This window comes from Streptomyces pseudoechinosporeus, from assembly GCF_054783935.1.
In genome coordinates, this window is the sequence record NZ_BAAGPS010000021.1 from 1 (window position 1) to 52920 (window position 52920).

The 52920-nt window shown below is 70.3% G+C and carries 44 protein-coding genes and 1 pseudogene; 31 read left to right on the forward strand and 14 right to left on the reverse strand.

The window, feature by feature from the left end; genetic code table 11:
* From sucB to ACYVO6_RS22760, 7 genes are all read left to right on the forward strand, one after another.
* Positions 1-1102: 2-oxoglutarate dehydrogenase, E2 component, dihydrolipoamide succinyltransferase (gene sucB, locus ACYVO6_RS22730; protein WP_461063897.1), on the forward strand; the 1102-nt coding region annotated here is incomplete at its 5' end.
* A gap of 284 nt (positions 1103-1386) precedes the next feature.
* Positions 1387-2031: a GntR family transcriptional regulator gene (locus tag ACYVO6_RS22735; protein ID WP_461063899.1), complete on the forward strand. Its 645-nt coding sequence runs from the start codon at positions 1387-1389 to the stop codon at positions 2029-2031.
* 316 nt (positions 2032-2347) lie between these two features.
* Positions 2348-6901 (forward strand): cation-translocating P-type ATPase, encoded by a 4554-nt coding sequence (locus ACYVO6_RS22740; protein WP_461063901.1) that lies wholly within the window; start codon positions 2348-2350, stop codon positions 6899-6901.
* Positions 6902-7037: 136 nt separating this feature from the next.
* Positions 7038-7169, forward strand: a complete 132-nt coding sequence (locus tag ACYVO6_RS22745; protein WP_461063903.1) for a hypothetical protein — start codon at positions 7038-7040, stop codon at positions 7167-7169.
* Positions 7170-7321: 152 nt separating this feature from the next.
* Positions 7322-7855: a hypothetical protein gene (locus tag ACYVO6_RS22750; RefSeq protein ID WP_461063905.1), complete on the forward strand. Its 534-nt coding sequence runs from the start codon at positions 7322-7324 to the stop codon at positions 7853-7855.
* 421 nt (positions 7856-8276) lie between these two features.
* Positions 8277-11021, forward strand: a complete 2745-nt coding sequence (gene aceE / locus ACYVO6_RS22755) for a pyruvate dehydrogenase (acetyl-transferring), homodimeric type (protein ID WP_461063907.1) — start codon at positions 8277-8279, stop codon at positions 11019-11021.
* A gap of 75 nt (positions 11022-11096) precedes the next feature.
* Positions 11097-12089 carry a helix-turn-helix transcriptional regulator gene (locus ACYVO6_RS22760; protein WP_461063909.1) on the forward strand — a complete coding sequence of 331 codons (993 nt, stop codon included), beginning with the start codon at positions 11097-11099 and terminating at the stop codon, positions 12087-12089.
* Here the strand turns inward: ACYVO6_RS22760 and ACYVO6_RS22765 are convergent.
* Positions 12073-13020 (reverse strand): SDR family oxidoreductase, encoded by a 948-nt coding sequence (locus ACYVO6_RS22765; protein ID WP_461063911.1) that lies wholly within the window; start codon positions 13018-13020, stop codon positions 12073-12075. The genes ACYVO6_RS22760 and ACYVO6_RS22765 overlap by 17 nt on opposite strands.
* 135 nt (positions 13021-13155) lie before the next feature.
* Between ACYVO6_RS22765 and ACYVO6_RS22770 the strand changes: the two genes are divergently transcribed.
* Positions 13156-13674, forward strand: coding sequence for a DUF4240 domain-containing protein (locus ACYVO6_RS22770; RefSeq protein ID WP_461064042.1), 519 nt, complete (start codon positions 13156-13158; stop codon positions 13672-13674).
* Between the two features lie 14 nt (positions 13675-13688).
* Here the strand turns inward: ACYVO6_RS22770 and ACYVO6_RS22775 are convergent, their stop codons facing one another.
* Together ACYVO6_RS22775 and ACYVO6_RS22780 are read right to left on the reverse strand one after the other, a co-directional pair.
* Entirely contained in the window at positions 13689-13916 is a 228-nt protein-coding gene (locus ACYVO6_RS22775; protein ID WP_461063913.1) for a hypothetical protein, read from the reverse strand.
* A gap of 86 nt (positions 13917-14002) precedes the next feature.
* Positions 14003-14785 (reverse strand): peptidoglycan recognition protein family protein, encoded by a 783-nt coding sequence (locus ACYVO6_RS22780; RefSeq protein ID WP_461063915.1) that lies wholly within the window; start codon positions 14783-14785, stop codon positions 14003-14005.
* A 254-nt stretch (positions 14786-15039) separates the two neighbouring features.
* Here ACYVO6_RS22780 and ACYVO6_RS22785 point away from each other — a divergent pair, with 254 nt between their 5' ends.
* On the forward strand, positions 15040-16224 hold the full coding sequence (locus tag ACYVO6_RS22785) for a MarP family serine protease (RefSeq protein WP_461063917.1): 1185 nt from the start codon (positions 15040-15042) through the stop codon (positions 16222-16224).
* A 48-nt stretch (positions 16225-16272) separates the two neighbouring features.
* Here ACYVO6_RS22785 and ACYVO6_RS22790 read toward each other — a convergent pair whose 3' ends face one another.
* Positions 16273-16761, reverse strand: coding sequence for a GNAT family N-acetyltransferase (locus ACYVO6_RS22790; protein ID WP_461063919.1), 489 nt, complete (start codon positions 16759-16761; stop codon positions 16273-16275).
* A 95-nt stretch (positions 16762-16856) separates the two neighbouring features.
* Here ACYVO6_RS22790 and ACYVO6_RS22795 point away from each other — a divergent pair, with 95 nt between their 5' ends.
* Both ACYVO6_RS22795 and ACYVO6_RS22800 read left to right on the forward strand, forming a co-directional pair.
* Positions 16857-17759 (forward strand): TIGR01777 family oxidoreductase, encoded by a 903-nt coding sequence (locus tag ACYVO6_RS22795; protein WP_461063921.1) that lies wholly within the window; start codon positions 16857-16859, stop codon positions 17757-17759.
* A gap of 656 nt (positions 17760-18415) precedes the next feature.
* Complete coding sequence (locus ACYVO6_RS22800; RefSeq protein ID WP_461063923.1) at positions 18416-19831, forward strand: NAD(P)/FAD-dependent oxidoreductase; 1416 nt, start codon at positions 18416-18418, stop codon at positions 19829-19831.
* 52 nt (positions 19832-19883) lie between these two features.
* Here ACYVO6_RS22800 and ACYVO6_RS22805 read toward each other — a convergent pair whose 3' ends face one another.
* Positions 19884-21341, reverse strand: a complete 1458-nt coding sequence (locus ACYVO6_RS22805) for a regulator (RefSeq protein WP_461063925.1) — start codon at positions 21339-21341, stop codon at positions 19884-19886.
* 260 nt (positions 21342-21601) lie between these two features.
* On the opposite strand from ACYVO6_RS22805, the gene lipB reads away from it, so the two are divergent.
* The 4 genes from lipB to ACYVO6_RS22825 all read left to right on the forward strand — a co-directional run bounded on the left by lipB (position 21602) and on the right by ACYVO6_RS22825 (position 24783).
* Entirely contained in the window at positions 21602-22453 is an 852-nt protein-coding gene (gene lipB / locus ACYVO6_RS22810; RefSeq protein WP_461063927.1) for a lipoyl(octanoyl) transferase LipB, read from the forward strand.
* A 107-nt stretch (positions 22454-22560) separates the two neighbouring features.
* Positions 22561-23526: a lipoyl synthase gene (gene lipA, locus ACYVO6_RS22815; RefSeq protein WP_461063929.1), complete on the forward strand. Its 966-nt coding sequence runs from the start codon at positions 22561-22563 to the stop codon at positions 23524-23526.
* 279 nt (positions 23527-23805) lie between these two features.
* Positions 23806-24021 (forward strand): SCO2195 family GlnR-regulated protein, encoded by a 216-nt coding sequence (locus ACYVO6_RS22820; RefSeq protein WP_461063931.1) that lies wholly within the window; start codon positions 23806-23808, stop codon positions 24019-24021.
* 60 nt (positions 24022-24081) lie between these two features.
* Complete coding sequence (locus tag ACYVO6_RS22825) at positions 24082-24783, forward strand: DUF4191 domain-containing protein (RefSeq protein WP_461063933.1); 702 nt, start codon at positions 24082-24084, stop codon at positions 24781-24783.
* Between the two features lie 81 nt (positions 24784-24864).
* On the opposite strand, the gene ACYVO6_RS22830 is transcribed toward ACYVO6_RS22825, so the two are convergent.
* Entirely contained in the window at positions 24865-25332 is a 468-nt protein-coding gene (locus tag ACYVO6_RS22830; protein ID WP_461063935.1) for an RDD family protein, read from the reverse strand.
* A 199-nt stretch (positions 25333-25531) separates the two neighbouring features.
* On the opposite strand from ACYVO6_RS22830, the gene glnA reads away from it, so the two are divergent.
* The 5 genes from glnA to ACYVO6_RS22855 all read left to right on the forward strand — a co-directional run bounded on the left by glnA (position 25532) and on the right by ACYVO6_RS22855 (position 33399).
* Complete coding sequence (gene glnA / locus ACYVO6_RS22835) at positions 25532-26941, forward strand: type I glutamate--ammonia ligase (protein ID WP_461063937.1); 1410 nt, start codon at positions 25532-25534, stop codon at positions 26939-26941.
* A 242-nt stretch (positions 26942-27183) separates the two neighbouring features.
* On the forward strand, positions 27184-30048 hold the full coding sequence (locus ACYVO6_RS22840) for a phosphorylase family protein (protein ID WP_461063940.1): 2865 nt from the start codon (positions 27184-27186) through the stop codon (positions 30046-30048).
* A 147-nt stretch (positions 30049-30195) separates the two neighbouring features.
* The gene (htpX, locus tag ACYVO6_RS22845) at positions 30196-31119 is read left to right on the forward strand and encodes a zinc metalloprotease HtpX (protein WP_461063942.1); all 924 of its coding nucleotides are present in this window, start codon (positions 30196-30198) and stop codon (positions 31117-31119) included.
* A 5-nt stretch (positions 31120-31124) separates the two neighbouring features.
* Positions 31125-31715 (forward strand): PspA-associated protein PspAB, encoded by a 591-nt coding sequence (gene pspAB / locus ACYVO6_RS22850; RefSeq protein ID WP_461063944.1) that lies wholly within the window; start codon positions 31125-31127, stop codon positions 31713-31715.
* Between the two features lie 40 nt (positions 31716-31755).
* Positions 31756-33399, forward strand: coding sequence for an alpha/beta fold hydrolase (locus tag ACYVO6_RS22855; protein WP_461063946.1), 1644 nt, complete (start codon positions 31756-31758; stop codon positions 33397-33399).
* 97 nt (positions 33400-33496) lie between these two features.
* Here ACYVO6_RS22855 and ACYVO6_RS22860 read toward each other — a convergent pair whose 3' ends face one another.
* Complete coding sequence (locus tag ACYVO6_RS22860) at positions 33497-33805, reverse strand: hypothetical protein (RefSeq protein ID WP_461063948.1); 309 nt, start codon at positions 33803-33805, stop codon at positions 33497-33499.
* Between the two features lie 694 nt (positions 33806-34499).
* Here ACYVO6_RS22860 and glnII point away from each other — a divergent pair.
* The 6 genes from glnII (at position 34500) to ACYVO6_RS22890 (ending at position 41332) form a co-directional block, all read left to right on the forward strand.
* Positions 34500-35528 carry a glutamine synthetase gene (gene glnII / locus ACYVO6_RS22865; protein WP_461063950.1) on the forward strand — a complete coding sequence of 343 codons (1029 nt, stop codon included), beginning with the start codon at positions 34500-34502 and terminating at the stop codon, positions 35526-35528.
* A gap of 337 nt (positions 35529-35865) precedes the next feature.
* Positions 35866-36432 carry a winged helix-turn-helix domain-containing protein gene (locus tag ACYVO6_RS22870; RefSeq protein WP_461063952.1) on the forward strand — a complete coding sequence of 189 codons (567 nt, stop codon included), beginning with the start codon at positions 35866-35868 and terminating at the stop codon, positions 36430-36432.
* 60 nt (positions 36433-36492) lie between these two features.
* Positions 36493-37485, forward strand: a complete 993-nt coding sequence (locus ACYVO6_RS22875; protein WP_461063954.1) for an SDR family oxidoreductase — start codon at positions 36493-36495, stop codon at positions 37483-37485.
* A 106-nt stretch (positions 37486-37591) separates the two neighbouring features.
* Positions 37592-38866 (forward strand): sensor histidine kinase, encoded by a 1275-nt coding sequence (locus tag ACYVO6_RS22880; RefSeq protein ID WP_461064044.1) that lies wholly within the window; start codon positions 37592-37594, stop codon positions 38864-38866.
* Positions 38851-39504 carry a LuxR C-terminal-related transcriptional regulator gene (locus tag ACYVO6_RS22885; protein ID WP_461063956.1) on the forward strand — a complete coding sequence of 218 codons (654 nt, stop codon included), beginning with the start codon at positions 38851-38853 and terminating at the stop codon, positions 39502-39504. Before ACYVO6_RS22880 ends, ACYVO6_RS22885 begins: the two co-directional genes overlap by 16 nt.
* A gap of 271 nt (positions 39505-39775) precedes the next feature.
* Entirely contained in the window at positions 39776-41332 is a 1557-nt protein-coding gene (locus ACYVO6_RS22890; protein WP_461063958.1) for a DUF1996 domain-containing protein, read from the forward strand.
* A 70-nt stretch (positions 41333-41402) separates the two neighbouring features.
* Here the strand turns inward: ACYVO6_RS22890 and ACYVO6_RS22895 are convergent, their stop codons facing one another.
* Positions 41403-41828 carry a hypothetical protein gene (locus ACYVO6_RS22895; protein ID WP_461063960.1) on the reverse strand — a complete coding sequence of 142 codons (426 nt, stop codon included), beginning with the start codon at positions 41826-41828 and terminating at the stop codon, positions 41403-41405.
* 150 nt (positions 41829-41978) lie between these two features.
* Here ACYVO6_RS22895 and ACYVO6_RS22900 point away from each other — a divergent pair, with 150 nt between their 5' ends.
* Together ACYVO6_RS22900 and ACYVO6_RS22905 are read left to right on the forward strand one after the other, a co-directional pair.
* Positions 41979-42500 (forward strand): tetratricopeptide repeat protein, encoded by a 522-nt coding sequence (locus ACYVO6_RS22900; protein ID WP_461063962.1) that lies wholly within the window; start codon positions 41979-41981, stop codon positions 42498-42500.
* A 153-nt stretch (positions 42501-42653) separates the two neighbouring features.
* Positions 42654-43349: a TetR/AcrR family transcriptional regulator gene (locus ACYVO6_RS22905; RefSeq protein WP_461063964.1), complete on the forward strand. Its 696-nt coding sequence runs from the start codon at positions 42654-42656 to the stop codon at positions 43347-43349.
* A 16-nt stretch (positions 43350-43365) separates the two neighbouring features.
* Here the strand turns inward: ACYVO6_RS22905 and ACYVO6_RS22910 are convergent, their stop codons facing one another.
* The 4 genes and pseudogenes from ACYVO6_RS22910 to ACYVO6_RS22925 all read right to left on the reverse strand — a co-directional run bounded on the left by ACYVO6_RS22910 (position 43366) and on the right by ACYVO6_RS22925 (position 47794).
* Positions 43366-43722: a 5-carboxymethyl-2-hydroxymuconate Delta-isomerase gene (locus ACYVO6_RS22910; protein WP_461063966.1), complete on the reverse strand. Its 357-nt coding sequence runs from the start codon at positions 43720-43722 to the stop codon at positions 43366-43368.
* Between the two features lie 57 nt (positions 43723-43779).
* Positions 43780-44754 (reverse strand): annotated as a pseudogene (locus ACYVO6_RS22915) (non-reducing end alpha-L-arabinofuranosidase family hydrolase); the annotation flags it as partial.
* Positions 44755-44852: 98 nt separating this feature from the next.
* Positions 44853-46262: a glycoside hydrolase family 30 protein gene (locus ACYVO6_RS22920; protein ID WP_461063968.1), complete on the reverse strand. Its 1410-nt coding sequence runs from the start codon at positions 46260-46262 to the stop codon at positions 44853-44855.
* A 155-nt stretch (positions 46263-46417) separates the two neighbouring features.
* Entirely contained in the window at positions 46418-47794 is a 1377-nt protein-coding gene (locus ACYVO6_RS22925; protein WP_461063970.1) for an alpha-amylase, read from the reverse strand.
* A 353-nt stretch (positions 47795-48147) separates the two neighbouring features.
* Between ACYVO6_RS22925 and ACYVO6_RS22930 the strand changes: the two genes are divergently transcribed.
* Positions 48148-48861, forward strand: coding sequence for a hypothetical protein (locus ACYVO6_RS22930; RefSeq protein ID WP_461063972.1), 714 nt, complete (start codon positions 48148-48150; stop codon positions 48859-48861).
* A gap of 166 nt (positions 48862-49027) precedes the next feature.
* Complete coding sequence (locus ACYVO6_RS22935; RefSeq protein WP_461063974.1) at positions 49028-50068, forward strand: glycoside hydrolase family 5 protein; 1041 nt, start codon at positions 49028-49030, stop codon at positions 50066-50068.
* 277 nt (positions 50069-50345) lie between these two features.
* On the opposite strand, the gene ACYVO6_RS22940 is transcribed toward ACYVO6_RS22935, so the two are convergent.
* Positions 50346-51389, reverse strand: a complete 1044-nt coding sequence (locus ACYVO6_RS22940; protein WP_461063976.1) for a hypothetical protein — start codon at positions 51387-51389, stop codon at positions 50346-50348.
* A gap of 90 nt (positions 51390-51479) precedes the next feature.
* Positions 51480-51857: a winged helix-turn-helix transcriptional regulator gene (locus ACYVO6_RS22945; protein WP_461063978.1), complete on the reverse strand. Its 378-nt coding sequence runs from the start codon at positions 51855-51857 to the stop codon at positions 51480-51482.
* Between the two features lie 133 nt (positions 51858-51990).
* Between ACYVO6_RS22945 and ACYVO6_RS22950 the strand changes: the two genes are divergently transcribed.
* Positions 51991-52866, forward strand: a complete 876-nt coding sequence (locus tag ACYVO6_RS22950) for an NAD(P)-dependent oxidoreductase (protein WP_461063980.1) — start codon at positions 51991-51993, stop codon at positions 52864-52866.
* Positions 52867-52920 lie beyond the last annotated feature (54 nt).

Consider the following 52920-nt stretch of genomic DNA (forward strand, 5'->3'; position numbering starts at 1 on the left):
GGCCCAGCCCGCTGCCCCGGCTGCGCCTCCGGCCCCTCCGGCTCCGGCCGCGCCCGCCCCCGTTCCGGCCCAGGCAGCGGCTCCGGCCGCCCCCGCGCCGGCCGCGCCCGCTCCCGTCATTCCGGCTCCGGCGGCACCTGCTGCCGCGCAGCCCACCGACGAGGGCGCGTACGTCACCCCGCTGGTGCGCAAGCTCGCCGCCGAGAACGGCGTCGACCTGGCCACCGTCAAGGGCACCGGCGTCGGCGGCCGTATCCGCAAGCAGGACGTCATCGCCGCCGCCGAGGCCGCGAAGGCCGCCGCAGCAGCTCCGGCTCCCGCCGCTGCTGCTGCCCCGGCCGCCACCGCTGCGAAGAAGGCCCCGGTTCTCGAGGCCTCCCCGCTGCGTGGCCAGACCATCAAGATGCCGCGCATCCGCAAGCTCATCGGCGACAACATGGTCAAGGCCCTGCACGAGCAGGCCCAGCTGTCCTCGGTCGTCGAGGTCGACGTCACGCGGCTGATGAGGCTGCGTGCCAGGGCCAAGGACGCGTTCGCGGCCCGCGAGGGCGTCAAGCTCTCCCCGATGCCGTTCTTCGTGAAGGCCGCGGCCCAGGCGCTGAAGGCCCACGCGCCCGTCAACGCCCGGATCAACGTCGAAGAGGGCACGATCACCTACTTCGACACCGAGAACATCGGTATCGCGGTGGACTCCGAGAAGGGCCTGATGACCCCGGTCATCAAGGGCGCCGGCAACCTGAACCTCGCCGGTATCGCCAAGGCCACCGCCGACCTGGCGGGCAAGGTCCGGGCCAACAAGATCACTCCGGACGAGCTGTCCGGTGCGACCTTCACCATCAGCAACACCGGTTCGCGCGGCGCGCTGTTCGACACGATCATCGTGCCGCCGGGTCAGGTCGCGATCCTGGGCATCGGTGCCACGGTCAAGCGTCCCGCCGTCATCGAGACCGACGAGGGCGCCGTCATCGGCGTACGCGACATGACGTACCTGACGCTCTCCTACGACCACCGCCTGGTGGACGGCGCCGACGCCGCCCGCTACCTGACGGCGGTCAAGGCGATCCTGGAGGCGGGCGAGTTCGAGGTCGAGCTCGGGCTGTAACTCCGTTCGTACGTACGCGCCCTCGTCCTCTCCGGAGGACGGGGGCGTCGTCGTGTCCGTACGGGTCATCCGCACGGGTCTTTACATCGGGCGGCCCTCTGGCAGCATGTAAGGCTGGTCTCACCTGCGCTGAAGCAGCCCTTCACGCCCCTCTCCGACGGGAACTCGGCCTTATTGTCTAGACGTCAACGCCTTGGGTCCCGCCCGCCGCCCGACCACCGCCCCTCAACGAGGCCCTTCGGGCCGCAGCATTGGATTCAGCGCCCCCTTCAAAGGAGCCCCTCATGACCGCGCCCGTCGTCCACTCGCTGCGCGAACAGATCCGCGAGCACATCGTGGACGGCATCGTGAGCGGGCGCTGGAAGCCGGGCGAGCGGATCGTGGAGCGGCGGATCGCCGTGGAGCTGGAGGTCAGCCAGACGCCCGTACGGGAGGCCCTGCGGGAACTGGAGGCGCTGCGGCTGATCGAGTCGGCGCCGAACAAGGGCGTGCGGGTCCGGAGCCTGACGGCGGCCGACCTGGAGGAGATCTATCCCGTACGGGCCGGTCTGGAGCAGATCGCCGCCGAGCTGGCGGCGCAGCGGCTGGCCGAGGACACCTCGGCGCTGGAGCCCGAGGTCGCGGCGCTGTACGAGGCGGACCGCGAGGCCGACGGTGAGGCACAGGTGCGGCACACGGTGGCCTTCCACCGGGAGATGGTGCGGGCGGCCGGGAACAGCGTGCTGCTGCACACCTGGGAGGGGCTGGGCATCGAGGTGTTCACGGCCCTGTCGATCCGGTGGCTCGGCACCCGGCAGCAGTCGTACGCGGAGGAGCACGAGGCGCTGGTCATGGCGTTCAGGCGCCGGGACCCGGACATCGGCCGCCTGGTGAAGGAGCATGTGCTGGGCTGCGCTCCGCGCGCAGACGCTCCGCTGGAGGTGCAGTGATTTAGCTGCGGCGCCGTCGTGGCTGGTCGCTCCCCCACTCTCGGCTTCTCCCCCACTCTCGGCTTCGCTCGAGCGGGGGACCCCCATGAGCGGTGGACCCCCATCGCGGCGGAGCCGCATATCAACACAGCCCCGCGCCCCTAGGAGGCCTGCGGCCTCCCTAGGGCGCGGTACCGCACCCGCCCCGCTCCCTCCCCTGGCCCATCCAGCGGGCCCGCGCACGGCGCAAGACGCCTGTGCGTGCACATACTGGTGTAAGCCGTGTCGTCCTCCGGGGCGCCGCCCACGCCCGTAGCCGGCCGATGGTGGAGTCCGCATGTTGCTGCCAGTGCTCGCCAAGTCCGTGCTCCTGCCTTCGGCGATGTACTCCACGGTCCGCTCCGGCGCGGAGCGACTGGCCACCCTACCGACGGCGCTGCTGCGGTCCTCGGCGTCGGCGCCCCGGCTCTGGCGGACCCCCGGAGGCGTGCAGATCGAGGTCCGGCGCCTGGGGCGGCACGGCACGGCGGGCGCGGCACGTGAGGTGGAGGCCGCGCTGCGGCGGGTGCCGGGGGTGAGCCGTGCCGAGGTGAACGGCACGCTGGGCTGCGTATACGTCGGCTGCGGGGCGGAGACCGACCTGGAACGCGTCACCGGCCTCGTCGCCACGGCGGACGCCGCCGCCCGGGAGGCGAAGGGCGAGGACGCCCGGCAGACGGGCGAGGCCGGCCAGGAGCGGAGCCAGATCGGCTTCCCCGGGGATCCGGGCGCCGCGGTCGGGGCGGCCGTCCGGCTCGGCGCGAGCCTGGTGGCGGTGGGGGTGGCGACGGTGGGCAACCGGCTCCGGCTGCGGGGCCTGCCGCCGGTGGTGATGTCGGCAGTCCAGCTCGTGGAGTCGGCGCCGCCCCTGCGCGACGGGCTGGCCCGCCGGATCGGCGAGAAGGCCACGGAGCGCGGCTTCGCCATCACGAACCTGCTGCTGACGACGCTGACCTTCCGGCCGCTCGGCGCCACGGTGGCCGCCACGCTGGCCGCAGCCCGGTATGTGGAGGTGCAGGCCCGGCGCAGGGCGTGGCAGGACTGGGCGGGCAGGCTGGCCGTGCACGAGGGGACGTACCGGCATGACGCGGTGCCGGGGTACGAGCGGCCCGCCCCGCTGCCGCCGGGGCCGGGCGACCGGTACGCGAACGTGGCGGCTCCGGTATCCCTGGCGGCGTACGCGCTGGGCGCGATCGGCCCGCTCACCCACGACCGGAGCCTGGCGCTGCTGATCGCGGGGACACCGCGGGGCCCGCGGTTCGGCCGGGAGGCGTTCGCGTCCTCGGTGGCCCGCGCGGTCTCCGACCGCGGGGCACTGGCGCTGCGGCCGGAGGCGGTGCGCCGCCTGGACCGGATCGACACGGTGGTCCTCGACGCCAGGGTGCTGGCCACCGGCGGCTGGACGATCGAGGGCGTGACGCCACTGAATGGCCGGCCTCGGGACGGCGGCCCGCAGGACGTTCCGGATGACGACGAACTGCACGCACGCATCCACGAGTTGATGGAACCGGACGGTCCGCCGAGGCGCCCTCGGCACGGCGCCGGGCCCCTGCCGCCACAGCGGCAGGGGGACTGGGAGCTGCAGCCGTTCACCGGCGCGGACGCCGCCCCGGCCGCCGACGTACCCGCTGAGCCCGCCGCGCTCGCCCGGCAGTGGGCCGAGGAGGGCGCGCGGGTCGTGCTCGTCCTGCGGGCGGGCAGGCCGGTGGCCGTGGCCGCCCTGGCCCCCCAACTGCATCCGCTCGCCCACCACTTGGTGCGCGCGGCACGGGAGTGCGGCCAGGTGCGGCTGGTGGGCGGCCCGCCGGGGCTGCACCGCCGGTTCGGGCTGCGCGAGGCCGCACGCACGGGGCACCGGCGTACGGCCGCCCTGGTCCGCTCCCTGCAGTCGCAGGGCCACGGTGTCGCCGTGGTCTCGGCCCGGACCCGGCGCGCCCTCGTCCGCGCGGACCTGGGCATCGGGGTGATCACCGGCCTGCGCCATGTGCCGTGGGACGCCGATGTCGCCGCCCCGCCCGATGTCGTCCACCTCCTGCTGACGGCCATGCCGGAGGCCCGGCGGATCAGCCGGCTGTGCACCCGGCTTGAGGGCGCCGGCGCCGTGGCGGGCTCGGGCCTCGCTCTGCTGGTGCCCCGGCCGCGGGCCTGGGTGCGGGCCCGCCTGGTGACGGACGCGGTGACCATCGCCGGGATCGCGGCGGGTTTCTGGGCGGGCTGGCGGCTGCACGGGCGCCCCACTCCGGCGGCGGCCGAGCGTACGCCCTGGCATGCCATGGCGGTACGTCAGGTGATGACCCGGCTCGGTACCTCGTCCCGGGGCCTGGACGAGGCCGAGGCCGCGCGGCGCCGACAGTTCGCGGGCCGTGACCGGCACGAGGGTGCCGTCACCCTGGTCGGCAGGGTCGCCGAGGAACTGGCCAATCCGCTCACGCCCATCCTGGCGATCGGCGGCGGCATCTCGGCCGCGCTCGGCTCCGTACTGGACGCCGTGCTCATCGGCGGTGTACTCGGCGTCGACGCGCTGGTCGGCGGGGTGCAGCGGCAGCAGGCGGACCAGGCGGCGGAACGGCTGGTCGAGGCCACCTCGGCGCGGGTGCGGGTACGCCGACCCGGCCGGACCGAGGCGGTGGAGGCGGCCGGTGAGCACCTGGTGCGCGGCGATGTGATCGAGCTGCGGGCCGGGGACGCGGTCCCGGCGGACTGCCGGGTGGTGCGGGCGCAGGGCCTGGAGGTCGACGAGTCCAGCCTCACCGGCGAGTCGCTGCCCGTCGTGAAGAGCGCCGCGCCGACCGCGGCCCGGACGGTCGCGGACCGTACGTCCATGCTCTACCAGGGGACGACGGTGGCGGCCGGCGAGGCGCTGGCCGTGGTCGTCGCCACCGGTACGGCCACCGAGGCGGGCAGCGCGGCGGAGGCGGGCCCCGAGGGCGGTCCGCCGGAGAGCGGTGTGGAGCGGCGGCTGAAGGCGCTGGGCCGCTGGTTCCTGCCGCTGTCCGTCGCCGCGGGCGTCCTCCTCTTCGCCATCGACCTGCTGCGCAGGCGGCCTCTGGGCGCCGCCCTGGGGTCCGCGGTCAGCCTGTGCGTGGCGGCCGTGCCCGAGGGGCTGCCGTTCGTCGCCACGGTCGCGGAGCTGGCCGCGGCCCGTCGGCTGTCCACCCGCGACACCCTCGTACGCAGCGCCTCCACCATCGAGGCGCTGGGGCGTACCGATGTGCTGTGCTTCGACAAGACGGGCACGCTCACCGAGGGCCGGATCAGTCTCCAGCAAGTGTCCGACGCCCGGGAGGAGCGTCCGCCCGACCGGCTCACCCCGCCGCTGCGCCGCATCGTCGCCACGGCCGCCCTTGCGGGTCCGCCGGGTCGGGCCGCGACGCTCGCCCACCCCACCGACCGTGCCATCGCGGCCGGCGCCGAACTGCTCGGTGCCCCTCCCGCCCGGGCCGCCGGGCTCGGCGCGGACTCCTGGGAGGGCCTTGCGGAGCTGCCGTTCGAGCCGGGGCGCGGCTACCACGCCGTGCTGGGGCGGTCCGACTCCGAGACGCGGATCGTCGTCAAGGGCGCACCCGAGGTCGTACTGGCCCGCTGCGTCAGCATCCGCCGGGACGATGCCCCCGAGCCCTTCGACGAGCGGGTACGGGAGGAGATCGAAGCGGAGATCGACCGGCTGGCGCGGCGCGGTCTGCGGGTCCTCGCGGTCGCTGAACGGGTGCTGCCCACGGGTGCCCCCGAGTCGCCGGAGTCGCCGGAGTCGCTCGATGACGAGGACGTCGGCGAGCTGAGTCTGCTGGGCCTGCTGGGCCTCGCGGATCCGGTGCGGTCCACGGCGGCCGAGAGCGTGGACCGGCTGACCAGGGCAGGGGTACGTATCGTCATGCTCACCGGCGACCATCCCAGCACCGCCGCCGCGATCGCCCGCGAACTGCGCCCCGAGGAGGAGCCGCGGCTGATGACCGGGGCGGAGCTGGACTCCCTGGACGACGCGGCGCTCGCCAGGACGCTGCCGGAAATCACGGTGTACGCCCGGGTCACCCCGGCGCACAAGGTCCGTATCGTCACCGCGCTGCGCGCGGCCGGCCGGATCGTCGCCGTCACCGGCGACGGCGCCAATGACGCGCCCGCCATCCGGATCGCCGACGTCGGTATCGCGCTGGGCTCCCGGGCCACCCCGGCGGCCCGCGCCGCCGCCGACGTGGTGGTCACCGACGACCGCATCGAGACCATCGTCGACGCCTTCGTCGAGGGCCGGGCCATGTGGGCCTCGGTGCGCAAGGCGCTGGGCATCCTGCTCGGCGGCAACCTGGGGGAGATCGTCTTCACCCTGGCGACCACCCTGCTCACCGGACGCAGCGCGCTGAACGCGCGCCAGCTCCTGCTGGTCAACCTGCTCACCGACATGCTGCCCGCCATGGCCATCGCCGCCCGCCCGCCCGCCGGCCAGACCGGCCGGCTGCTCGCGGAGGGCCCGGAGGTCTCCCTCGGCAAGGCCCTGATCCGGCACATCCGGCTGCGGGCCGCCGTCACCACGGCGGCGGCCACCGTCGCCTGGATCACCGCCCGGGCGACCGGCACCCGGGCGCACGCCGACTCCGTCGCCCTGGTCGCCCTGGTGGGGTCCCAGTTGCTCCAGACGCTGCAGGACGCGGGCCGCGATCCGGTGGTCGCCGCGGCCGTGGTGGGGTCCTTGGTGGTGCTGGGTGTGGTGGTGAGTGTGCCCGGCCTCAGCCACTTCTTCGGCAGCCGGCCGCTGGGTCCGGTGGGCTGGACGATCGCGGTGGCGTCGGCGGTGGGCTCGGTTCTGGTGCCCGCCGTGGCGCAGGGCACGGCCGGTGCGGTTGCGCGGATGGGGCGGTAAGCCGACGAGAGGGCTTGACCTGACCTGACCGCAAGGGGATATTCACGCGCAGGTCACCTTGGGGCAGCCTGCCGGATGACGTCGGGGCGCACAAAGGAGCCATAACCCCGCACGCCCACATGAAAGGCGGCTCGCGATGCCGCAGATCCTCAGCACGATCCTGACCCAGGTGGCGGTCGCCCTGATCGAGGCCGTTCTGCTACGCCTGATCATGCAGCTCTGGAAGTCGTTCGCCGCGAGCGGGCGTCCGATGGCGGCCCCCGCCTGACCGCCCACGCCTGACCGTCGACGCCTGACCGCTGGCGCGGGCTCTGAACCCCCTGGGCAAGTTTGTCCGTTTGGAGGGTTTATCGGCCCGTATGCATGGAAGGCGGTCCGAGGAGACCATCGACTCACGCTTTCCAGCACGGGAGGGCGGAGATGAATCCCCCAGACGTCGAGCCACAGTCCCAGGAAGAGCCCCAGCAAGAACAGCAACCGGCCGAGACGCAGGCCGAGGAGACCGGCGCTCAGGAGGCACAGGACAAGGAGAAGCGGACCGGCGGCAAGGTGGTGCACCTGCACACCGCGCACGCCACGGTCCCCATCCCGTACGTAACCCCGGGCGACGCCTTCTCCAAGATTCGCCTGCCCAATGTCCGTACGGCCACTTCCGCAGCCGCGTCCGTGGCCACCACCGCGACTTCCGCGGCCACTTCACTGCTCCCTTCACCCCGCAAGCTGGCGTTCTACGGCGTCCTCGGCGGCATGACCGCGGCCGGGGCCATCGGCTGGCCGGTGGCGGTGGCCGTCGGCGCCGCCACGGAAGTGATCACCCGAGAGCAGTCCGCACGCCAACGCGAGGAACACGAACGCATCGAGCGGGAACGCACCGAACGCGAGGAGCGCAAGGAGCCCTCCTCCACCACCGAGCAGACGGAGGGCGAGAAGCCCGCACAGACAGCGACCGCATGACGCCGAGGCGCCCGCGCCCGTCTTGAACGCCGGTGGGATCCGTACGCAGAACGCTGCGTTCTGCGTACGGATCCCACCGGCGTTCGGCGTTTCCAAGGGGCCCGCGCGCTGCCCGCAAGCCCGCCTCAGCTCCCCACCAGCCGCCCAAGCTAGCCGCCTACGACTCAGGTGAGCAGGGAAAACGCGGCACCCCGTGCCTGAATCGGCGGCACGGCATGCCAATTTCTCGACATCGGGAGTTTTTGGGCTTCAACCCTTTGATCGATCATCGATCAGGGAGTTACAGTCGCCGACGGGCTGCCACCACAGCCCGCCGCCCTGTCCTGCCAAAGACAAAGGGCACATCCCACCCCTTACCGCTGAGGGAGACCGTCGAAGGAACCCCCTTCACGTGCCCCCTCCGTATCCGGAAGGCGGCGCAATGACCGACCCCACCGCTATCCAGCCGAGCGAGCTCGACCAGCTCCCGGACCGCGACCCCGAGGAGACCGCCGAGTGGCGGGCCTCTCTGGACGCCGTCACCAAGGCGGCCGGGCCGCACCGCGCCGCATATCTGATGCGCCGCACGCTGGAGCGCGCGGAGGCGGGCGGTCTCGCGCTGCCCAAGCTCCTTGAGACCGACTACGTCAACACCATCCCCACCGCCGCCGAGCCCACCGTGGACGGCGACGAGGCGATGGAGGCCCGTATCACCGCGTGGAACCGCTGGAACGCGGCCGCGATGGTGACCCGGGGTGCGAAACACGGCGTCGGCGGCCACATCGCCACCTTCGCCTCCGCGGCCTGGCTCTACGAGACGGGCTTCAACCACTTCTTCCAGGGCAAGGAGGGTGACGGCTCCGGCGACCAGCTCTACATCCAGGGCCACGCCTCCCCCGGAATCTACGCCCGCGCCTTCCTCGACGGCCGGCTGAACGAGACGCACCTCGACAACTTCCGCCAGGAGGCGGGCGGCAACGGCCTCCCCTCCTACCCGCACCCGCGCCGCCTCCCCTGGCTCTGGGAGTTCCCCACCGTCTCGATGGGCCTCGGCCCCCTCTCCGCCATCTACCAGGCGCGCTTCAACCGCTACCTCACCAGCCGCGGCATCAAGGACGTCTCGCAGTCGCACGTGTGGGCGTTCCTCGGTGACGGCGAGATGGACGAGCCCGAGTCCACGGCCGCACTCGCGCTCGCCTCCCGCGAGGGCCTGGACAACCTGACCTTCGTCATCAACTGCAACCTCCAGCGCCTCGACGGCCCGGTCCGCGCGAACTTCAAGATCGTGCAGGAGCTGGAGGCCCAGTTCCGCGGCGCGGGCTGGAACGTCGTCAAGTCGCTGTGGGGCAACGCCTGGGACGAGCTGTTCCAGCTCGACACCACGGGCGCGCTCGTACGCCGCCTGCGCGAGGTACCGGACGCGCAGGTGCAGACGTACCAGACCCGCGACGCCGCCTACATCCGCCAGGACTTCTTCGGCACCGACCCGGCACTCGTCGAGATGGCGAAGCTGCTCAGCGACGACAAGATCCTGGAGTGCTTCCACCTGTCCCGCGGTGGTCACGAGGCGCGCAAGGTGTACGCCGCGTACAAGGCCGCCGTCGAGCACAAGGGCGCGCCGACGGTGATCCTCGCCCAGACGGTCAAGGGCTTCACGCTCGGCCAGGGCTTCGCGTCCAAGAACGCCAACCACCAGATGAAGAAGCTGTCGACGGACGAGTTCAAGCAGATGCGTGACCTGCTCGAACTGCCCATCTCCGACGCGCAGTTCGTGGACGGCGTCGTTCCGTACGGCCACCCGGGCGCCGACTCCCCCGAGGTCCGCTACCTCCAGGAGCGCCGCGCGGCCCTCGGCGGCCCGGCCCCCGCTCGCCGCACACACGCACTGGCACCCCTCCCTGCCGCCGCCGACAAGACCTTCGCCGCGTTCGACAAGGGCTCCGGCTCGCAGAACGTGGCGACGACCATGGCCTTCGTACGCCTGGTCAAGGACCTGGTCCGCGACAAGCAGACGGGCAGGCGCTGGGTGCCGATCGTGCCCGACGAGGCGCGCACCTTCGGCATGGAGAGCCTCTTCCCCTCCCTCGGCATCTACTCGCCGAAGGGGCAGACGTACGAGCCGGTCGACCGCGACCAGCTCATGTACTACAAGGAGGCCAAGGACGGCCAGATCCTCAACGAGGGGATCACCGAGGCCGGTTCGATGGCCGACTTCATCGCCGCGTCCACCGCGTACTCCACGCACGGCGAAGCGATGATCCCGTTCTACATCTTCTACTCGATGTTCGGCTGGCAGCGCACGGCCGACCAGATGTGGCAGCTCGGCGACCAGCTCGGCCGCGGCTTCCTGATCGGCGCGACGGCCGGCCGTACGACGCTGACGGGCGAGGGCCTGCAGCACGCGGACGGCCACTCGCCGGTCATCGCGGCGACCAACCCGGCGGCGCTGACCTACGACCCGGCGTTCGCGTACGAGGTCGCGGCGATCGTGAAGGACGGCCTGCGCCGCATGTACGGCGAGGCGGCTCCGGGCGAGGACCCGAACGTCTTCTACTACCTCACCGTCTACAACGAGCCCCTGCCGCAGCCCGCGAAGCCCTCTGGGGCCGGCGTCGACGAGGGCATCGTCAAGGGCCTGTACCGCTTCAACACGGCCGAGTCGGCGGGGCTGAACGTGGCCGCCTCCCCCAACCTCTCGGCTTCGCTCGAGCCCGGGGGGACCCCCATCGCGCCGCGCATCCAGCTGCTGGGTTCCGGCACGGCGATCCACTGGACGCTTCAGGCCCAGAAGCTGCTCGCCGAGGAGTGGGGCGTGGCTTCCGATGTGTGGTCGGCGACGTCCTGGACGGAGCTGCGCCGGGACGCCCTGGAGGCGGACGCGGCGCTGCTGCGGGGCGAGGAGCGGGTGCCGTACGTCCGTCAGGTGCTGCACGGTGCCGAGGGCCCCGTCCTCGCGGTGTCCGACTACATGCGCCAGGTCCCCGACCAGATCGCACAGTGGGTCGAGCAGGACTACTCCTCGCTGGGCGCCGACGGCTTCGGCCTCTCGGACACCCGCGAGGCGGCCCGCCGCCACTTCGGCGTCGACGCCGAGTCGATCGTGGTCGCGGCCCTCGCCCAGCTCGCGCGGCGCGGCGAGGTCAAGGCGACCGCGGTGAAGGAAGCGCGCGAGAAGTACGGCCTGTAGGAACGGGCCTGCATTGAAGGGGTACGGCGGCTGCCGTGCCCCTTCGCTGTCAGTGCCGCCCGGCATGATGGCTGTATGCGCGCTGCCCGCCTCATCAAGATGGTGCTGCTCCTCCAGTCCCGCCCCTCCATGACCGCCGCCGAGCTGGCACGGGAGTTGGAGGTGTCCGAGCGGACCATCACGCGCGATGCGCAGGCGCTTTCGGAGGCGGGGGTGCCGGTGTACGCGGATCGGGGGCGGGCCGGTGGGTATCGGCTCATCGGCGGGTACCGGACCCGGCTCACCGGGCTCGCGAGAAGCGAGGCCGAGGCGCTGTTTCTGAGCGGAGTGCCCGGTGCGCTGCGCGAGATGGGGCTCGAGGACGCCGCCTCGGCCGCGCGGCTGAAGGTGTCGGCGGCGTTGCTGCCGTCCCTGCGCGACGCCCCGCACAGCGCGGCGCAGCGCTTCCATCTGGACGCGCCCGCCTGGTTCGCCGAGCCGAAGACGCCCGAGTTGCTGCCCGCCGTCGCGGAGGCGGTGTGGGACGACCGCCGGATCATCGCCCGTTACCGGCGCCAAGAGGCGGAGGTAGAGCGGGAATTGGAGCCGTACGGCCTCGTGCTGAAGGCCGGCGTCTGGTATGTGTGCGCCCGCGTGACGAACCCCGGCTCCTTTCGCGTCTACCGCATCGACCGGTTCACGGCGGTGGAGAGCGGCGACGAGCGCTTCGTACGCGACGAGGCATTCGACCTGCCCGGCTTCTGGGCGGAGCGCGCGGCACAGTTCGCGCGCTCGATCCTGCGGGCGACGGTGGTGGTACGGCTGACAGAGGTCGGCAGGCGGCAGCTGAGGTACGCCGTCGATCCGCTCTCCGCGCAGGAGGCGCTGGCCGCGGCCGGGCCGCCCGACGGCGAGGGCCGGGTGACGCTCATGCTGCCCGTCGAGTCGCACGACGTGGCGTACACCCAACTCCTCGCCCTCGGCCCTGAGGTGGAGGTCCTGGAGCCGTCCGGGCTGCGGAATCGCTTCGCGCGGGCGGCGGCCCGGACGGCGGCGTACTACGACGCGCAGGTCACCGATAGCCCGTGACGTCCGCGGGCTTGCCCGCCTGCTCGACCTCCGCGATATAGCGCCAGGCGTCGGGCGCCGAGCCGTCGGCGTCCGTGAAGCCGTACTCCCGGGCCAGGCCTCCGCTGGAGAGCGACTGCCCGTTCCAGCGCGCCACCTCGGGATCGGCGGCGAGCGCGGCCAGCGCCCGTCCGATGTACGTGGGCGACTCGGAGATCGCGAAGTGCGGGGCCTGCGCGCAGGCGTCCCGCCAGTTCTCCTCGGTGACGTGGAAGGCGGAGTCGAGCATCGCCTCGGAGCGCAGCCAGCCCGGTGTGAGACAGACGGCCGTACAGCCGAAGTCCTTCAGCTCCTCGCCGAGGCCGTACGCCATGCGGATCGGGGTCATCTTCGCGAGGTCGTAGAAGAACGGCTTGCGGTAGGTGGTGCGGTTGTACTCCTCGGTGCCGTCGGTGACTTCGACGAGCAGGCCGCCGCGGTTGCGGACCAGCAGCGGCAGGGCGCAGTGGCTGGTGACGATGTGCGACTCGATGCCGAGGCGCATGACCCGCAGCCCCTTGTCGAGGTCCATCTCCCACATCTTCGGCTGCTCCCTCGCCCCCATGTCCAGGTGGACGTCGCCGCCCCAGAGGTCGTTGACGAGGATGTCGAGACGGCCCTGCTCCCGGTCGATGCGGGCGACGAGGGCCCGTACCTGCTCCGGCTCCAGGTGGTCGGTCGGCACGGCGGTGCCCCGGCCTTCGGTTCCGGCCGCCGCGTCGACCAGTTCGGCGGTCTCCTCGATGGTCTCGGTGGACCGGCCGACCTCGCTGACGTGGTCACGGGTCGTGCGTCCCGTGACGTACACGGTGGCCCCGGCGCGTCCCAGCTCCACCGCCATGGCCCGCCCGGCGCCGCGTGTGGCGCCCGCGACCAGGGCGATCTTTCCCTTGAGTGGCTGTGCGTTCTCCATACGCCGAGCATCCCGCCGAAAGCCGACAGCTGCTGTCTGGCTTTCCATCGGGTTTTCCGTCGGCATGTGCGCGCATAACGATCTGCCTGCGCCCAGGTGCGCGGGCCGGGTACAGGCCCGATGCTGGTGCACGTGATGGACGAGACGGAGTTCTGGGAGCTGGTGGACGCGACCCGCGAGGCCGCCGAGGGCGACCCCGAGGAGCAGGCCGACCTGCTCGTCGAACGGCTCATCGGCCTTGACCCGGACTCGGTCCTGGACTTCGCCCGTCACTTCGAGGCCCGCTACAACCGCGCCTACACCTGGGACCTTTGGGGCGCCGCCTGGATCCTCCTCGACGGGGCCAGCGACGACGCCTTCGACTACTTCCGCTGCTGGCTGATCGGTCAGGGGCGGGAGGTGTACGAACATGCCGTGCACGATCCCGACCAGCTCGCCGAGCTCCTGCCCGACTTCGACGACGAGGTCGACGGCGACGGCGAGGAGCTCGGCTACGCGGCCGACGAGGCGTACGAACAGCTCACCGGCACCGCCGCCCCGGACCTCGGCATCCCGCCCGCGCCCCCGGAGCCGACGGGCACACCGATCGACTTCGAGAACCAGAAGGTGCTGGCGGAACGCTTTCCACGGCTGTGGGAGCGGTTCGCGGACTGAGAGCTACTGGGGAGCTACTGGCCGGGCAGGTGCCGGTGAGTCTCCGGGGCGTACGAGCCGGTCCTCGGGGCGCTGTGCGGGGGTGCCGCGTTGGCGCGGTCGAGGGCGGACGCGGTGGCGGCGGAGGGCCCCACCACGACGGCGGCCACCACACAGGCCACGGTCCAGGGGCTTCGTACGGCCCGCGTCCACAGGGACGTCCGCCGGGACTGCCGCTGCTTCTCGTTCTGGTGACTGTTCATGATCCCCACCTCCAGTCAGTGCGTGCCACGACGCTAGAAGGCGTGGCTCTGGGTGTTCGGTGAGTCGGCTGTGGCGTACCTGTGAGCTACCGCCTGCCCTGGAGGTGGGCCGCCCGTTCCCGGATCGCGGGGAGACGGGCCGTCAGGGCCTCGCCCGGGCAGGCGGTGTAGTAGCCGTCGGAGTGGCCCGCGACGGCCGCGAAGGTCCCGGGTGTGCCTGCCCGGTACCTGCTCATGCTGTTCGTGGAGACCAGCCGGACCGGGGAGCGCGGGTCGATGTCGCTGAGGCCCAGCTTCCAGGCGGCCACGGCCGCGATGGCGTCGGTCATGGCCTGTGGGACCGGCACTCCGGCGGTGAAGGTGCCGATCGCCGCGATCCCCGTCGTACCGATGTTGAAGCCCTGGGTGTGCGCCCCGACGACGGGCCGCTCGACTCCGCCCGCCCGGCCCTCGTAGATGGTGCCGCAGCGGTCGACGAGGAAGTTGTAGCCGATGTCGTCCCACTGCCGGCCGCCGGCCTGACCGACGTACATGTCCCGGATGATGCGGGGCGCGTCGGCGCAGTCGTAGTCGTTCGGCGAGTCGGTGTGGTGCACGAACACGGCCAGGACGCGGTCGGCGTACCGGGTGGGCGGGCGCGTGTACGCGGCGTCGCCGAGCCAGTGCTCCCTGGGCACGATGGCGGGCCGTTCGGCGCGGTGTCCCGCGGGGGTCCGCGCCGTGGCGGGCCGTCCGGCACCCGACGGCGTCCGGTCGGCGCCCATGGCCCAGAGGACCAGCGCGATGACGGCCGCGAGGCCGGGCAGACAGACCAGGGCCACCCGCACCGCACGCGGCAGACGCGCAAGCGGTGCACGGAAGACACGCATGAGGCCCACTCTCCGGGACACCCGTGCCTTCCGCGATGTGTGCTGTGCCACCCGGTGGAACCAACGCCCGGGCCCTGCACGTTTCTTAGGTTCCACGCACGTGTACGGATTCCGGCTGGGGATCCCAGGGGTCATCCCCGGGAGGACGCGGCGACTCCCATGCGCGCGTGGCCGATTTGCGGGCTCCACGCGCGCGTGCTTGATCACTGGGCCCGCTGCGCGCGTACTGAGGGGTCCAAGAGAAAGGGCGCTCCGTGGACCTGCTCGACATCCTGCTGTTGCTGGTGATCCTCGTTTATGCGGCGTCCGGCTACCGGCGCGGGCTCGTGGCGGGCTGCGTGTCGCTGGCCGGTTTCGTGGGCGGCGCGGTCATCGGCGTATGGGTGCTGCCCTGGATGATGGACCTGGTGTCGCCGGGGACCACGACGGCGACGATCACGGCGGTGCTCACCGTGCTGGTGCCGGCCGTGGTCGGGCACGAGCTGGCGGGGCGGCTGGCCCTGCGGCTGCGCCGCGAGCTGGACCAAGGCCCGCTGCGCATCGCCGACGGAGTCGGCGGAGCCGCGGCCAACACGGTGGCCGTCCTGGTGGTGTCCTGGGTCGCCGCGAGCGTGCTCGCCGCGTCCGCCTCCCCCGTCCTCAGCCAGGCCATCCGCGGCTCCTCGCTGCTCGGCGCGGTGCAGGACGTGATGCCGGAGACGACCCCGGCCTGGTTCTCCCGCGCCACCTCGGCGCTGACGGAGGCAGGGTTCCCGCAGGTCTTCAACCCGTTCGAGAGCGAGCCGGCCACGAGCGTCGCCAAGCCCTCCGGGGACAGCGTCACCGCGGCGGCGACCCGGGCCGCGACGCGCTCCTCGGTGAAGGTCGAGGGCGTCGCGGGCGGCCAGGGCCGCGAGGGCAGCGGCTTCGTCTACGCCTCCGAGCATGTGATGACCAACGCCCACGTGGTGGCGGGCATCGACGAGCCGACCGTACGCGTGGGCGGCACGGGCCGGGCGTACGAGGCGAGGGTCGTCCTCTTCGACCCCGACAAGGACGTCGCCGTCCTCGACGTACCGGGCCTGGAAGCCCCCGTACTGCCCTTCGACACCAGCGCGACCCGCGGCGACGCGGCCGTGGTCGCGGGCTACCCGCAGGACGGCGGCCTCGACCTCCAGGCGGCCACCGTCGCGAACAAGATCCAGGCCACGGGCCAGAACATCTACGGCTCCGACACCGTCACCCGCGAGATCTACTCCATCCGCTCCACGGTGCTGCCCGGCAACTCCGGCGGCCCCCTGCTGACCACGGACGGCAAGGTGTACGGGGTCGTCTTCGCCCGGTCCACGAGCGACGACGAGACGGGTTACGTCCTGACCGCGGACGAGGTCGCGGATGACGCGGCGCAGGCGGCGAGGTCGTCGACACCGGTGGACACGGGCGACCTGGTCACGTCCTGAGCCTGGTCACGCGCTGACGGGTCCCAGCGCCTGTTCCCTGACGGAGGCTCAGAGACTGCGGCCCATCAGCACGTCGTCGACGTACTTCCCGTCGAGGTAGAACTCCCCCGGCTGGACGCCCTCCACGACGAAGCCCTCGGACTCGTACAGCTTGCGGGCCGGGGTGTTGTGGCCGAGGACGCGCAGCGAGATGCGCAGGGCGCCCTGGCGGCGGGCCTCCGCGATCACCGCGCGGATCAGCGCCCGGCCCACGCCGAAGCCGCGTGCCTCCTCGGCGACGGCGAGGCCCTGGATCTGCCGTACGTGTGCGTTGGAGGCGAGCGGGGTGGGGAAACCGAGGCGCACATAGCCGACGAGGCGTCCGTCCAGCTCCGCGACGAGATGGTCGCGGGGCCCGTAGCGGTCACCGAAGAACGGCTCGTACGGCGGCTCTTCCCGGGGCCGGACCGCGTGCAGATACGACCAGGTCGCACGGTCGAGCCGGCCCAGCGCGTCCTCGTCGTCGTAGCTGGCGGGGCGTATGTGCAAGGCGGGCATGGAGGTCACTGTACGGCGGGGGTGCGAGTTGTCGTCCGGTGTTTCCGGCACCCCTCGGCGAGATGCTCTGCGGGCTGTTGGCGGAGGATGGGGCCATGACAGCTTCCCGAATCGCCGTGGCCGGGGCGTCCGGTCTCATCGGTGCGGCACTGGTGCGGTCGCTGACCGCGGACGGGCACGAGGTGGTGCGGCTCGTGCGCCGTACGCCCCGGACGAAGGACGAGGTCGAGTGGGACCCCGAGCGGCAGTACGTCGACGCGGCGGGGCTCACCGGGTGCGACGCCGTGGTGAACCTCGCCGGGGCCGGCGTCGGCGACCGCCGCTGGACGGACGCGTACAAGCGGAAGATCCGCGACAGCCGGGTGCTCGGCACGGCGGCGCTCGCGGAGGCGGCCGCCTCCCTCTCCCCGTTGCCGCGGGTCTTTGTGAACGGCAGCGCGATCGGCTTCTACGGAGAGACCGGCGAACGGGCCGTGGACGAGAACTCACCGCCCGGGGACGGGTTTCTGCCCTCGCTGTGCGTGGAGTGGGAGGAGGCGGCGGCTCCGGCCGAGGAGGCAGGTGTACGGACCGTCTTCGCGCGCACCGGACTGGTGGTGTCCGCCAAGGGCGGCGCCTGGGGACGACTGTTCCCGCTCTTCAAGGCGGGGCTCGGCGGGCGGCTGGGCGACGGACGCCAGTACTGGAGCTACATCGCACTGCACGACGAGGTGGCCGCACTGCGGCACCTGCTCGACACGGAGTCCCTGTCGGGCCCCTTCAACCTGACGGCTCCACAGCCGCTCACCAACCGCGAGATCACAGCGGCGATGGGCCGGGTACTGCACCGGCCCACCCTCTTCGCGGTGCCCGCACCCGCACTGCGGCTCGCACTCGGCGAGATGGCCGGGGACGTACTGGGCAGCCAACGGGTGCTCCCCACCCGGCTGTTGGAGTCGGGCTTCGCCTTCGCGTTCCCCGGCATCGAGGAGACGATCAGGGCGGCGGCCCGGGGCTGATTCCGGTGCGGGTACGCGGGGGCTGGGGTGGGAGGGGTTTCTTTCCCCAGGCCCGCCCCTTCCCGAAACGGGGGGCTGCGCCCCCAGGCCCCCGCAAGGGGGTGGGGGTGACACGCCGTGTCGCGGCTGCGGGTGCGTCGTGGCTGGTCGCGCAGTTCCCCGCGCCCCTGAAGGGGCGCTCCCGGAACCGCCCGCCACCATGCTCACCAGCCACCACGTGCCCGCAGCCTCCCCCCGGCGGGAGGGGTCGTGGGCCGGTGCGTCGTATGCCCGTCGCTTAGGTCCGGTCTCGGAGAACCAGGACCGTGTACCAGCAAAGGGCCGTACGCCCGGCCTGCGACGGGCTGACGCACCGGCCCACGGCCCCGACCCACCCACGGACCCAAAGGGGCGCGGGGAACGGCGCGAGCAACCACCACGCACCCGCAGCCGCCCCACCGCCGGAGGCACCCCGCGGGGAACGGCGCGACCAGCCACACTCAACCCGCAGCTTCAAACCGCGCCCCCAGCGGAGCGCCCCCGTGCGCCCGTGCCCTGCTTATGCGCGACCCCCGCGGAGCGTCCCGCGCCCTACTCTCGTCCAGAAACTCCGGAATTCCGGAAGCGTGTCGGGGGCATGACGTCCCCAGGAGCCGCGCGACCTCGAGGAGGGGCACGTGCTTGAGCCCGCTTATCAGGCGGACGTCGTCATAGTGGGAGCCGGGGTCGCGGGACTCTCGGCTGCCCACCGGCTGACCAGCGCAGGAGTAACGACCGTAGTCCTGGAGGCCGCCCCTTACGTCGGCGGCCGTATGTCGACCGAGAAGGTCGACGGTTTCCGGCTCGACCGGATCGGCCGGCTGTTGTCCACCGCGTACCCGGAATTACGCCTCACTCCGGGTCTCGACGCCCTGACCCTGCGCCCGTTCGCACCAGGCGTCCTCGTCCACGCCGACGGCCGTACGCACCGGGCGGCCGAGCCCGGGAGCGTAACGAGCGCCGGGGGCGCAAGGGGCGCACTCGGCGCGGCACGCGCCTTTGTGGCCGCCCCCCGGAGGCCGCGCGCCGCCCGTCGGGCGGCGCCGTCGCCCGTCGGCGCCGTGACCCAGGCGCCACAGGCCGCCGTCCCCGCCCTGTCGCGGGCCTTCCCACCGCTCGGCGGCGCCGTCGACCAGGCACGGCTCGCCGCCGCGCTCGGTCGGATCGCCGCCGCCCCGGTGGAGCGCCTGCTGGCGCGACCGGACCGGCCGGCCGGTCACGCGCTGGCGGCACGCGGAATGCCCGCCCGTACCGTCGAGGGCTTTCTGCGACCGCTGCTGGCCGCGCTGCTCTGCGACCCGGATCTGACGATGTCCAGCCGGTCCGCGGACCTCGCGCTGCGCGCCTTCGCCGCCGGACGGCTGTGCGTGCCGGAGGGCGGCGCCGACACCTTGCCGGAGCTGCTCGCCGCCGCTCTGCCGCCGGGGACGGTCCGCACCGGCGTGCAGGTCACGTCCGTGTCCACGACATCCGTACGCACCGCGGAGCACGGCGAACTCCGTTGCCGGGCCATCCTGTTGGCGACCGGCGCCCGCGCCGCCGCCGAGTTGCTGCCCGGCCTGCGGGTGCCGCCGTTCCACCCGGTGACGGTGGTGCACCACACGCCCGACGAGGTGCCTCCGGCCGGAGCGGGGCTGCTCCTCGACGCGGACCGTCGCGGCCCGGTGGCCCACACCGCCGTCCTCAGCGAGGTCGACCCGTCCCGCGCCCCCGCGGGCCGCGCCCTGGTCTCGTCCACGATCCTCGGCGCACCGCCTCCGGACGTCGACCGGGTCGTACGCGCCCACCTGGCCGAGCTCTACGGCACGTCCACGCTCCGCTGGGAGCTCCTCGCCGTCCACCACACCCCGGACGCCGTCCCCGCGATGCCGCCCCCGCACGACCTCCGCCGCCCCGTTCGCCTCCTCGCCGGCCTCTACGTCTGCGGCGACCACCGCGACACCAGCACGGTCCAGGGCGCCCTGCACTCGGGCCACCGCGCGGCAACGGCCCTGCTGACAGACCTCGGCGCGAACTCGGCGCACACGGCGGCCCCGTTACCCAGGGCCGCGTAACCAGACAGGGGTGGAGGTCCCGTCGCGGGGCGGGACCTCCAACCCCGCACCACTACCCGAGCGCGGCCACCTTGTCGCGATACCCCCGCACGGGCGCCGCGTCCCGATACGGCTCCAGCCGCCGCTCGAAGTCCCGTACGTACTCCACCGCCCGCACCGAGCGCATCTCGGCGGCCTGGGCCGCCGCCTCCGCGCCCAGCTGGCAGGCCTGGTCGAGTTCGCCGAGACCGAGGCGGGCGGTGGCGAGGACGACGCGGCAGAAGAGGCGGCTGCGGGCGTAGCCGGGAGCCCGGAGCTGGAGGGAGCGTTCGGCGTGCTGGGCGGCGGCGCGGTACTGCTGGAGGTCCCGGTGGCAGTGCCCGAACTCGTCCGCGAGCTGCGCCTGATCGAAGAAGTGCGCCCAGTACGGGACGTCGTCGGTGGGCCGGGCCACCTCCAGCGCCCGCTCCGCGCGTACGAGGGACGCCGTGCAGGCCCGTACCTCGCCGAGCACCCCGTGCCCGCGCGCCTCGGCCGCGTGCAGCAGCGCCTGCACGACGGACGGCGCGGACGAGCCCACGCCCTGCTGGGCGACCCGCGCCAGCTGCACCGCCTCCCGGCCGTGGCCCAGGTACACGGCCTGCCGGCTCATCGTCACCAGGACGTACGACCCGTACGCCCGGTCCCCCGCCGCCTGCGCAAGCCGCAGCGCCTGCACGAAGTACCGCTGGGCCAGTCCGTGCGCGGCGATGTCGTACGAGGTCCAGCCGGCGAGCCGGGTGAGATCGGCGGCGGCGGCGAACAGTTGACGCCCGGTCTGCTCCCCGTACGTGCCCCGCAGCATCGGCTCCGCCTCGTGCTCCAGATAGCGCACCAGGGCCTGCCGGGCGTGGCCGCCGCCGTAGGCGTGGTCCAGCGCCCGGAACAGCTCCCCGACCTTCCGCAGCGCCGCGATGTCGCCCGCGGTCACCCGCTGCCCGGGCTCGCGCTCGGTCTGCCGCTCGGCCTGCGTACGCAGCCGGGGCACGACGCCCGGGCGGCCCTGCGCGGGCACCCGTACGACCGTGGGGTCCCCGGCGCGGCCCACCCGGTCGTCGGGCCGCCCGATCAGCCAGTCCCGGCTCGGCACGACGAGCCCCGCCGGGGTGAACGCGATCTTGCGCAGTTCCGCGTGGCTCCCGGAGTCCTTGCGCCACAGTCCGCTGACGATGTCCACGGCCTCCTCGGGCGTGGCCGCGAACTCGAGCCCCGCGTACACGGGGGCGCAGGCGTCCAGGCCCAGATCCTGCGCGGTGAGCCGGCGCCCGAGCCGGCGTGTGAACACCTCGGCGATCAGTGCCGGTGTCGTGCCGCGCGGCTGCTGGCCGCGTAGCCAGCGGGTCACCGACGTCTTGTCGTATCTCAGGTCAAGCCCGTGCTCGAGACCGAGCTGGTCCACGCGACGGGCGAGTCCCGCGTTGGAGAACCCCGCTTCTGCGATCAGTGCGGCGAGCTGACGGTTGGGGATGCGCTGCGCGGGTCGTTCCGTCATCTGCGGTGCGAGCTCCTGCCTTCCAGGCCTCGGTGAAGTGGCCTCGTGAACGGCGCGAATGTAGCGGTCCGTGAGTGCGCCATCACACGCTTCGATACGCATTCATCCGATCGTGTGAGGATTACCCGGAGGGTGACGGCACCGGACGGGCAGGGCCGAACTCGGCTCGGCACAGGGCCGAACTCGGCCGGCCAGAGCCCGGACGTACAGTGGCGTGGGGCGCGTACGTGCCTTACGGGTCTTCCAGGGAGGCGTTTGCCGTGGGTGAGTTGCGGTTCGTCCGGATGGGTTTCGGAGCGGACTCCGTCGAGTACCAGCAGGCCTGGGACGAGCAGCGCCGCGTGCACGCCGCTCGCTTCCAGGACGAGATCCCCGACACCTGTCTGCTCCTGGAGCACCCGCCGGTCTACACGGCGGGCCGGCGCACCGCGCCCGAGGAGCGGCCCCTCGACGGCACCCCGGTCGTGGACGTGGACCGCGGCGGCAAGATCACCTGGCACGGCCCCGGCCAGCTCGTCGGCTACCCGATCCAGAAGCTGCCGCGCCCGGTCGACGTCGTCGCCCATCTGCGCCGCCTCGAGGACGCGATGATCCGCGTGTGCGCCGACTTCGGCCTCGAGACCTCACGGGTCGAGGGCCGCGCGGGCGTGTGGATACTCGGCGACCCCGTGGAACAGCGCCCCGCCCGATATGGAGGGGCAGCGCGCAGCGCTTCGGCTGAGGGTGGTGGCGGGCGACGGGCGGGAGGACTCTCCCTGGACTTCGACCCACGCCTTACGGACGACGAGTTCGACCCGCGGCTCAACGGCCCCGAGTACGCCCCCTCGAACGCCGGTCAGCGCCGCGAGGACCGCAAGATCTGCGCCGTGGGCATCCGCGTGGCCAAGGGCGTCACGATGCACGGCTTCGCCCTGAACGTGAACCCGGACACCTCCAGCTTCGACAAGATCATCCCGTGTGGGATCCGGGACGCGGGCGTCACGTCACTGGCGTACGAGCTGGGGCGCGAGGTCACGATCACCGAGGTCCTGCCGGTGGCCGAGAAGCACTTGCGGGGCGTACTGGAGAACGCGGACCTGAAGCCGCGGGAGATCGAGAAGGCGACCGCCTGACGTAAGGAATGGACCCCGAGGCCCACAGGTTGGCCTCACAGAAGGGCCCATCAAACACGGGCGTACGCTGGTGTGCGCCGAAGAATCGAAGCTACAGGGAGCCGGTCGTGTCCGCAGTCACCCCCGACGGACGCAAGATGCTGCGCCTGGAGGTCCGCAACAGCCAGACCCCCATCGAGCGCAAGCCCGAGTGGATCAAGACCCGGGCGAAAATGGGCCCCGAGTACACCAAGATGCAGAACCTCGTGAAGAGCGAGGGCCTGCACACGGTCTGCCAGGAGGCGGGCTGCCCCAACATCTACGAGTGCTGGGAGGACCGCGAGGCCACCTTCCTCATCGGCGGCGACCAGTGCACCAGGCGCTGCGACTTCTGCCAGATCGACACGGGCAAGCCGGAAGCGCTGGACCGCGACGAGCCCCGGCGTGTGGGCGAGTCCGTGGTCACGATGGACCTCAACTACGCCACCATCACCGGCGTCGCCCGCGACGACCTGGAGGACGGCGGCGCCTGGCTGTACGCGGAGACGGTCCGCCAGATCCACGCCCAGACCGCGAACCGCGAGGCAGGCCGCACCAAGGTCGAGCTGCTGGCCCCCGACTTCAACGCCGAACCGGCCCAGCTCGCCGAGGTCTTCTCCTCCCGCCCGGAGGTCTTCGCGCACAACATCGAGACGGTCCCGCGCATCTTCAAGCGCATCCGCCCCGGCTTCCGCTACGAGCGCTCCCTGAAGGTCATCACCGAGGCCCGTGACGTCGGCCTGGTCACCAAGTCGAACCTGATCCTCGGCATGGGCGAGACCCGCGAGGAGATCAGCGAGGCGTTGCGCCAGCTGCACGAGGCCGGCTGCGAGCTGGTCACCATCACGCAGTACCTGCGCCCGACCGTGCGCCACCACCCCGTGGAGCGCTGGGTCAAGCCGCAGGAGTTCGTGGAGCTGAAGGAGGAGGCCGAGCAGATCGGCTTCTCGGGCGTGATGTCCGGGCCGCTGGTGCGCTCCTCGTACCGCGCCGGACGCCTGTACCAGATGGCTGTGGAGAAGCGAGGTTCGTACGTCGCCTCGCAGGCCGTCTGACGATCTCGTACGACCTGCGCGATGGCACGCAGTGCCAGCTGATCGTGTGAATCCGCACACAAGACATTACCCGTGAGTAGTGTCCGATACGACGCGGTTCTGACCGTTCCCGCAGATGGGAGCCACCGTCAGAGCCGCGTCGGCGTTTTCGGGCCTCGTATCAAGGCTTCATTGGCGTTTGACCGCTTGGTCATGCCCTGGTAACACCAATCTGTGACTCTGTTCTCACGCCACGTACAGACTCATCCCAAAGCCGTCATCCGAGGGGGGACCTCCACTATGCAGGCCGCGCCAGTACGCGCCACAGCGATTCCGTCTTTCACCGATGCACTCCGTGCCGTCGAGTCGATCCTCATGAGCGGCGGCCAGCGCACCGCCCGCCGCAACGCATGGACCTCCGTCATGGAGGACCGCCGCCGGGCCAAGGACAGGGTCGAGGCGCAGCGCGTCATGGAGCAGTCCCTCGTGCAGCCGTCGTTCGCCCCTCGCCCGTGACCGCCCGCCGACGCGGCACCGCCGTCGTCGGCGCTTCCCGCGCCACGTAGACTTCTCGGCATGGCGAGGAAGGACAACGCAGCGGACGCTGCGAACCCCGGGCGACTCAAGCAGATCGCTCTGACCTACAAGATGACCCGCAGGGCCGACTCCAAGATCGGTCTTGTACTCGGGGCTGTCGGAATCGGCACCCTCGGTGTCTTTCTCGCGATCGGTTTCCTGATCGGTCACCCGGTCTATCTCGGCATCCTCGGCTTCCTCCTCGCCTTCCTCGCGATGGCGATCGTCTTCGGACGACGGGCCGAGCGTGCCGCCTTCGGGCAGATGGAGGGGCAGCCGGGAGCGGCGGCCGCGGTGCTGGACAACATGAAGCGCGGCTGGACGACGACCCCGGCGGTGGCGATGAACCGCCAGCAGGACGTGGTGCACCGAGCCGTCGGCAAGGCCGGCATCGTGCTGGTGGCCGAGGGCAACCCGAACCGGGTGAAGAGCCTGCTGGCCGCCGAGAAGAAGCGGATGGCTCGGATTGTCTCGGACGTACCGGTGCACGACATCCTCGTGGGGACCGGCGAGGGCCAGGTCGAACTCAAGAAGCTCCGTACGACGATGCTGAAGTTGCCGCGGGTCCTGAGTGGTCCCCAGGTCACCGCGACGAATGACCGGCTGCGCGCTCTGGGTGACCTGATGAGCAACATGCCCTTGCCGAAGGGGCCGATGCCCAAGGGGATGCGGATGCCGCGCGGCGGCCCGAAAATGCGCTGACCTCTCCCGTACGACGTTGGGGGCGCCCGGAGTGATCCGGGCGCCCCCAACGTCGTACGGGAGACGATCGTGCGGAAGGCGTCAGATCCTGACCTCTACCGTGCGCGCCAAGCGGTCGTGCAACCCCCTGCCGTCGCGGTCCCAGATCAGGGCCGGGATGGCGATGCACAGCAGGGCCGTGCGCAGGAGGGCGCGCAGGGGGTTGACGGTGCCGGTGTCCAGGGTGAGGACCCGCAGGCCGAACAGGCGCTTGCCCGGGGTGAAGCCGATCGTGCCGACGGTCAGGACGCTCATCACGAAGAAGATCAGCAGCGCCCAGTTGCCCGTCGCCTGGTTGTAGCCGTCGGTGAGCAGCCCGTATGCGATCAGGAGGCACAGTCCCCAGTCGACCGCGAGGGCGCCGAGGCGTCGGCCCGGGCGGGCGATCGAGCCGGGGCCCGACTCCGGCAGGCCGAGCTGCTCGCCCCGGTATCCGAAGTCGGCACCGGCTTCCTCCGCGGCGGCGCGCGGGCCGGAGAGCCAGGATCCGATTGCTTGCCTGTTGTCCACGCGTCCACGGTACTGCGCCGGTTTTGATATGCGGACAGGTGGGGTCAGGCGGGCCGGGGTCGGTTAACTTGGGCGAAACAAATGGGTCACGCTCGAGAAATCACCCGTCCCTATTGTCGGGTCTCAGCGTGTGCCACCGCACTGGCCGCACGAACGAACTACCACCCCGGCACGGACGGTCGGGAGTAGGAGGAGCTGGATGTTCCAGAACGCCGACGAGGCCAAGAAGTTCATCGCAGACGAGGACGTCAAGTTCGTAGACGTCCGCTTCTGCGACCTGCCTGGCGTGATGCAGCACTTCACGGTGCCGGCAGAGGCCTTCGACCCGAGCGAGGAACTGGCCTTCGACGGCTCCTCGATCCGCGGCTTCCAGGCCATCCACGAGTCGGACATGGCGCTTCGGGCCGACCTGTCCACCGCGCGCGTGGACCCGTTCCGCCGCGACAAGACGGTCAACATCAACTTCTTCATCCACGACCCGATCACGGGCGAGCAGTACTCCCGTGACCCGCGCAACGTGGCGAAGAAGGCGGAGGCGTACCTCGCCTCGACCGGTATCGCCGACACCGCGTACTTCGGTCCCGAGGCCGAGTTCTACATCTTCGACAGCGTCCGCTTCGAGACCAAGTCGAACGAGGCCTTCTACCACATCGACTCCGAGGCGGGCGCCTGGAACACCGGCGCCATCGAGGACAACCGTGGTTACAAGGTCCGCTACAAGGGCGGTTACTTCCCGACCCCGCCGGTCGACCACTTCGCCGACCTGCGTGCCGAGATCTCCCTGGAGCTGAACAAGGCCGGTCTCCAGGTCGAGCGCCAGCACCACGAGGTGGGCACCGCCGGTCAGGCCGAGATCAACTACAAGTTCAACACGCTGCTCGCCGCGGCCGACGACCTCCAGCTCTTCAAGTACATCGTGAAGAACGTCGCCTGGCGCAACGGCAAGACGGCCACCTTCATGCCGAAGCCGATCTTCGGCGACAACGGCTCGGGCATGCACGTCCACCAGTCGCTGTGGGCGAACGGCGACCCGCTGTTCTACGACGAGGCCGGTTACGCGGGCCTGTCGGACACCGCCCGCTTCTACATCGGCGGCATCCTCAAGCACGCCCCGTCGCTGCTGGCCTTCACCAACCCGACGGTGAACTCGTACCACCGCCTGGTCCCCGGCTTCGAGGCCCCGATCAACCTGGTCTACTCGCAGCGCAACCGCTCCGCGGCCATGCGTATCCCGATCACGGGCTCGAACCCGAAGGCCAAGCGCGTCGAGTTCCGGGCGCCGGACTCCTCCGGCAACCCGTACCTCACCTTCGCGGCCCTGATGCTGGCCGGCCTGGACGGCATCAAGAACAAGGTCGAGCCGGCCGAGCCGATCGACAAGGACCTCTACGAGCTGGCTCCCGAGGAGCACGCGAACGTCGCGCAGGTCCCGACCTCGCTCCCGGCCGTCCTCGACTCCCTCGAGGCCGACCACGAGTTCCTCCTCCAGGGCGACGTCTTCACGTCCGACCTGATCGAGACGTGGATCGACTACAAGCGCACGAACGAGATCGCTCCGCTCCAGCTGCGTCCGCACCCGCACGAGTTCGAGCTCTACTTCGACGTCTAGGACTAGGCGTCCAAAACAGCGTTCGAGTCAGCACTGAGGGCCGTTGCTCCCGGATTTCCGGGAGCAACGGCCCTCAGCCGTTCGTACTGAATAACGAGACGGCGTCATTCCCTAACTCCCGCCCGCAACAAGGGTGTTCGCCCCCTTGATGCCGTATCTTGGACCTCTTGGGGCATCAGCAGACAGGTCAACATCAAGATTCGGTCGGGCCGGTGACGACAGCTCTTCCTTTGCGCGCAGCGTTGATCCTTACAGCACTCGATGTGGAGCGGCGGGCCGTCCACGAGCACCTCAGGACCACCGCGGAGCGCATCGAGAACAAGGCACTCAAAGATGGCATATATGTAGACGTATACCTTCTTGCCAGTGAGCACGCCCGGTGGCGCGTGCATCTCGCCGAGATCGGTACGGGGAACTCCGGCACCGCTGTACTGACGGAGCGCTACCGCAACGAGCTGCAGGTCGAAGCCGTGCTCTTCGTCGGCGTCGCGGGCGGGGTGCAAGGCCTCAGGCTCGGGGATGTCGTCGTCCCCGACCACGTGTATCCCTACCAGAGCGGCAAGCAGTCCCCGGGCGGCTTCGGTGCACGCCCCCGCTCCTGGGCGCCCCCGCACCGTTTTCTCCATGCGGCGAAACACGCGGCGCGCGAGCTCGAGCAGCTCGACTCGACCGACTACAAGATCCGCTTCAAGCCGATCGCATCCGGCGACGTCGTCCTCAATGACGCGGAGAGCGACCTCAGAACGCAGATCCTGCACCGTCACTACGAGGACGCGGCAGCCATCGAGATGGAGGGTGCCGGCTTCGCTCAGGCCGCGCAGCTCGCCGACAGTCTTCAGGCACTCATCATCCGCGGCATCAGCGACCTCGCGGACGGCAAGAAGTACGCCGCCGACGCCGCCGGATCCCAGGAGCGCGCCGCGGCCAACGCGGCGGAGGTGGCCATCGCCGCCCTCGCCGCACTCACCCTCCCTGAGCCCGGCGAGTCCACCCTCGGCCGCGGCTTCACCAGTCAGGAACCGGCCGAGCCGCCCGTTCGGGTACCGAGCGCGCCGCCCCGCGCCCAGGAACTGAACGAACCGCCTCGTGCCGCCGAACCGCGGACCGAACCGGTCCGCGCCTCGCAGCCGGACGAAATCCTCGGCTCCCCTCTCCCGCCGCCGCCCGAGCGGCCGGCGACCGGGCCGGGCGCGAGCACTCCGCCGCCCCGGCGCCCCAGGCGTGGGCCACGCCCGAGTACCGAGTCCCGGCAGAAGTTGCTCAAGCGAGCACTGCCCGCCGTGGCGCTCGTCGCGGTGGCGGCGGTCATCTCGGTCGTCGTCCTGCCGGAGCGGGACGATGGTACGGACGACAAGGCACCCTCCGCGCTGTCGGACTGCGGAGAAGCGACCACCAGACTGCGTATCGCCGCCTCGGTCGACAAGTCGGAGCCCCTGAAGCGGGCAGCCGAGGCCTACGGAAACCGCTCAGCCGAGGGGCAGTGCATAAAGGTCGAGGTCGACGGCGTCAACTCCGGTACCGGGATGCGCGCGCTGGCCCGCGGCTGGAAGGAGTCCGACGGGAATAAGCCGGACGTGTGGTCGCCCGCCGGGAGCACCTGGCTCTCCCTGGCCCGCGCCCAGGCACCGGGGCCGAACAAGAACCTGTTCCCGCAGCAAGCGGAATCGATCGTGCAGAGCCCGCTGACCATCGCGATGCCCAAGCCGATGGCCGATGCCCTGAACTGGCCCGAGAGACGGTTCGACTGGGCCACGCTCGCGGAGTGGGCCCAGAACGCCGACAGCTTCTGGGCGGACCACGACAAGCCGGAGTGGGGAGCGTTCAAGCTCGGCAAGACCAACCCCGGGTACTCCACCTCCGGGCTCAACGCGACGGTCGCCGCGTTCTTCGCCAAGACGGGCACCAGCAGTGAGCTGGGCACCCCCCACATCGACAAGCCCGCCAACCGGGCGTTCGCGAAGAGCATCGAGGAGTCCGCGGTCCATTACGGCGACACGACGCTGACCTTCCTCTTCAACCTCCGCCAGGCCGACCGGAGCAGCCCGGAGAAGGCCATGTCGTACATCTCCGCCGTCACCCTGGAGGAGAACACCGTCGCGGCCTACAACGCGGGCTACCCCTGCGGCGCGCTCAGCAATGAGAAGGGCTGCGAGAAGACCAGCAAGCCGGACACTCCGCTGGTCTCCTTCTATCCGAAGGACGGCGTCCCGTTCTCCGACCATCCGTACATCGAACTGAACGGGATGAGCCCCGCTCAGAAGGCGGTGTCCGGGGACTTCCTCGCGTACCTGCACAACACCAGCGTCTTCGACAAGGAGTTCGCTCCCTACGGATTCCGCAACCACAAGGGCGATGAGCCCAAGGGTTCCAAGGTGCTCAACGCGGCCAACGGAGTGCTGCCCGATGCGCAGTTCACCCGTATGCCGATGCCCGGCGGAGAGGTGCTCGACCATCTGCTGGACGTCTGGCCGACCTTGCGCCGGCGTGCCAACGTACGCATCGTCATCGACACCTCCGAGTCGATGAACGAGACGGTTCCCGGCACGGGCGAGACCAAGATCGGGCTTCTGGAGCAGGCCGAACCCGCTCTGTTCGGCGAGTTCACCGGCACCGACCGGGTCGGACTGCTGAAGTTCTCCGATGCCGACGTCCTCGGCGGGGGCGAGGACTACAAGGAACTGGTGCCGCTCGGCCCGTACAACGGGAAGCTGCCCGGAGGCACCCGCGCGGACCTCCTGTCCGAGAACGTCACCAGCCTCGAACCGGAGGGCGCGACCGGTCTCTACGACACCCTCGACCACACCACACAGGCCATGCGCGACGACTACGACCCGAAGGCCATCAACGCGATCGTCCTGCTCACCGACGGCCGCAACGAGGACAGCGGCAGCCTGTCGAAGGAATCGCTGCTGAAGCGGATCGGCGACCCCGACCAGCGACAGATCCGCATCTTCACCATCGCCTACGGAAACAAGGCGGACGAGAAGGACAAGAACGGCCGGAGCGTGCTCCAGGAGATCGCGGACGCGAGCGGCGGGCGGGCGTACGACGCCCGGCGGGCCGAAACGATCAGAGACGTGCTCACCAGTGTGATCTCCAATTTCTGACGAGCATGTTCCTTGCCCGGGCTTTGCCCGGAGCGGGGGAGATCGGCACTCCTTCGTGGAAAAGGCCGGACCTTTTCATGGATGTACGTGGAAATGCCCGGGTGCACACTGGAATCGAGGCGAGTGCCCGATTTCGAGGTGATCGTGATGCAGAGCCGCTTTCAGGCCGACCGACGGCTGACCGTGCGGATGGGGGTCACGCTGTTCCTGCTCGGGCTGTTGTACGTGGCGTTCGTGGCCGCGTTGATCGTGCTGCTGAAGTCTTGGGTGCTGGTGGTGGTGATCGCGGCTGGGCTGCTCGGCGCGCAGTACTGGTTCTCGGACCGGATCGCGCTGTACGCGATGCGCGGCCGGGTCGTGGAGCGGGAGGAGTATCCCCAGCTACATGGGGTCGTCGACCGGCTGTGCGCCATCGCGGACATGCCCAAGCCCGCGGTCGCCGTATCCGATATGGACATGCCCAACGCCTTCGCCACCGGGCGGAATCCCGATCATGCTGTGCTCTGTGTGACCACAGGGCTGCTGAGGCGGCTGGAGCCGGACGAACTCGAAGGCGTGCTGGCGCACGAACTGTCGCATGTGGCACACAAGGACGTCGCGGTGATCACCGTGGCCTCGTTCCTCGGGGTGCTCGCCGGGCTGATCGTACGGTTCGTCTTCTACTCCCAGGTGTTCGGCGGGCACGGCCGCAAGGACCAGAACACGGCCGTCGTGCTCATGACGGTGATGGCGGTGTCCGCGGCCGTCTACGCGCTCAGCTTCCTCCTCATCCGGGCGCTCTCCCGGTACCGGGAGCTGGCCGCCGACCGCGCCGCGGCCATGCTCACCGGCCGCCCCTCGGCACTCGCCTCCGCGCTGACCAAGCTCACCGGCGACATCGCCAAGATCCCCACCCGCGATCTACGGACCGCGCAGGCCTTCAACGCCTTCTACTTCACGCCCGCGTCCGGCAGGACCCCGGGCATCCAACGCCTCTTCTCGACCCACCCGAGCCTGGAGGAGCGGCTCGACCAACTGGGCCGGATCTCCCGCGAGTTGGGCGAGTCGTCGTCCTCCGGAAAGGCGGGCTGAGCGGGATGGGGCTCCTGGACATCCTGCTGGGCCGCAGCAAGCCGGTGGCCCCCGACCTCGACCAGCTCTTCGCGCTGCCGTCGGCCGCGATCACTCTGGAGGCGGCGGCCGGTTTCACACCCACCGGGCACGGCTCGGTGTGCTTCGCGACGGTCGAAGGGGCGGCCTTCGACGACGTACGACAGGAAGTGCGGGCGTTGTTGGACGCGGATGCCGAACGGACGGGGCCGCCGGTGGAGATGAGCCGGGACTCGTACGGGTATACGTGGCTGGTCTCGCGGCGGTCGCCGGAGGACCTGCCCGCGCTGGTGAGCGATCTGCACGCGGCGAACAGTGCGCTGGAAGGCAGCGGGTTCGGGCCGCAGTTGCTGTGCTCCGTCGTCGGGTTTCGGGGCGGTGGCGATGAGCGGCGGCCGCTCGGGCTCGTGTACCTCTACAAGAGAGGTAGCTTCTACGTTTTCGCGCCGCTCCCCGGTGGCAGGGAACGGCGCGACAGTGCCTTGGAGTTGCAGATCAGGGCGGTACTCGCGAACGACCTGCGGCTCGAGCCGGATCTGAGCCGCTGGTTCCCGGTGTGGGGAGCGCCGGGTCTGTGATCGCCCGTCACGAGGCCCGGCCGCGTGAGTGAATGGCCGTATGAGTGAGCTGGTCCCCTTCGCACATACCGTCGACGGTGAACGACTCAGCGGGCTGTCCGGCGGCATCGGCCCGGGTGAGTCGGCCAGGGCGACCGCCGTACTGCTGCACGGCGCGGGCAACGGCAGCAAGGAGCGGCTGCTGCCGTTGCTGTCGGAGTTCACCGCGCACGGCTGCCACGCCCTCGCCTTCGACTTCTCCGGGCACGGGGAGAGCACCGGCCTGCTGCCCGAGCTGAGCCTGCGCCGCCGCTTCGAGCAGGCCGTCTCCGTCATCGACGCGCACGCGCGCGTGGACGGGCCGCTGGTCCTCGTCGGCTTCAGCATGAGCGGCCAGACGGTGGCCGATCTCGCCCGGCACTACGGGGACCGGGTGGCGGCGCTGGGGCTGTGCGCGCCGGCGGTGTACGCGGCGGAGGCGTGGGACGTGCCGTTCGGTGCGGGTGACGGGCGGTTCAGCGAGATCATCCGGCGGCCCGGAAGCTGGCGGGAGTCGCCCGCGCTCGACGTCCTGCGGGGGTACGAGGGGCGGGCGGTACTCGCGGTGCCGGGCACGGACGAGGTCATCCCGTCCGGCGTGACGGAGGCCGTCTCAGAGGCGCTGGTCCGGCGCGCCCAGTTCACCCACTGGGAACTCCCCGAGGCGGAGCACCGGTTGGGCCTGTGGTTCCGCGACCACCCCGGCGACCGGCGGGAGTTCGTCACCGCCGTCCTGACCGGGCTCGGCGAGCAGGGCTGGACGGCGACCCGCGCCTGGGTGGCCAAGCAGCTCCCGGAGGGCCGTACGGTCGGCAAGTCCACTTTCCTCACGGGCGGTTGGAGCGCCCAGATGCGGCAGCTCACCCTCGACGACGGCACCGCACTCGCCCTGCGGACCTTCGTGAAGCCCTTCTTCCGGCGGCACGCCCCCGGGCTGCTGGCCCGCGAGGCGGAAGTACTCACGCTGCTGGCCGGGCAGGAGGGCGTGCCGGCGCCCGAGCTGACCGGCGTGGACGCGACCGCCGAGCACTGCGACCATCCGTCCCTGCTGATGTCCGTGCTGCCGGGCCGGGTCCGGGTGGACGAGGAGGACGACCTGGACCCGCGGGTGGACCTGCTGGCAGCCCAACTGGCCCGGATCCACCGGGTCGTCCCCGAGGAGCGCCCGCGGCTGTACCAGGCGTGGACGTCCCCGGAGCAGGTGCTCGCGCCCGAGGGTGCGATGTGGGAACGAGCGGTGGACGTGATCCGCCGCGACCCGCCGCCGTACGAGGGCTGCTTCCTGCACCGCGACTTCCACCCGGGGAACGTGCTGTTCACCGGCTCGGGGAGCGGCCTGCGGATCAGCGGTGTCGTCGACTGGGTGGAGACCTCGTGGGGTCCCGCCGACCTGGACGTCGCCCATAGCTCGACGGCCCTCGCACTGCTGTACGGCGCGGAGTACGGCCTCGGTTTCCGGGAGCGCTACGCGGCCAGGGGTGGCCGGCACCTGGCCGACGGCCCGGACCACCTGTACTGGCGGCTGCTCGACGCCCTGGCCTACGCCCCCGACGCGGCGAAGCTGGCGGGCCCGTGGCGGGAGCTGGGCCGGGCCGATCTGACGCCGGATGTGCTGGGCGGGCGGCTGGAGGCGTATGTGGCGGGCCTGCTGGAGCGGTACGCCTGAGCGACGGTGGCCGGTGCGGGCGACGGCAAACACGAGCGCCGGGCACCCCGAAGAAGGGCGCCCGGCGCTCCGGCTGAGCTCAATCAGGTCAGGCAGCTCAGCGCGAGTAGCGCATGTACGCCCGCACCATGTGACACGTCGTGTCCGACGGCGGGTGGACGCCGATGAGTTCGGCCGTGCGGTGGATCGTCTCGTTGCGGGCCTGGTTGGGCATGTAGACGCCGGAGTCCAGCAACGCGATGGCGAGCCGCATCGCCTTGAGGCGCCGGTTGTGCGTGATGTACCAGTCACGCGGACGCCCCGGCGGGAGCGGCCGCTTCTCGACGGGCTCGTACGGCAGGTCCAGCGGAACCGGCCTCTTGGCTGTGGACTGCGTGGGCAGCGGGAAGAGTGCGGCAGCGGGCACGAGCATCCTCCTGTCGCGGTCAGGGAACCGTCCGTCGGCACCCTCGAACACTGCTACCAGTTTACTGCCCGCCACTGACATCGAGACAGACCGCAAAGGCTGCCAAAAGTCCAGGTGAGCAAGGGAGTAGCGAGATGCCACTCCAGCTCTGCGAGGTGCACATGAGGCGGCACCAAATTCGAACAAAGCCATCGACTGGCACGGAATCAGCGGCCGACCAGAGGCGGCGACCCTCGCCCGAACGCTCCTGTCACTTGCCCGCCGGCGGGAGGGGCCGCGGGCCGGTGCGTCGTATGCCCGTCGCGTAGGTTCGGTCTCGGAGAACCAGGACCCTGTACCAGCAAAGGGCCGTACGCCCGGCCTGCGACGGGCTGACGCACCGACCCACGGCGCCCCGCACCCACCACCCACCCAGGGGCGCGGGGAACGGCGCGAGCAACCACACACAACCCGCACCCGACAGCGAACCCCCTCGTATACGGCGGAGCCCACCCGCTCTCAAGGCGGGCGCCCAGCCCACAAGCACCAGGTAACACGGGGTTCACGGCCGAGCAATGATCGGGAAATGGCCTGTTGACAGGCTGCGGTCATCCCCGCGGCACCCCTGTGCCGCACCCCGCGGCGCCCCAGTGCCGCAGCGCCGCGCGCCCGTGACGACCGAGCGCAACAAGACCCACCCCGAAGGATGTGGCCCGTGACCTTCAAGGCTGAGTACATCTGGATCGACGGCACCGAGCCGACGGCCAAGCTGCGTTCCAAGACGAAGATCCTGGCCGATGACGCCAAGGGCGAAGCACTGCCGATCTGGGGCTTCGACGGGTCCTCCACGAACCAGGCCGAGGGCCACGCCTCCGACCGCGTGCTGAAGCCGGTCGCCACCTTCCCGGACCCGATCCGCGGCGGCGACGACGTGCTCGTCATGTGCGAGGTCCTCAACATCGACATGACGCCGCACGAGTCCAACACCCGTGCCGCGCTCACCGAGGTCGCGGAGAAGTTCGCCGCGCAGGAGCCGATCTTCGGCATCGAGCAGGAGTACACCTTCTTCAAGGGCTCGCGCCCGCTCGGCTTCCCCGAGGGCGGCTTCCCGGCCGCGCAGGGTGGCTACTACTGCGGTGTCGGCTCGGACGAGATCTTCGGCCGTGACGTCGTCGAGGCGCACCTGGACAACTGCCTCAAGGCGGGCCTGGGCATCTCCGGCATCAACGCCGAGGTCATGCCCGGCCAGTGGGAGTTCCAGGTCGGCCCGCTGGCCCCGCTCGAGGTCGCCGACCAGCTGTGGCTGGCCCGCTGGCTGCTGTACCGCACGGCCGAGGACTTCGGTGTCTCCGCGACGCTGGACCCGAAGCCGGTGAAGGGCGACTGGAACGGTGCGGGCGCGCACACCAACTTCTCCACGAAGGCGATGCGCGAGGGCTACGACGCGATCATCACCGCCTGCGAGTCGCTCGGCGAGGGCTCCAAGCCGCTCGACCACGTCAAGAACTACGGCGCCGGCATCGACGACCGCCTGACCGGTCTGCACGAGACGGCCCCCTGGAACGAGTACAGCTACGGCGTCTCCAACCGTGGCGCCTCGGTCCGTATCCCGTGGCAGGTCGAGCAGGACGGCAAGGGCTACATCGAGGACCGCCGCCCGAACGCCAACGTCGACCCGTATGTGGTGACCCGCCTGATCGTCGACACCTGCTGCACGGCCCTGGACAAGGCCGGCCAGGTCTGACCCGTACGGCCTCCGTACGACCCGGGTCTGATCCGTACGAACAGGTCTGATCCGTACGACTCCGTGAGGGGGCGTCCATCACAAACGGTGGACGCCCCCTCACCGTCATCTGCTTCATCTGCTTCAATTGGCCCATGGCCAGCCCCCAGAAGCACCCCGCGACAGGTCGCCATGACCTCGAGCCCTTCTGGCCCTCCCGTCAGCACCACGTCTTCGACCGGGAGTGTTGCCGCGCGGTGAACGCGCCGACCCTCTAAAGCCGCACCTCGGCCTTCGGTCGGCGCGCAACGACGTACGTCCCCTGACGAACCTCGCGCGCGAAAAGAGCTGACCTCTCATGGCGAACACTCGTTCCCTCTCCCCCACCGCATCCCTGAACGCCCCCGCCCGGCACCGGCTGCGTGCCGTCGACCGGGACGAGGTGGTGGACGTGGCGGACTTCCTGCCGCCGGGCGCCACCCTGCTGCCCGCTCCCCCGCACACCCTGCCCGCCCTGCCGGGCCGGCCGCCGATGGTCGGGTATCTGGTGCTCGTCCCGGCCGACCAGCAGCCGCCGTTCCCGCCGGTGGCGGTGCCCGAGCGGTCGGAGACGGGTGCCGGGGCCGCCGACGACCCGCTCGTGCGGATCGACACCGCGCAGCGCACCGCCGAGGTGGACGGGCGCGCGCTCGACCTCACCTACCTGGAGTTCGAGCTGCTCGCCCACCTCGTCACCAACCCCTACCGGGTGTACACCCGCGACCAGTTGGTCACCACGGTGTGGGGGTACGGGCATGTGGGCGACGGCCGTACCGTCGACGTCCACATCGCCCGTCTGCGCCGCAAGCTGGGCGTCGAGCACCGGCAGGTGATCCAGACCGTGCGCCGGGTGGGGTACAAGTACACGCCGCCGACGGGGCGTTGACTCTCTGCTGATGGCAGATTCCCGTTCCGTCCCGCGGGCCGGCCGGGCAGAGTCACCGGTATGAGACTTCTGCTGCTGGGTGGGACCGAGTTCGCGGGACGGGCCGTCGCGGAGGCGGCCCTCGGGCGCGGCTGGGAGGTGACCGTCTTCCACCGGGGACGGCACGCGCCTCCCGCCGGTGTGCGATCACTGCACGGTGATCGCACCGCGCCCGACGGGCTCGCCGCCCTTGCGGAGGGAGAGTGGGACGCCGTCGTCGACACCTGGTCGGCCGCGCCCCGGGCCGTACGGGACACGGCGCGGCTGCTGCGGGGCCGCGCCGGGCGGTATGTGTACGTGTCGAGCTGCTCGGTGTACGACTGGGCCCCGCCCGCGGGATACGACGAGGAGGCGCCCCTGGTGGAGGGGGCCTTCACCGACGCCGAGCAGACCGACTACGCCCGGGACAAGCGGGGCGGCGAGCTGGCCGCCGTGGAGGCCTTCGGCGCGGATCGTTCGCTGCTCGTGCGGGCCGGGCTGATCCTCGGGCCGTACGAGAACGTCGGACGGCTGCCGTGGTGGCTGGGCAGGATCGCCCGCGGCGGGCCCGTCCTGGCGCCCGGGCCACGCGACCTGCCCCTCCAGTACGTCGACGTCCGTGACCTCGCCGAGTGGATCCTCGGTGCGGTGGAGCAGGAGTTGAGCGGACCGTACAACCTCATCAGCCCGCAGGGGCACGCCACCATGGGCACCCTGCTCGACGCCTGTGTGCGCGCCACCAGCGGTCCGGCCGAGCTGCGGTGGACCGACCCGGACGTGATCCTGGAGGCGGGTATCGAGCCGTGGGTCCAGCTGCCGGTGTGGGTGCCGCCGGGCAGCGACCTGCACGACGCCCTGCACGCCGCGGACGTCTCCCGGGCGCTGGCGACGGGACTGGACTGCCGGCCCGTAGCCGACACCGTGACCGATACCTGGAAGTGGCTCCAAGGCATCGGCGGTACGGCGCCGCAACGGTCGGACCGGACGGCCAAGGGCCTCGACCCGGCGGTGGAGGCGAAGGTACTGGGGCTGTGAGCTGAGGTAGGCGCCCCTGGCACGGTGCACCTGTCCCCACCCCTCTGCGGGTGCTTGACCCAGTGACCTTCCCCAGCGGCTCGGCAAAACTGGAGCCATGGACGAGATGAGCAGGGACACCTACACCAAAGAGCTCAGCAGGGCCCGCACCGTCGCGCGAGACGGACTACGGTCCCTGGCCCTCACCCTCGTCTCACTGCCAGGGGCCATCGTCCTCTTCGTACTCTCCGTCGTATCCATCGCCCTCATCCCCGTAGGCCTGGGCCTCCTCACAACTCCCCACGTACTGACGGGAGTTCGCGCCTTCGCGAACTGGCGGCGCATGGTGGCCGCACAGTGGAGCGGGGTGCGGATCCCGCCCGCGTACCGGCCCGTCCCCAAGGACGCCAAGCCATGGAGCCGCTGCTTCCGTATGCTCGGCGACCCGGCGACCTGGCGGGACCTCCTCTGGCTGCCCGTCGACATGGTCGCGGGCTTCGTCACCGCCCTGGTCCCGACCGCTCTGCTCCTCTATCCCTTCGAGGGGTTCGCGCTGGCGGCCGGGCTGTGGCGGGTGTTCACGGACGGCACGCGGGTCGGCTGGTGGTACGGGTTCGTGCCGGTCAGCGGTCAAGGGACCGCCCTGCTGGCCGCCGCACTGGGCGGTGCGCTCCTCGCCGTCGGCTACTACACGATCCCGCACCTGCTGCGCTTCCACTTCCTGCTGACCCGTTCCGTACTGGCGAGCGGTCAGGGCCAACTGGCCGAGCGCGTACGCGTGCTCACCGAGACCCGGCGTGACGCCGTGGACACCTCGGCGGCCGAACTGCGCCGTATCGAGCGGGACCTGCACGACGGTGCCCAGGCCCGGCTGGTCGCCATGGGTATGGATCTCGGCACCATCGAGACGCTCCTCGACAAGGACCCCGCGAAGGCCAGGCAGCTCCTCGCGCAGGCTCGTAAGTCCTCCGCCGACGCCCTTACTGAACTGCGCGACCTCGTCCGCGGCATCCACCCGCCCGTGCTCGCCGAGCGCGGACTGGGCGACGCCGTACGGGCGTTGGCGCTGCGGCTGCCCGTCAGCACCGAGGTGGACGTGGATCTCGCGGGGCGCGCGGACGAGCCCGTCGAGTCGGCCGTGTACTTCGCCGTCAGCGAGGTCCTCACCAATGCGGTGAAGCACGCGGAGGCGGATCGGATCTGGGTCGATGTGCACCACGCGGAGGGGATGCTGCGGATCGCCGTCACCGACAACGGCAGGGGCGGTGCCGTGATCGGGGCGGGTTCGGGACTCTCCGGAGTCGAGCGGCGACTGGGTACATTCGACGGCGTCCTGGCCGTCAGCAGTCCCGCGGGCGGTCCCACCATGGTGACCATGGAGATCCCTTGCGAGTTGTCCTAGCCGAAGATCTCTTCCTGCTGCGCGACGGACTGGTGCGGATGCTCGAGGCGTACGACTTCGAGATCGCGGCGGCGGTGGAGAGCGGGCCCGAACTCACGCGGGCGCTCGCCGAGTTGGAGCCGGACGTCGCCGTCGTCGACGTCCGGCTGCCGCCTTCACACACGGATGAGGGCCTGCAGTGCGCGTTGGAGGCGCGTCGGGCGAGACCGGGGCTGCCGGTGCTGGTGCTGTCGCAGCACGTGGAGCAGTTGTACGCACGGGAGTTGCTGGCGGACGGGACCGGCGGGGTCGGCTATCTGCTGAAGGACCGGGTCTTCGACGCCGAGCAGTTCATCGACGCCGTACGCCGGGTCGCGGCGGGCGGCACCGCGATGGATCCGCAGGTGATCCAGCAGTTGTTGTCGCGGCGTCAGGCGGAGAGCCGGCCGCTGGGGCGGCTGACGCCGCGTGAGCGGGAGGTGCTGGAGCTGATGGCGCAGGGCCGCTCGAACGCGGCGATCGCGGAGCGGCTGGTCGTGACAGAACGGGCCATTGCGAAGCACACCTCCAACATCTTCGCGAAGCTGGGCCTTGAGGTGTCGGATGACGACAATCGTCGCGTACTGGCCGTTCTCGCTTATTTGGACCAGGGCCGCTGAAAAGGAACCGGCAGAGGACGCCATGGGACCGGCAGAGGGCCGGTATAAGAATTGGGCTCTTACCGAAGATTCACTGAATCAGATTCAGCTTTCCCCCCTCAACTGCCGTTGAAACAGGGGGTTCTGGGCCCCTTGCGCCGGAATTGCTCCACCAATCTCTCACCAATTTCTGATGCCGCTGAACGCCCCATGAGCCCCTTGCGTATTGAACGACGCCGCTTCACCTCCTGTCGGGCGCCTCAATGCCCCGCAAGGAAGCCAGAGGAGTTCCATGGGACGCACAAACCGAAAACGCCGCTCAACGCTCGCCAACCGGGCGATAGCCGCATCGGCGGCTCTCGCGCTGGGTGGCGGCGGCTTGCTCGCGGCCAATATCTACGCTTCTGCGGGCGAGGGTGGAAACTCCTCGCAGAACGCGCAGACGACCGCCGCAGGGGTGGCAACGATCAAATGCCCGGACGTCGGCCAGCAGCTGACGGACGTGCCGGACGGCGCACGTGCCGGCGTCGACCAGGAGCTGGCGAAGCTCGACCAGCAGGTCACGGAGGCCTACAAGCGTCTCGCGGACACGCGCCAGGCCCAGGCCGGTGACTCCGGCTACGTCGACAACGCCATCCTCGGCCCGCTGAAGTCCAAGCGGACGGCCACCATCGACCGGATCGGCATCAACATCCGGAACGCAGGCGGTCAGCCCCCGCAGGGAGCCGAGCAGATGGCCCAGTGTGAGGGTGTGCCGGCCGACCAGATCAACAACGGTGGAGACCAGGGCCAGGACCAGGGCGATGGTCAGGATCAGGGTCAGGACCAGGGTGACGGTCAGGACCAGGGCCAGGACCAGGGTGACGGTCAGGACCAGGGCCAGGACCAGGGTGACGGTCAGGACCAGGGCCAGGAGGGCGGCCCGGTGGCGGCCGACTTCCAGGACATCACCACCGTCCAGCCGAACGGCGGCGCGAGGGGCGTCAATGGAAACGGGCTCCCCGCCAACGGGGACTCCGGTTCGACGGGCAGCTTCACCACCAGCTGCGGCACCAACGGGAACGACAACCACAACTCGGACAACGTGATCGTCGCTCCGGGTGTCGACAACGGTGCGCAGCACACGCACGACTACGTCGGCAACCAGGACAACAACGCCTTCACCAGCGACGAGCAGTTCCTCCAGGCCGACACCAGCTGCCAGAACCAGGGCGACAAGTCGTCGTACTACTGGCCGGTGCTGCGCCTGCAGAACGGTGAGGACGAGTTCGACGCGAACGACCTCGGTGGCGGTGCGGAAGGCAACATCGGCCCGATCCAGGAAGCCACCGAGGCGGAGCTGAAGTTCGTCGGCAACAAGGCGAGCGATGTCGTCGCGATGCCGCAGGCCCTGCGCATCATCACCGGTGACGCCAAGGCCTTCACCAACGGCCTCGCCAACGCCAACACGAACTGGAGCTGCACCGGCTTCGAGGACCGGCAGCTGACGGACAAGTACCCGATCTGCCCCGAGGGCAGCTCCGTGGTGCGGACGTCCAACTTCCAGAGCTGCTGGGACGGCCAGAACATCGACAGCGCCAACCACCGTGACCACGTGGCCTTCGTACAGGAGGACGGCACCTGCGCCGACGGCTTCCAGGCCATCCCCCAGCTCCAGGCCCGTCTGGTCTACGACGTTCCGGCCCCTCAGATCGAGAACGGACAGGTCGTGAACCCGTTCGCGGTGGACGGCTTCCCGGACCAGCTGCACAAGCCGATCACCGACCACAACGACTTCATCAACTTCTTCGACGAGGAGACGATGAACCAGGTGGTCGAGTGCATCAACAGCGGCCAGGACTGCCAGTAGTCCTGAACCACTAGGAAGCCGGCGGTGGGATTTCCCACCGCCGGCTTTCGCTTGCCCCGAACCTGTGCGGTCAGTGACCGCCACTGTTGTGACTGCCGCCGGGATTCATGTGCTCGGATCCCTCCTCCATGGTCCCGCCGAGCGTGCCGCGCAGCGCCGTGACCGTCTTCTCCTCGCCGACGGCGACCCACTTGCGGCCGACGAGGTAGTAGCCGCCGTAGTCCTTCGCCCCGTTCAGCCACTCACGCTGACCGCGGTCGGTGGCGAAGGTGGCGAGGACGTACTTCTCGGCGCCCTTCTTGCAGATGGCCTGGCGGATCGTGTCCGCGTCCGTCTGGATGTTCGGCTTGCACTTCGCCTCGGCGGCCAGGCTCTCCAGACTCCCCGTCGCCGTCTCCGGCACACTGGCGCTGTCGCCGTCGTCGGACCCGCAGCCCGACAGTGCCAGCACCGCCACGGCCCCGGCCGCGGCCAGCTTCTGTCGCGTCAACCTCATCTTTTCCTCCGGTCCCGTCCGGCGACATGAACTCCACGCCGCAGAGAGCCCTGGCAAGGGCCCTGTACTCGATACGGCTCCCACCCGCCCCACGCTCAATCGCGCCCAAATCCGACGCATCCATGGGCACGCTTGTGTGAGGGTATGCCCATGAGCCCTGCGGACGAGGACGCGGACAAGGACTGGGATGAACGCGTGGCGGCGGCCTGGGCCACGCTGGACGAGTATGACGAAGCACATGCGGCGGACTTCCGTGCGGTGATCGACGCGCTGGTCGCCGAGCTGCCCGCCGACAGCCCCGTCGGCCCGTTCGAGCGGGCCTGCGCCTGGGACTCGACGGGCCACTCGGACCGGGCGGTGCCCCTGTACCAGGAGGCGCTGGCCCGCGGTCTCGACGGCTATCGCGCTCGGCGTACCAAGATCCAGCTGTCCAGCTCGCTGCGGAACATCGGGCAGCCGGAAGAGGGCGTCAAGCTCCTGACGCCCGAACTCGACGCACTCTCCGACGAGTTGGACGATGCTGTACGCGCCACTCTGGCCCTGTGCCTGGCCAGTCTCGGCCGGGAGCGCGAGGGGCTGGCCCTCGTCCTCGGAGCGCTCGCCCCGCATCTGCCGCGCTACCAGCGCTCGATGGCCAACTACGCGCGGCTGCTGATGGAGCCCGAGGAGTAACTCGCCTCGCACGCCCACGCATTCACGAATTGCCGATCACTGGACTCCTGCTCCACACATCTCCCACAGACATACGGAGTTCGGCGCTGGACAAGTGAACACCCCTACGGCACCGTCCCGTTGGAGGCCGGATCCGATCGGTAAGGTGTTCGTATGACAACCGGGGTACAGGTACGCCGCAGGATGGGTGTCGAGGAGCGGCGGCAGCAGTTGATCGGCGTCGCGCTCGAACTGTTCAGCCGACGCTCGCCCGACGAGGTCTCCATCGACGAGATAGCGTCGGCCGCGGGCATCTCCCGGCCCCTGGTCTACCACTACTTTCCCGGCAAACTCAGCCTGTACGAGGCGGCGTTGAAGCGGGCGGCCGACGATCTGGCGACCCGGTTCGTGGAGCCGCAGGATGGCCCGCTGGGCGCGCGGCTGCTGCGGGTGATGCGGCGGTACTTCGACTTCGTCGACGAACACGGGCCCGGATTCTCGGCGTTGATGCGGGGCGGCCCCGCGGTGGGCTCCTCGGCGACCAACGCCCTCGTGGACGGCGTACGGCAGGCCGCGTATCTCCAGATCCTGGCGCATCTGGACATCGACCGGCCGCCCGCCCGACTTGAACTGGTCATCCGCTCCTGGATCTCACTCGCCGAGTCGACGGCCCTGATCTGGCTGGACGGCCGCCGCATCCCACGCACCGAGCTGGAAGCGCAACTCGTCCACGACTTCGCGGCGCTGACGGCGGTGAGCGCGGCGTACGACGACGAAATGGCGACGCTGCTGCGCCGCATGCTCAAGGACGAGCCGGCCGAGGGCCCGTTCACGGACCTCGTCGGCCGACTGGTCGCGCTCGCGTCCTAGGCCTCCCTGCCAGGCCTTACTCCTCGAACTTGCGGTACGAGGCGTCGAGGTCCCTCACCTCGGCAGAGGCGTGCAGCGTGAGCCCGCCCGCGGGCTTCACATGGACCCTTAGAAGCTCCAGCGTCCGCTCGGTCAGCGCCGCCTTCGTCTCCTCGGTGCGGCCGGGCAGCAGCGCGATCGCGACATGCACCAGCGCGTGCCCGTCCGCCTCCGCACCGATCACAAGATCCTCGGTCGGCCGGAACCGCGTCTTGCACGCCTCGATCTTCGCGGCGGCCGTCTCCACCACCATCGTGTGCAGCGCGAGCGCGAAGCCCTTCCGGTCGAAGGCGTCGGCGAGCGGCACCGAGTAGTCGACGGTGATCTGCGGCATGGGCACTCCTGTTCTACGGGTCTTGCGGTCAGCCTAGCCTGTGGCCTGCGAGAACCTTCAGCAGTTGGAGTTGGTCTGGGTCAGCAGGCCCAGCCGCCAGGGCAGGGTGTTGTAGTCGCCGCTCGCTGCGGGGTCCATGCCCTGGTACAGGTACCGCAGACCGCACGGGTTGATGGTGAGGGTCTCGTCGTTGCCGTCGCGGATCATCTCGCCGTGGCTGATGTCCCGGGTCCAGGGGATGCCACTGAAGGTGACGTTGTTGGCCCGCGCGAAGGGATTGGCCTCGGTGTCCGCGAGCGGGGTCCAGGTGCCGGTGATGCTGTTCGACGTCCAGGAACGGAAGTACCGCCTGCCGTCGCCGCCGATCGCCTCGTTGAGCAGCAGGTAGGTGTTCGAGTCCTTGAGCTTGTAGACGTTGGCGGCCTCCCACAGGCGGTACTTGTTGGAGTCCTGCAGCACGATCACCGTGTTGGTGAAGCCATTCGGGTAGTTCGCCCGGGTGGTCTGCGAGCGGTACAGGTGCCCGTTGTCGTCGGAGGAGAACAGGTAGCAGTTCGCGGTGTCGCAGACGACCCAGAAGTCGACCCAGTAGCCGTTGCCGATGTTGTCCTTGATGATCTGCGGCATGCCGTTCGCGTAGAACTTCTTCGGGGCGCTCCACGAGTTGGGGTTGGCGATGTCCGCGGTGGTCGAGTACGCAGCGTTGTCCCCGGTCTGGTAGACGAGGTACCACAGCTTCTGCGGCGCGAAGTAGAACACCTGGGGCGCCGCCTTGTAGCCGCTGCCGATCGGGGTCTGGTCCAGGTAGTGGTGCTGCGCGGAGGCGGCGTTGGACCAGTCGGTGAAGTTCAGATACACCATGCTGTACGCGCCGGTGCTGCTCGCGGTGCTGGCGAACACGTGCCAGCGGCCGTTGTGGTAGACGACCGACGGGTCCTTGATCGCGCTGAGTTGGTGGCTCGCGTCCGACTTCGGGGAGATCAGCACGTTGCTGGACTGCCACGTGAAGCTGTTCGGTAACGCCGCCGCCTTCTCGGGGGAGGCGGCGGACGGCGCCACCACGGCACCGAGCAGCAGCGCCAGCCCGCCGAACAGGACACCCAGACGTCTTGTCACGCGCATCATGACTCCTATCGCTTGATGGTGTAGGTGACCAGGGACCGGGCCGGAACCGTGGCGTTCAGCGAGCCCCCGGTGACCGGCACGGCGGACTGCTGCGCGGTGCTGCTGGAGCCGTTGGTCAGATAGGGAGTGGCCGTACCGCTGGTGAATCCGATGTTCTGCAGGCTGTACGAGACTTGGGTGGCGCTGGTGGCCGCATTGAGCGCCACGACCGTCACCGAGCCGTCGCTGTTACGGAACGCCGACAGCTTGAGGTTGCCGTCGGGCGTGGTGGCGCCGATGCGGGTGGCTCCGGGGCGGATGAAGCGGCTGTAGTTGGCGATCGCCCAAAGCCGCTTGGAGACACGGTAGTTGTCGCCGTCGAGCTGGATCATGCCGCGGGTGGTGCCGGTCGAGGCGCCGTACCAGTAGATGTAGCCGTTGGTGTTGCCCTTGGTGAGGGCGTCGTGGACGGCGGAGGCGACGGTGAACCCGTCGTAGCCGCTGCCGTCGTCCCAGGTCTCTTTCCAGGTGGTGCCGTCGGGCGACCACTCCGACATCCAGGTCCGCTTCTGGGTCGGCAGGGGTCCGTCGACGGGGCTGGCGTACGTGTGGCCGGCGTGGGTGGCGACGAGGTTACGGGCGGTCGGGTCGGCCTCGATCGCCCTGCTGTAGTTCTTCTGCTGGTTCCAGCCGAAGGAGTCGCAGCAGACGACCTTGTGTCCGGCCGCGTTCGCGATCGGCCCGAAGACCTTGGTGAACTCGACCGCCTGGGCGGGGGTGAGCCGCATGGAGTCGTAAGTGGCGGTCCAGTCGGGCTCGTTGGTGAACCCGAGGTCGGTGATCGAGATGCCTTCCTGGCCGTAGAACTTCGCCCACTGGACCAGGTAGCCGGCGTATGCCTTGCGCCAGTCGCCACTTGCGCAGGAGGCGCCGGACAGGCCGCACAGGGTGCCGCCGTTGGCGTCGGTGCCGTTGGTCTTCATGTAGCCGGGGGCGGTCCAGGCGTCGGCGTAGAAGCGGGTCACGCCGTACGACTTCGCCTGCTGGGCCAGCCACACCTGGCCGTTGTCGTCGCGGTCCCATACGTGCTTGGGGGTCGCGTTCGGGCCTCCGGGGTCGGTCGGCTGGATGCCCGAGTCGATGCCGAGGCGCAGGATGCTCAGTCCGGCGCCGGTACTGGGGCTCAGCAGCAGGTCGAGCACCTCGCGCTGTTTCTGGGCGGACAGGCCCTGCGAGCCACGCATGATATCGGCCCGGCCGAAGTGCTCGGAGAATCCGAAACCGTCGATGGGTTGAAGCCTCGTCGAGCCGTCGATCGTCGCCGTGGTGGCCGCGGTGATCGCAGTGACCTCTGGCGGGGTGGCCGCGGTGGCACCGGCGACCGTCAGTAAGACAGCTGTGGACGTCAGCGTCCACTTCCTGAGTCTGCGCAGCATGATCCGCCCAATCGCCGCCGAGTTATGGGAGCGCTCCCATTTCAGGGCGGAACGTAGGACGATGTCATGGAACCGTCAAGCCCTCGCGCATCGCGCATTGCCGGGCGCAACAATGCGCGGTGACGCGGAGGCGCAAGCGGCTCAGCGGAAGCGGCTCAGCAGCTCGACTTGTCGGCGTGGATCGCCAGAGCCGTGTTGGAGCCGAGGGTGGCCGTGAACTGGCCCGAACTGTTCACCGTGACCGTCGTGTTGCTCTGCACGTCGCAGTACGTGCCCGCCGGGAGGGACGTCCGGTACGTACGGCTCAGGGCGCTCGACTCGTGGTTGATGGCGACGTAGCCCTTGCTGCCCCGCCCGAAGGCGATCGCGTCGCCTCCGTTGTCCCACCAGTTGGTGACCGGCTCACCGCGGGTGGCGTTGCGGAAGGCGACCATCGACTGGATCTCCGGCCAGGCGTGCTGGCACTTCCAGCCGTCCCGCCAACAGGCGTTGACCGTACCGCCGTTGGGCGGACCGGCGTCATAGTCCGACCATTCGTAGCCGGAGTTGATGTCGGGTGCGCCGTAGGGCCAGGCGAGCATGAAGACGTTGGCGAGCGTGTAGTTGGCGTTGTCCTTGTAGCTGAGGGTGGAGCCGTTGCGTTCGGTGTCGTGGTTGTCGACGAAGACACCGGAGACGCCGCTGCTCATATAGCCCCAGCCCTCGCCGTAGTTCTTGAGGTAGGCGAGGTTCTCGCTGTTGAAGACCCGCTTGAGGTCGTACGCGTACCGGAACTCCTGGACGTCGCCGTTGCCCGTGTACTCGGTGGGCTGGACGGCCTCGCCACTGCCGTGGATGACCTCCTGCTTCCAGTACGCGTCCGGGTTGCTCAGCCGCGACTTGATGGCGGCGAGGTCGCCCGCCGGGATGTGCTTGGCCGCGTCGATGCGGAAGCCGTCGATGCCGTGGCCGAGCAGGGTGTTCATGTAGCCCGCGATGGCGGCGCGGACGTACTCCTCGCCTGTGTCCAGGTCGGCGAGTTCGACGAGTTCGCAGTTCTGGACGTTGGCGCGGTTGGTGTAGTCGTTGATGGTCGTGGTGCAGTCGTTGAGGTCGTTCGACGAGTACAGGCCCGGGTAGTCGTACTTGCTGTACGAGGAGCCGCCGGTGCCGGTGCCGCTGCCCGCCGACATGTGGTTGATGACGGTGTCGACGACGACTTTCACGCCCGCGTTGTGGCAGGCGGTGATCATGTCCGTGAAGTCGGTGGTGTTGCCGAGGCGTCCGGCGATCTTGTAGCTGACCGGCTGGTACGAGGTCCACCACTGTGTGCCCTGGATGTGCTCGGCGGGCGGCGAGACCTGGACGTAGCCGTACCCGGCCGGGCCGAGCGTGCTGGTGCACTCCTTGGCGACCGAGTCGAAGTTCCACTCGAAGAGGACGGCGGTGACGTCTTTGGTGCCGGGTGGGGAGGCCTGGGCTGCGGTCGGGGTCATGACGAGGGTGGCGGCGGCCACGAGGGGGAGGGCGCCGGAGAGGGTTCTGCTGGCCATGTGGGGTCCTTCTCCATCGAAGGTGGCGCATTACGGGTGTCAGGAAACAGCCGTTGAAGGTTCTTGCTGAAAACTTGCAAGCCTGCGGTGCCGCAGATAGTAAAGGCCTGCCTCCCGAAGCGGAAGGCGCGCCTCTGAAAGTGCCGGAAACTTCTTGCAAGATCTGCCAGTTGGCGGTCCACCACACTGTCGCGTCCGCAGACGGTCAGCTGCCCGGCCTGGTGATCGACGGCTTCCCGGCACGGCTCTCCCGTAATTCCGAGGGGCTGGCCGCCCTTGGGCGAGGTGTCCGTCCTGCGGGCGGCGGAAAACGGTTCGACCAGCCGGGGCAGGACAGGCCATGATCCGCACTCGTGACGACGCCGAAGCAGTTCCTGGTCCAGGTCGCCGCGCACAACAACGCCGAGTGGTGCACGGTGATGAGCCGGTCGCACGGCTTGGCGGGCGAGTTCGGGGAAGAGGCCTGGGCCGCTCCGGTCCGCACGCCGCCGTATTACCCCGACGCGGTGACGCTGGTGCCGGGCGCCGACCCGGCCGCGCTGGTGGCCCGGATCGACACCACCGCGCCTGGCGCCTGCGTCAAGGACAGCTTCGCCGACCTCGACCTGACGGGGGCCGGCTTCCAGGTGCTGTTCGAGGCGCAGTGGATCCACCGCCCGGCGGGTGCGCCGCCCGCCACCTCGTCGGATCTCGCCTGGGACGTGGCGGGCGACCCGGACACGCTGCGCGCATGGGCGCTCGCCTGGGACGACGGGGGCGGACATGCGGACCTCTTCCGGCCCGAACTGCTCGCTGACCCCGCCACGTTCGTGCTCACCGGGCACTCCGCCGACGGCCGGGTGGTCGCCGGAGCGGTGGCGACCCGCAGCGACCAGGTGGTGGGCATCTCCAACGTCTTCTCGCCGGACGGCGGCCCTGACGTGGCCTGGCCGGTCGTACTGGACGCTGTGCGGTGGCTGTTCCCCACCCTGCCGGTGGTGGGCTATGAGCACGGCGATGACCTTGCGGTCGCCGTACGCCATGGCTTCGAGCCGGTCGGTCCGCTGCGGATCTGGCTGCACGGCTGAGGGACTCGCGGCTGGCCGTGGGCAGCTCGTGAGCCTGCGTTCTTGATGAAATTTGGTGTGCAGATGTGTTGACCTCTGTTCGGGATCTCTTCTACTTTGCGGGAGCCACAGAGCCGCCGAGCTGCAGTCAAGGTTTCGCGGACTCACCTGCGCCGAAAGGGACTTCGTGCCTCGAAAGAACCATCGCGGGACAGCTTGCCTGGGGGCGCTGCTGGCCGGCGTCACGGCATTCGGCGGGGCCCTCGCCTCCCCCGCGTCCGCCGCTCCCGCAGCCGCCCCCACCCACGCCCGCCCGGCGCCCGTCAGCGACTTCCAAGGGGTCAACTGGGCCGACCCGCGCGACAACTTCGCCGACGACGCGGTCGTGCCCTCGGGTCTGTCCACCTCCGACAGCTACGCCACGACCTACGCCAAGTCCAGGGCGATCATCGGCGGGTTCTCCAAGCTCGGCGCCAACACCGTCCGCCTTCCGGTCAACCCCACCTCCGTGAACGGCCCCTTCTGGAAGTCGTACCGGGGCGCGATCGACGCCGCCACCGCCAAGGGCTTCAAGGTCATCCTGGGTTACTGGGAGGCCGACAACGCCAAGGACGGCAAGATCGACGACCAGGCCTCCTGGGACCGGATGTGGGCACGGATCACCTCCGCCTACGCCCGCAACTCCAAGGTGTACTTCGAGCCGATGAACGAGCCGTTCGGCTACACCGCCCAGGAGTGGACCGACATCGCCGCGAAGTGGGTGACCACCCACCGCAAGGTGCCCCGCGACCGGATGGTGATCGGAGGGTTCAAGTACAGCGAGGACGTCAAGCCCGTGTGCGCCGACAGTCGGCTCGACGGCACCCGGATCGCCCTGCACAACTACGGCTTCTGGCACACCGACTGGACCAGCGTCGACCAGTGGAAAGCGGACTTCAAGGAGCGCATCGGCGACTGCGCCTCACGCACGATCCTCGACGAGTTCGGCGCTTCCATGACGACCGGCCTGGACTACAACGGCCCTGTCAACGGCTCCAACGAGGTCGCGTACATCCAGGCCGCGACCGACATCATCCGGGAGATGGGCCTGGGCTCGGTCTACTGGCCCGGCCTGCGCAACGGTGACACCTACTCCCTCACCACCCTCCAGGGCACGGGCACCCGCCTCAGCCTGAAGGTGAACAACCAGAGCGGGCTCGACCGCCTGCACTGGGCCTGGAAGCAGTAACAGCGGTGCGATAGCCGTGGCGCCCCTTCCGGGTTCGGCACCTCAGGGCAGCCGAACCCGGAAGGGAGCCGTCGGGACGCCGAAGGCGTCCAGCCGTCGGCCGGTCCGCGATCTCCTGGATCGCGGCCTGCGCTTCGGTCAGGTGCGGCCGGCTGCTGCTCATGCCGATCGCTCCGGCACTGGTGTTCCTGTACTCGGTGAAGCGGCCGTCCTCCCAGGTGACCAGCCCGGAATCGAGTGGGTCACACCTGGCGCTGTCCGCCATGGGCCCGCGTGGTCAGTCCCCGCCACCGCCACCACCGTCGCCGCCCCCACCGCCGCCGTCGCCTCCACCGTCGCCGCCTCCGCTGTCCGCGTCCCAGCCGTCTCCGGCCCCGCCGCCGGAGCCGTTGTCGTCGCTGCCGGAGCCCAGGTTGGTGAACCAGGGCTGGTCCCAGTCGGGCTCGTCCCTGGACGGGACCCGGCGGGCGCGGAAGCGGACCGTGCCCGTCGCGTCGCCGAGGCCGAAGGCGACCGCGAAGGTGTGGGCCATGACGGCATCCAGCGGGTCGGGGCTGTCGTGTCGTACGTCCGCGAGAGGAAGAAGCACCGTGCCCGGTACGGCCGCGCCGGGCCGGGGACGAGTGAGGAGGGCCACGGAACGGCCGTTGCAGGTCAGGCGGGAGGACAGCGCGTTCTCGCGCGTCAGCTCCCAGCGGCGCTGCGGGATCTCGACGACCACGCGGCGCTTCGACTTCCGCCGGGCGAAGGTGGCGGCCAGCAAGGCAGGTGTCTCGCCCACCGTCAGCAGTAGCCCTCGGCTGGGATCCCGGCGGTCGGCCGACACTCCGTGCGGGGCCCGGACTCGTACGGTGAGGGCCGACGGCGACCAGACGTCGACGCGTACGGACCGCCGGTCCACCGCCACCGTGACCGGCCCGCCCGGGCCGTCGGCGACCCGCCGTGCCATCCACAGGGGCACGCCCTCCGCCCGCGCCCGGTCGGCGAGTGCGGCGACCGCCGCCGGGCCACCGGCGTGACGTACCGCCATGTCCCCAAGGACCTGGGCGAATTCGGCGGCCCGGCGCGCCTTCACCGGCTTCGTGGACCCGGTGATACGCGTGACCGGCACGATCCCGGTGCCGGAGGCGAAATACGCGAACGGCCGCTCGGAGCCACCGCCGCCGAGCCACTGCCCCCGCAGATACGCGTCCGCCATGGCCGCCACGTGCAACTCGGCCAAGGGGGTCGTCCTGCTCCCCACCTTCAGCCCGCTCTCGGTCAGTTCGACCGTCCTGGCCAGCGGATTCCAGGACTGCTCCGCGTACACGGTCTCACTCACCCGTGCGTCCCCCATGTCTCAGTCCGTCCGATGCACTGTTGAAGCGCACTGTTGAAGTCGCTCAGGGCGCCGTGCACGGTTCCGGCGTGCCTATCGCCGAACTGTCGCGTCGCCATCGACCGCGACCTTGTCGGCCCCGATCCGCCGTATGCGTTCGGTGCCCCAACTCCCCAGGGGGGCCAGGGCAGCATTGAGGGAGATGCCGTGCTCTGTCAGGGAGTACTCGACCTTCGGTGGCACCTCGCGGTACACCTCACGATGTACGAGCCCGTCTTCTTCCATCTCCCGAAGATGCTGAACCAGCATCTTCTCGCTGACGCCCGGCAAGCCGCGGCGCAGTTCGGCGAACCGGCGGGTCCCATGGTGGTGCAACTCCCAGAGGATCAGTGACTTCCACTTGCCGGCGACCACATCCATCGCCGCGTCGATGCCGCAGAAGTAGGGACCTCGTCGTGCTGACACTGCCATCCCGCTCCTCCCCAGAGGCACTTACCAAAAGGTGAGTACCTGACTAATTAGTCCGTACTGGTCAACTCTAGCGGCGGCGGAGAGGATCGAGCCGAAGAGCCGACGAGCCGCAGAACACGAGGGGAACCGCGAAGTGACAACGAACAGCGACGTTCAGGTGAGCGTTCTCGGGCTGGGGGCGATGGGGAGCGTTCTGGCAGGCGCCCTGGTGAAGGCCGGGTACACGACAACGGTCTGGAACCGCTCACCCGGCAAAGCGGACGGTCTCGTCACGCTGGGCGCCAGGGCCGCCACCACGTCCGGCGACGCGGTCCGTGCCGGCCGACTGGTGATCGCATGCCTGCTGGACCACGCCTCGGTCCATGAAGTGCTCGATCCGCTCTCCGACGATCTGGCCGGGCGAACCCTGATCAACGTCACCACGACATCCCCGGCCCAGTCCCGGGAGTTGGCCGCCTGGGCCGCCCGTGCCGGGGTCGCGTATTTGGACGGCGGCATCATGGCCGTACCGCAGATGATCGGCCGGCCGGGGGCATCGGTCCTCTACAGCGGGTCGGCCGAGGTGTTCCATCAGCACAAGCCGCTGCTCGATCTCTGGGGAACCAGTACCTACTTCGGCGAGGATGCCGGGCTGGCGTCCCTGTACGACCTCGCCCTGCTCTCGGGCATGTACGTCATGTTCGCCGGATTCATGCACGGCGCCGCCATGGTCGCGCCGACCGGCGTGACGGCGGGCGAGTTCGCCGCCATGGCGGCGCCCTGGCTGACCGCCATGACCGGCGCCTTCCACGGGTTCGCCGCAGTCATCGACGGCGGGGACTACACCGTCGAAGGGCAGCAGAGCCTCGAGTTCTCCGACCTCGGCGACATCCTGGCCGCCAGTTCCGAACAGAGCATCAGCACCGAGGTGGTGGCAACGGTCCAGCGACTCATCCAACGCCAGATCGACGCGGGCCACGGAGAGGAGGGCTTCGCCCGGATCTTCGAGAGCATCCGGCAACCCGGCTGACAGCCCGCGCGGACCGGGCCGCGCTCGACCGCCTGCGGTTCACCGGCTCGGCGT

Bases quoted from the DNA above. Each gene is read 5' to 3' on its own strand.
- ACYVO6_RS22760 (WP_461063909.1), top strand. From the start codon at position 11,097: ATGCGCGCTGCCCGCCTCATCAAGATGGTGCTGCTCCTCCAGTCCCGC.
- ACYVO6_RS22870 (WP_461063952.1), top strand. From the start codon at position 35,866: ATGGCGAACACTCGTTCCCTCTCCCCCACCGCATCCCTGAACGCCCCC.
- ACYVO6_RS22910 (WP_461063966.1), bottom strand. From the start codon at position 43,722: ATGCCGCAGATCACCGTCGACTACTCGGTGCCGCTCGCCGACGCCTTC.
- htpX (WP_461063942.1), top strand. From the start codon at position 30,196: ATGCAGAGCCGCTTTCAGGCCGACCGACGGCTGACCGTGCGGATGGGG.
- ACYVO6_RS22820 (WP_461063931.1), top strand. From the start codon at position 23,806: ATGCAGGCCGCGCCAGTACGCGCCACAGCGATTCCGTCTTTCACCGAT.
- ACYVO6_RS22770 (WP_461064042.1), top strand. From the start codon at position 13,156: ATGGACGAGACGGAGTTCTGGGAGCTGGTGGACGCGACCCGCGAGGCC.
- ACYVO6_RS22825 (WP_461063933.1), top strand. From the start codon at position 24,082: ATGGCGAGGAAGGACAACGCAGCGGACGCTGCGAACCCCGGGCGACTC.
- ACYVO6_RS22895 (WP_461063960.1), bottom strand. From the start codon at position 41,828: ATGAGGTTGACGCGACAGAAGCTGGCCGCGGCCGGGGCCGTGGCGGTG.
- ACYVO6_RS22875 (WP_461063954.1), top strand. From the start codon at position 36,493: ATGAGACTTCTGCTGCTGGGTGGGACCGAGTTCGCGGGACGGGCCGTC.
- ACYVO6_RS22765 (WP_461063911.1), bottom strand. From the start codon at position 13,020: ATGGAGAACGCACAGCCACTCAAGGGAAAGATCGCCCTGGTCGCGGGC.
- glnA (WP_461063937.1), top strand. From the start codon at position 25,532: ATGTTCCAGAACGCCGACGAGGCCAAGAAGTTCATCGCAGACGAGGAC.
- pspAB (WP_461063944.1), top strand. From the start codon at position 31,125: ATGGGGCTCCTGGACATCCTGCTGGGCCGCAGCAAGCCGGTGGCCCCC.
- ACYVO6_RS22945 (WP_461063978.1), bottom strand. From the start codon at position 51,857: ATGGCAGTGTCAGCACGACGAGGTCCCTACTTCTGCGGCATCGACGCG.
- ACYVO6_RS22780 (WP_461063915.1), bottom strand. From the start codon at position 14,785: ATGCGTGTCTTCCGTGCACCGCTTGCGCGTCTGCCGCGTGCGGTGCGG.
- ACYVO6_RS22890 (WP_461063958.1), top strand. From the start codon at position 39,776: ATGGGACGCACAAACCGAAAACGCCGCTCAACGCTCGCCAACCGGGCG.
- ACYVO6_RS22745 (WP_461063903.1), top strand. From the start codon at position 7,038: ATGCCGCAGATCCTCAGCACGATCCTGACCCAGGTGGCGGTCGCCCTG.
- ACYVO6_RS22750 (WP_461063905.1), top strand. From the start codon at position 7,322: ATGAATCCCCCAGACGTCGAGCCACAGTCCCAGGAAGAGCCCCAGCAA.
- ACYVO6_RS22855 (WP_461063946.1), top strand. From the start codon at position 31,756: ATGAGTGAGCTGGTCCCCTTCGCACATACCGTCGACGGTGAACGACTC.
- ACYVO6_RS22805 (WP_461063925.1), bottom strand. From the start codon at position 21,341: ATGACGGAACGACCCGCGCAGCGCATCCCCAACCGTCAGCTCGCCGCA.
- ACYVO6_RS22775 (WP_461063913.1), bottom strand. From the start codon at position 13,916: ATGAACAGTCACCAGAACGAGAAGCAGCGGCAGTCCCGGCGGACGTCC.
- ACYVO6_RS22920 (WP_461063968.1), bottom strand. From the start codon at position 46,262: ATGCTGCGCAGACTCAGGAAGTGGACGCTGACGTCCACAGCTGTCTTA.
- ACYVO6_RS22925 (WP_461063970.1), bottom strand. From the start codon at position 47,794: ATGGCCAGCAGAACCCTCTCCGGCGCCCTCCCCCTCGTGGCCGCCGCC.
- ACYVO6_RS22905 (WP_461063964.1), top strand. From the start codon at position 42,654: ATGACAACCGGGGTACAGGTACGCCGCAGGATGGGTGTCGAGGAGCGG.
- ACYVO6_RS22735 (WP_461063899.1), top strand. From the start codon at position 1,387: ATGACCGCGCCCGTCGTCCACTCGCTGCGCGAACAGATCCGCGAGCAC.
- ACYVO6_RS22790 (WP_461063919.1), bottom strand. From the start codon at position 16,761: ATGCCCGCCTTGCACATACGCCCCGCCAGCTACGACGACGAGGACGCG.
- ACYVO6_RS22795 (WP_461063921.1), top strand. From the start codon at position 16,857: ATGACAGCTTCCCGAATCGCCGTGGCCGGGGCGTCCGGTCTCATCGGT.
- ACYVO6_RS22740 (WP_461063901.1), top strand. From the start codon at position 2,348: ATGTTGCTGCCAGTGCTCGCCAAGTCCGTGCTCCTGCCTTCGGCGATG.
- ACYVO6_RS22880 (WP_461064044.1), top strand. From the start codon at position 37,592: ATGAGCAGGGACACCTACACCAAAGAGCTCAGCAGGGCCCGCACCGTC.
- ACYVO6_RS22900 (WP_461063962.1), top strand. From the start codon at position 41,979: ATGAGCCCTGCGGACGAGGACGCGGACAAGGACTGGGATGAACGCGTG.
- aceE (WP_461063907.1), top strand. From the start codon at position 8,277: ATGACCGACCCCACCGCTATCCAGCCGAGCGAGCTCGACCAGCTCCCG.